The organism is Psychroserpens sp. AS72, from assembly GCF_038900375.1.
Lineage (GTDB): Bacteria > Bacteroidota > Bacteroidia > Flavobacteriales > Flavobacteriaceae > Psychroserpens.
Window position 1 is genome coordinate 57672 of sequence record NZ_JBBMRC010000007.1, and the last position, 57671, is coordinate 115342.

Annotated in this window: 61 protein-coding genes, 2 tRNA genes and 1 pseudogene (2 of these 64 cut by a window edge); 15 read left to right on the forward strand and 49 right to left on the reverse strand. The window is 31.7% G+C overall.

Features of this window, described 5'->3' with window-relative positions; all coding sequences use genetic code 11:
• Positions 1-1342 carry the 3' portion of an aminoacyl-histidine dipeptidase gene (locus WNY78_RS13235; protein ID WP_342873685.1) on the forward strand. Its footprint begins 122 nt before the window's first position, so the window shows 1342 of its 1464 coding nt (coding positions 123-1464); the start codon falls outside the window, past its left edge; the stop codon is at positions 1340-1342.
• Positions 1343-1411: 69 nt separating this feature from the next.
• On the opposite strand, the gene WNY78_RS13240 is transcribed toward WNY78_RS13235, so the two are convergent.
• From WNY78_RS13240 to WNY78_RS13250, 3 genes are read right to left on the reverse strand one after another with little or no spacing between them, the layout of a single operon-like run.
• The gene (locus WNY78_RS13240) at positions 1412-2644 is read right to left on the reverse strand and encodes a peptidylprolyl isomerase (RefSeq protein ID WP_342873686.1); all 1233 of its coding nucleotides are present in this window, start codon (positions 2642-2644) and stop codon (positions 1412-1414) included.
• Position 2645: 1 nt separating this feature from the next.
• A complete protein-coding gene (gene gldI, locus WNY78_RS13245; protein ID WP_342873687.1) occupies positions 2646-3188 on the reverse strand; it encodes a gliding motility-associated peptidyl-prolyl isomerase GldI in 543 nt (180 codons plus the stop codon).
• Positions 3188-4204: a bifunctional oligoribonuclease/PAP phosphatase NrnA gene (locus tag WNY78_RS13250; protein WP_342873688.1), complete on the reverse strand. Its 1017-nt coding sequence runs from the start codon at positions 4202-4204 to the stop codon at positions 3188-3190. The genes gldI and WNY78_RS13250 overlap by 1 nt, the downstream gene beginning before the upstream one ends.
• Before the next feature lie 338 nt (positions 4205-4542).
• Here WNY78_RS13250 and WNY78_RS13255 point away from each other — a divergent pair, with 338 nt between their 5' ends.
• Positions 4543-4962 (forward strand): nucleoside-diphosphate kinase, encoded by a 420-nt coding sequence (locus tag WNY78_RS13255; protein WP_342873689.1) that lies wholly within the window; start codon positions 4543-4545, stop codon positions 4960-4962.
• Positions 4963-5019: 57 nt separating this feature from the next.
• Here WNY78_RS13255 and WNY78_RS13260 read toward each other — a convergent pair whose 3' ends face one another.
• The 10 genes and pseudogenes from WNY78_RS13260 to WNY78_RS13305 form a co-directional block, all read right to left on the reverse strand.
• The gene (locus WNY78_RS13260) at positions 5020-5388 is read right to left on the reverse strand and encodes a DUF2200 domain-containing protein (RefSeq protein ID WP_342873690.1); all 369 of its coding nucleotides are present in this window, start codon (positions 5386-5388) and stop codon (positions 5020-5022) included.
• Positions 5389-5484: 96 nt separating this feature from the next.
• Complete coding sequence (locus WNY78_RS13265; RefSeq protein ID WP_342873691.1) at positions 5485-7737, reverse strand: FUSC family membrane protein; 2253 nt, start codon at positions 7735-7737, stop codon at positions 5485-5487.
• Between the two features lie 343 nt (positions 7738-8080).
• Entirely contained in the window at positions 8081-8374 is a 294-nt protein-coding gene (locus tag WNY78_RS13270; protein WP_342873692.1) for a hypothetical protein, read from the reverse strand.
• Positions 8375-8687: 313 nt separating this feature from the next.
• Positions 8688-8825, reverse strand: a pseudogene (locus WNY78_RS13275) (DUF6090 family protein); the annotation flags it as partial.
• 202 nt (positions 8826-9027) lie between these two features.
• Entirely contained in the window at positions 9028-10371 is a 1344-nt protein-coding gene (locus WNY78_RS13280; RefSeq protein WP_342873693.1) for a DUF4932 domain-containing protein, read from the reverse strand.
• A 156-nt stretch (positions 10372-10527) separates the two neighbouring features.
• Positions 10528-11292: a DUF6090 family protein gene (locus WNY78_RS13285; RefSeq protein WP_342873694.1), complete on the reverse strand. Its 765-nt coding sequence runs from the start codon at positions 11290-11292 to the stop codon at positions 10528-10530.
• Positions 11293-11457: 165 nt separating this feature from the next.
• Positions 11458-11841 carry a hypothetical protein gene (locus WNY78_RS13290; protein WP_342873695.1) on the reverse strand — a complete coding sequence of 128 codons (384 nt, stop codon included), beginning with the start codon at positions 11839-11841 and terminating at the stop codon, positions 11458-11460.
• A 170-nt stretch (positions 11842-12011) separates the two neighbouring features.
• Positions 12012-12227, reverse strand: coding sequence for a hypothetical protein (locus WNY78_RS13295; RefSeq protein ID WP_342873696.1), 216 nt, complete (start codon positions 12225-12227; stop codon positions 12012-12014).
• A gap of 195 nt (positions 12228-12422) precedes the next feature.
• A complete protein-coding gene (locus tag WNY78_RS13300; RefSeq protein WP_342873697.1) occupies positions 12423-13175 on the reverse strand; it encodes a DUF6090 family protein in 753 nt (250 codons plus the stop codon).
• Between the two features lie 161 nt (positions 13176-13336).
• The gene (locus WNY78_RS13305; RefSeq protein ID WP_342873698.1) at positions 13337-14068 is read right to left on the reverse strand and encodes a DUF6090 family protein; all 732 of its coding nucleotides are present in this window, start codon (positions 14066-14068) and stop codon (positions 13337-13339) included.
• A gap of 350 nt (positions 14069-14418) precedes the next feature.
• Between WNY78_RS13305 and WNY78_RS13310 the strand changes: the two genes are divergently transcribed.
• Complete coding sequence (locus WNY78_RS13310; RefSeq protein ID WP_342873699.1) at positions 14419-15939, forward strand: choice-of-anchor I family protein; 1521 nt, start codon at positions 14419-14421, stop codon at positions 15937-15939.
• 314 nt (positions 15940-16253) lie between these two features.
• Here the strand turns inward: WNY78_RS13310 and WNY78_RS13315 are convergent, their stop codons facing one another.
• The 8 genes from WNY78_RS13315 to recF all read right to left on the reverse strand — a co-directional run bounded on the left by WNY78_RS13315 (position 16254) and on the right by recF (position 23835).
• A complete protein-coding gene (locus WNY78_RS13315) occupies positions 16254-17318 on the reverse strand; it encodes a hypothetical protein (protein WP_342873700.1) in 1065 nt (354 codons plus the stop codon).
• A 98-nt stretch (positions 17319-17416) separates the two neighbouring features.
• Positions 17417-18526, reverse strand: a complete 1110-nt coding sequence (locus tag WNY78_RS13320) for an alpha/beta hydrolase (RefSeq protein ID WP_342873701.1) — start codon at positions 18524-18526, stop codon at positions 17417-17419.
• 142 nt (positions 18527-18668) lie between these two features.
• Complete coding sequence (locus WNY78_RS13325) at positions 18669-19025, reverse strand: hypothetical protein (protein ID WP_342873702.1); 357 nt, start codon at positions 19023-19025, stop codon at positions 18669-18671.
• A 2-nt stretch (positions 19026-19027) separates the two neighbouring features.
• A complete protein-coding gene (locus WNY78_RS13330) occupies positions 19028-21442 on the reverse strand; it encodes a penicillin acylase family protein (protein ID WP_342873703.1) in 2415 nt (804 codons plus the stop codon).
• Between the two features lie 136 nt (positions 21443-21578).
• Positions 21579-21935 (reverse strand): phosphotyrosine protein phosphatase, encoded by a 357-nt coding sequence (locus WNY78_RS13335; RefSeq protein ID WP_342873704.1) that lies wholly within the window; start codon positions 21933-21935, stop codon positions 21579-21581.
• A gap of 36 nt (positions 21936-21971) precedes the next feature.
• Entirely contained in the window at positions 21972-22268 is a 297-nt protein-coding gene (locus WNY78_RS13340) for a DUF721 domain-containing protein (protein ID WP_342873705.1), read from the reverse strand.
• Positions 22269-22327: 59 nt separating this feature from the next.
• Positions 22328-22759, reverse strand: coding sequence for a hypothetical protein (locus WNY78_RS13345; protein WP_342873706.1), 432 nt, complete (start codon positions 22757-22759; stop codon positions 22328-22330).
• On the reverse strand, positions 22756-23835 hold the full coding sequence (gene recF / locus WNY78_RS13350; protein WP_342873707.1) for a DNA replication and repair protein RecF: 1080 nt from the start codon (positions 23833-23835) through the stop codon (positions 22756-22758). Before recF ends, WNY78_RS13345 begins: the two co-directional genes overlap by 4 nt.
• A 120-nt stretch (positions 23836-23955) precedes the next feature.
• On the opposite strand from recF, the gene WNY78_RS13355 reads away from it, so the two are divergent.
• The 8 genes from WNY78_RS13355 (at position 23956) to WNY78_RS13390 (ending at position 30744) form a co-directional block, all read left to right on the forward strand.
• Positions 23956-24729: a tetratricopeptide repeat protein gene (locus WNY78_RS13355; RefSeq protein ID WP_342873708.1), complete on the forward strand. Its 774-nt coding sequence runs from the start codon at positions 23956-23958 to the stop codon at positions 24727-24729.
• 1 nt (position 24730) lies between these two features.
• A complete protein-coding gene (ribH, locus tag WNY78_RS13360; protein ID WP_342873709.1) occupies positions 24731-25213 on the forward strand; it encodes a 6,7-dimethyl-8-ribityllumazine synthase in 483 nt (160 codons plus the stop codon).
• 488 nt (positions 25214-25701) lie between these two features.
• On the forward strand, positions 25702-25923 hold the full coding sequence (locus WNY78_RS13365) for a hypothetical protein (protein WP_342873710.1): 222 nt from the start codon (positions 25702-25704) through the stop codon (positions 25921-25923).
• 3 nt (positions 25924-25926) lie between these two features.
• Positions 25927-26214 carry a riboflavin synthase subunit beta gene (locus WNY78_RS13370; RefSeq protein ID WP_342873711.1) on the forward strand — a complete coding sequence of 96 codons (288 nt, stop codon included), beginning with the start codon at positions 25927-25929 and terminating at the stop codon, positions 26212-26214.
• The gene (gene mutL / locus WNY78_RS13375; protein WP_342873712.1) at positions 26214-28085 is read left to right on the forward strand and encodes a DNA mismatch repair endonuclease MutL; all 1872 of its coding nucleotides are present in this window, start codon (positions 26214-26216) and stop codon (positions 28083-28085) included. Before WNY78_RS13370 ends, mutL begins: the two co-directional genes overlap by 1 nt.
• A 3-nt stretch (positions 28086-28088) precedes the next feature.
• Positions 28089-28844: a rhomboid family intramembrane serine protease gene (locus WNY78_RS13380; RefSeq protein WP_342873713.1), complete on the forward strand. Its 756-nt coding sequence runs from the start codon at positions 28089-28091 to the stop codon at positions 28842-28844.
• On the forward strand, positions 28841-29716 hold the full coding sequence (locus tag WNY78_RS13385; protein ID WP_342873714.1) for a rhomboid family intramembrane serine protease: 876 nt from the start codon (positions 28841-28843) through the stop codon (positions 29714-29716). The genes WNY78_RS13380 and WNY78_RS13385 overlap by 4 nt, the downstream gene beginning before the upstream one ends.
• A gap of 5 nt (positions 29717-29721) precedes the next feature.
• Entirely contained in the window at positions 29722-30744 is a 1023-nt protein-coding gene (locus WNY78_RS13390) for an endonuclease/exonuclease/phosphatase family protein (protein WP_342873715.1), read from the forward strand.
• A 333-nt stretch (positions 30745-31077) separates the two neighbouring features.
• Here the strand turns inward: WNY78_RS13390 and WNY78_RS13395 are convergent, their stop codons facing one another.
• The 20 genes from WNY78_RS13395 to WNY78_RS13490 all read right to left on the reverse strand — a co-directional run bounded on the left by WNY78_RS13395 (position 31078) and on the right by WNY78_RS13490 (position 48908).
• Complete coding sequence (locus WNY78_RS13395) at positions 31078-31386, reverse strand: DUF6122 family protein (protein ID WP_342873716.1); 309 nt, start codon at positions 31384-31386, stop codon at positions 31078-31080.
• A complete protein-coding gene (locus tag WNY78_RS13400) occupies positions 31386-32006 on the reverse strand; it encodes a WbqC family protein (RefSeq protein WP_342873717.1) in 621 nt (206 codons plus the stop codon). Before WNY78_RS13400 ends, WNY78_RS13395 begins: the two co-directional genes overlap by 1 nt.
• 24 nt (positions 32007-32030) lie before the next feature.
• Positions 32031-32309, reverse strand: a complete 279-nt coding sequence (locus WNY78_RS13405) for a hypothetical protein (protein ID WP_342873718.1) — start codon at positions 32307-32309, stop codon at positions 32031-32033.
• Positions 32310-32416: 107 nt separating this feature from the next.
• Entirely contained in the window at positions 32417-33991 is a 1575-nt protein-coding gene (gene lepB, locus WNY78_RS13410; RefSeq protein ID WP_342873719.1) for a signal peptidase I, read from the reverse strand.
• A gap of 33 nt (positions 33992-34024) precedes the next feature.
• Positions 34025-34381 (reverse strand): four helix bundle protein, encoded by a 357-nt coding sequence (locus WNY78_RS13415; protein ID WP_342873720.1) that lies wholly within the window; start codon positions 34379-34381, stop codon positions 34025-34027.
• Positions 34382-34394: 13 nt separating this feature from the next.
• The gene (dapB, locus tag WNY78_RS13420; RefSeq protein ID WP_342873721.1) at positions 34395-35099 is read right to left on the reverse strand and encodes a 4-hydroxy-tetrahydrodipicolinate reductase; all 705 of its coding nucleotides are present in this window, start codon (positions 35097-35099) and stop codon (positions 34395-34397) included.
• Positions 35100-35102: 3 nt separating this feature from the next.
• A complete protein-coding gene (locus WNY78_RS13425; RefSeq protein ID WP_342873722.1) occupies positions 35103-35690 on the reverse strand; it encodes a DUF5683 domain-containing protein in 588 nt (195 codons plus the stop codon).
• Complete coding sequence (locus WNY78_RS13430) at positions 35680-36579, reverse strand: ParB/RepB/Spo0J family partition protein (RefSeq protein WP_342873723.1); 900 nt, start codon at positions 36577-36579, stop codon at positions 35680-35682. The genes WNY78_RS13425 and WNY78_RS13430 overlap by 11 nt, the downstream gene beginning before the upstream one ends.
• Positions 36579-37343: an AAA family ATPase gene (locus tag WNY78_RS13435; RefSeq protein WP_342873724.1), complete on the reverse strand. Its 765-nt coding sequence runs from the start codon at positions 37341-37343 to the stop codon at positions 36579-36581. The genes WNY78_RS13430 and WNY78_RS13435 overlap by 1 nt, the downstream gene beginning before the upstream one ends.
• A gap of 324 nt (positions 37344-37667) precedes the next feature.
• Positions 37668-40514, reverse strand: coding sequence for an insulinase family protein (locus WNY78_RS13440; RefSeq protein ID WP_342873725.1), 2847 nt, complete (start codon positions 40512-40514; stop codon positions 37668-37670).
• A 154-nt stretch (positions 40515-40668) separates the two neighbouring features.
• On the reverse strand, positions 40669-41067 hold the full coding sequence (locus WNY78_RS13445) for a hypothetical protein (protein ID WP_342873726.1): 399 nt from the start codon (positions 41065-41067) through the stop codon (positions 40669-40671).
• 155 nt (positions 41068-41222) lie between these two features.
• Positions 41223-41612 (reverse strand): hypothetical protein, encoded by a 390-nt coding sequence (locus WNY78_RS13450; RefSeq protein ID WP_342873727.1) that lies wholly within the window; start codon positions 41610-41612, stop codon positions 41223-41225.
• Positions 41605-43731 (reverse strand): methylmalonyl-CoA mutase, encoded by a 2127-nt coding sequence (gene scpA, locus WNY78_RS13455; RefSeq protein WP_342873786.1) that lies wholly within the window; start codon positions 43729-43731, stop codon positions 41605-41607. Before scpA ends, WNY78_RS13450 begins: the two co-directional genes overlap by 8 nt.
• Positions 43728-44336, reverse strand: coding sequence for a hypothetical protein (locus tag WNY78_RS13460; RefSeq protein ID WP_342873728.1), 609 nt, complete (start codon positions 44334-44336; stop codon positions 43728-43730). Before WNY78_RS13460 ends, scpA begins: the two co-directional genes overlap by 4 nt.
• 4 nt (positions 44337-44340) lie before the next feature.
• Positions 44341-45009 carry a hypothetical protein gene (locus WNY78_RS13465; RefSeq protein ID WP_342873729.1) on the reverse strand — a complete coding sequence of 223 codons (669 nt, stop codon included), beginning with the start codon at positions 45007-45009 and terminating at the stop codon, positions 44341-44343.
• 7 nt (positions 45010-45016) lie between these two features.
• Positions 45017-46393 (reverse strand): methylmalonyl-CoA mutase subunit beta, encoded by a 1377-nt coding sequence (locus tag WNY78_RS13470; protein ID WP_342873730.1) that lies wholly within the window; start codon positions 46391-46393, stop codon positions 45017-45019.
• Positions 46386-46655 carry a septum formation initiator family protein gene (locus WNY78_RS13475; RefSeq protein ID WP_342873731.1) on the reverse strand — a complete coding sequence of 90 codons (270 nt, stop codon included), beginning with the start codon at positions 46653-46655 and terminating at the stop codon, positions 46386-46388. Before WNY78_RS13475 ends, WNY78_RS13470 begins: the two co-directional genes overlap by 8 nt.
• A gap of 35 nt (positions 46656-46690) precedes the next feature.
• On the reverse strand, positions 46691-47299 hold the full coding sequence (gene udk, locus WNY78_RS13480) for a uridine kinase (RefSeq protein WP_342873732.1): 609 nt from the start codon (positions 47297-47299) through the stop codon (positions 46691-46693).
• A 50-nt stretch (positions 47300-47349) separates the two neighbouring features.
• Complete coding sequence (locus WNY78_RS13485; protein ID WP_342873733.1) at positions 47350-47802, reverse strand: cytochrome c; 453 nt, start codon at positions 47800-47802, stop codon at positions 47350-47352.
• Entirely contained in the window at positions 47802-48908 is a 1107-nt protein-coding gene (locus WNY78_RS13490) for a PQQ-dependent sugar dehydrogenase (protein WP_342873734.1), read from the reverse strand. Before WNY78_RS13490 ends, WNY78_RS13485 begins: the two co-directional genes overlap by 1 nt.
• Before the next feature lie 123 nt (positions 48909-49031).
• On the opposite strand from WNY78_RS13490, the gene WNY78_RS13495 reads away from it, so the two are divergent.
• From WNY78_RS13495 to WNY78_RS13510, 4 genes are all read left to right on the forward strand, one after another.
• Positions 49032-49106, forward strand: a tRNA-Pro gene (locus tag WNY78_RS13495).
• Between the two features lie 10 nt (positions 49107-49116).
• Positions 49117-49190, forward strand: a tRNA-Arg gene (locus WNY78_RS13500).
• Between the two features lie 204 nt (positions 49191-49394).
• On the forward strand, positions 49395-50177 hold the full coding sequence (locus WNY78_RS13505; RefSeq protein ID WP_342873735.1) for a hypothetical protein: 783 nt from the start codon (positions 49395-49397) through the stop codon (positions 50175-50177).
• Between the two features lie 313 nt (positions 50178-50490).
• Positions 50491-50913: a hypothetical protein gene (locus tag WNY78_RS13510; RefSeq protein ID WP_342873736.1), complete on the forward strand. Its 423-nt coding sequence runs from the start codon at positions 50491-50493 to the stop codon at positions 50911-50913.
• Here the strand turns inward: WNY78_RS13510 and WNY78_RS13515 are convergent.
• The 8 genes from WNY78_RS13515 to WNY78_RS13550 form a co-directional block, all read right to left on the reverse strand.
• Positions 50908-52092: a class I SAM-dependent methyltransferase gene (locus WNY78_RS13515; protein WP_342873737.1), complete on the reverse strand. Its 1185-nt coding sequence runs from the start codon at positions 52090-52092 to the stop codon at positions 50908-50910. The two genes, WNY78_RS13510 and WNY78_RS13515, sit on opposite strands and share 6 nt — an antisense overlap.
• Positions 52093-52096: 4 nt before the next feature.
• Positions 52097-53185: an AI-2E family transporter gene (locus WNY78_RS13520; RefSeq protein WP_342873738.1), complete on the reverse strand. Its 1089-nt coding sequence runs from the start codon at positions 53183-53185 to the stop codon at positions 52097-52099.
• A gap of 24 nt (positions 53186-53209) precedes the next feature.
• Positions 53210-53716 (reverse strand): TrmH family RNA methyltransferase, encoded by a 507-nt coding sequence (locus tag WNY78_RS13525; RefSeq protein WP_342873739.1) that lies wholly within the window; start codon positions 53714-53716, stop codon positions 53210-53212.
• A gap of 258 nt (positions 53717-53974) precedes the next feature.
• The gene (locus tag WNY78_RS13530; protein ID WP_342873740.1) at positions 53975-54619 is read right to left on the reverse strand and encodes a DUF4159 domain-containing protein; all 645 of its coding nucleotides are present in this window, start codon (positions 54617-54619) and stop codon (positions 53975-53977) included.
• A gap of 126 nt (positions 54620-54745) precedes the next feature.
• Positions 54746-55453, reverse strand: a complete 708-nt coding sequence (locus tag WNY78_RS13535) for a 16S rRNA (uracil(1498)-N(3))-methyltransferase (RefSeq protein WP_342873741.1) — start codon at positions 55451-55453, stop codon at positions 54746-54748.
• Positions 55453-56091 carry a peptidylprolyl isomerase gene (locus tag WNY78_RS13540; protein ID WP_342873742.1) on the reverse strand — a complete coding sequence of 213 codons (639 nt, stop codon included), beginning with the start codon at positions 56089-56091 and terminating at the stop codon, positions 55453-55455. The genes WNY78_RS13535 and WNY78_RS13540 overlap by 1 nt, the downstream gene beginning before the upstream one ends.
• A 108-nt stretch (positions 56092-56199) precedes the next feature.
• Positions 56200-56580 carry a Rid family detoxifying hydrolase gene (locus tag WNY78_RS13545; protein WP_342873743.1) on the reverse strand — a complete coding sequence of 127 codons (381 nt, stop codon included), beginning with the start codon at positions 56578-56580 and terminating at the stop codon, positions 56200-56202.
• An 11-nt stretch (positions 56581-56591) separates the two neighbouring features.
• Positions 56592-57671, reverse strand: the 3' end of a protein-coding gene (locus tag WNY78_RS13550; RefSeq protein ID WP_342873744.1) for a putative LPS assembly protein LptD. Its footprint extends 1698 nt past the window's final position; the window shows 1080 of its 2778 coding nt (coding positions 1699-2778); its start codon lies off the right edge, out of view — the gene reads right to left on this strand; it ends in the stop codon at positions 56592-56594.

A 57671-nucleotide genomic window follows, 5' to 3' on the forward strand; every position in this document is an offset into this window, starting at 1 on the left:
AGCAAGCTTAGGTTTAGAAACTATAGAAGATGAAGTTGGTAATGTGATTATCAAAAAACCTGCGACTTCAGGTATGGAAGACCGTAAAGCTATCGTCATGCAATCGCATTTGGATATGGTGCATCAAAAAAATAATGATACTGTTTTTGATTTTGATACTCAAGGTATTGATATGCATGTTGATGGTGATTGGGTTCGTGCAAAAGGAACTACACTTGGAGCAGACAACGGATTAGGCGTTGCAACTATTATGGCAATTTTAGAAAGTAAAGATATTGCTCATCCAGCTCTTGAAGCTTTGTTTACAATTGATGAAGAAACAGGAATGACAGGAGCAATGGGATTAAAAGGAGGTTTGCTTAATGGTGAAATTCTTTTAAATCTAGATACAGAAGAAGATGATGAAATTGGAGTAGGATGTGCAGGAGGCGTAGATGTTACTGCAACAAGAACCTATGAGCAGGAGGAAACACCTGAGTTTAAAATTGGATTTAAAATTACAGTAAAAGGATTGCAAGGAGGACATAGCGGAATGCAAATTCACGAAGGATTAGCTAATGCCAATAAAATCATGAATAGAGTGTTGTTTGATGGTTTTGAGAATTATGGTTTGCGTATTTCGGAAATTGATGGTGGAAGTCTTCGTAATGCAATTCCTAGAGAAAGCAATGCTATTGTTGCTGTAGATGCTATTCATGAAGAAGCTTTCGTTTCTGATATGGAAGCTATTTCCGAAGAAATTAGAACAGAATATAAAACCATGGAACCAGATATGGTGATTGAAGTGTCAAGAACTGAGACGCCTACACATATCATGGATTTAGGAGTTCAAGAAGGTTTGACTAGAGCATTATATGCGGCTTTAAATGGTGTGCATCGTATGAGTGCAGACATTAAAGATTTGGTTGAGACGTCTAATAATGTTGCTCGTGTAATTGTAAAAGATGGTGCAATTAAGGTTGGATGTTTAACGAGAAGTTCGGTTGAGAGTTCTAAATGGGATTTGGCAAATATGTTACGCGCAACTTTTGAATTAACAGGATGCGAGGTTGAGTTTGCAGGCGATTATCCAGGATGGAAACCAAATATGGATAGCGATATTCTAAAAGTGATGGTACCACTTTATAAAAAATTAAATAATGGAGAAGAACCACATGTTGCTGCTTGTCACGCAGGATTAGAATGTGGGATTCTAGGAACTAATTATCCAGATATGGATATGATTAGTTTTGGACCAAATATAAAAGGAGCACATTCTCCAGATGAGCGAGCACAGATCTCTTCGGCTCAAAAATATTGGGAGTTTGTTCTTGAAATATTAAAGAACATTCCGAAGAAATAACAATCAGATAGTTTATATAAAAAAAGGCGATTTCTATTAGAAATCGCCTTTTTTTAGTATTGTAATAATTTATTTTTTCTCTACAATATCAATCATCTCAACAATAAATGTTAAGTCGGTATTTGGAGGTATTCCTCTATTACCTCTTTCTCCATATGCTAAATGTGATGGCATATAAAAGAATGCCTTCTCACCAGTTTTTAAACCAGCTAAAGCTTCCTTAAATCCAGCAATCATTTGAGCATTTGGGCTTACTAACATTTTTGTAGGACCATAAGCATTAGCGTCTGCACGTCTTTGGTTAAACATGCCATAATTTTTAGCGATTTCAACACGATCACTATCAAATAAACGACCATCTGTATAGTAACCTTCGTAGAAAACTCTTATAGAATCTCCAGCTTTTGCCTTTGGACCAGTTCCTTCTTTCAATACTAATTTTTTAAGTCCAGAAGCTAAAGCCGTTGTTTTTGTTGCATAGTCATCTAACATAGGTTTTGTTGCAGCTGCTGCTGTTGCACTTTTCTCTTCACGTTCTATTCTTTCTTGCTCAATTTTTGCTTTTTGATCTTCTTGAATTTGTTTAATTCCAGCTTCTACATTTGGTAATTCAGTTTCAAAAACTTTTGCAGCATTAAATGATTTAGCAGCAGATCCTTTTCTAATTATATTTACTTTATAAATATATACAGGTTCAAGTGGCTTATTTGATCTTGGTTCTACAGCTACATTAGAAATTGCATCTTGTACTTCAATACCTTTTACTAACTCACCAAATACAGAGTGACAGCTAACACCACGTTGCTCACAAGGTTTTAAATTACCATCATCATCATAAGCGTTTAAACTAGGGTAAGGAACTTCTGTTATAAAAAACTGACTTCCGTTTGTGTTAAATCCACCACCATTTGCCATAGATAACATTCCTGGTTTATCATGATTTAATGTTGGGTCAAAATCTGCTGTAAACTTATATCCTGGATTTCCACCACCTGTAGCAGTATGATCACCACCTTGAATCATAAATTTATCCATCACACGATGAAATGTCAAACTGTCATAATAAGGTTTTCCTTTAAATTCATCTGCCATCATTGGATGGTTTCCTTCAGCTAATGCAACAAAATTTGCCACAGTTACAGGCACTTTGTCGTAAAATAATTTAGCGATCATTGTGTCTTTACTTGTTACTATTTCTGCGTAGAGTCCGTCTTCTAAATCAGGATATTCTTCTTTACAAGAGACTAGAGTTACTATTAGACATAGCATTAAAATTTGAAGTGTTTTACTAATCAATTTCATTCTAATTATTGGTTTTTTGTGTTATTTTATTTAAAGTTACTTTTACTATTAATGGAATATTTGTTCCAATTCTATTTTTATCACCATAATACCCATATGCTTTTTGCGACGGAAAAAGAAAGGTTACAGTTTCTGTAGGCTTCATCAATTTTAAACCTTCACGTAAACCTGTGAAAATCTCTTGTTGATCCATGATATAAGTTTGATCACCTAGTTCCTTTTCAGAATATATGGTGTTACCATCAAGGTCTTTGACATCGTAATTAAAGTCCATGACATCACCAAAACCTGCAGTCAGAGTATCTATTTCAACTTTTGTATGGTATCTATACCAAAATCCGCTATTGGAAGCAACATAATCATATTCGGGATTTTGAGCCATTATAGCTTCAATTTTTGTGCGTTCTCGTGCGTTTAGTTTTTTATTACGCTCTGCAGATTCTTTATAGAAAGAACCAGACTGAACAGACTCTGGTTGACGCGCTTCAGGCGTTTTACAACTAAAAAATAGCACAGCTATTATGAGAAGAGTTATATATTTCATTAGGCTTTGAGGTCTTTTTTATATTGAGGCAAGATACTAATAAATTTATCAATGGTATCGCTCATATTTAAATCACTTTTTCCTCCAGCAGCATTGGTATGTCCACCACCTTCAAAGTGAGTGCGAGACAATTCATTAACAGAAAAATCACCTTTACTACGCAACGAGATTTTGATGATATTATCTTGCTGACTTTCTATAAAAATAGCAGCAAAAATAATCCCTTTTAGAGATAAACCATAATTTACAAATCCTTCTGTATCACCTTTTTTAAAGTTGAAACTGTTGAGTTCTTCTTGCGTTAGCGTAATATATGCAGTTCTATATTCAGGAATAACTTTTAAATTACTCAACGCTCTACCTAACAATTGCGTACGCTCATAACTGTTGGTATCCATAATATTGTTATGAATTTGGGAGTTATTAGCACCTTTTTCAATAAGGTTTCCTATGATTTTGTGTGTTGCGCTTGTCGTTGATGGAAAACGAAATGATCCAGTATCTGTCATGATTCCTGTGTATAAACATGTTGCAATATCAGCATCAATTTTATCAGCATCACCTAACATATCTATGAAATTATAAACCATTTCACAAGTAGAAGACATGGCCACATCAGAGTACATGAATTTAGCATAATCATCAGGTTGTTGGTGATGATCAATCATGATTTTTATGCCTTTAGTGTTTGCCACAGCATCTTGCATTTGTCCAATTCTTCCTAGAGAATTAAAATCTAAAGTAAAGATAAGTTCTGCGGAAATGAGTAATGCATCACACTCGTCTTTTTGATGATCATATTTTAAAATAGAATCTTCTCCAGGCATCCATTTTAAAAAATCTGGATAATCATTTGGAGCAATTATGACAGCATCATGATTGTATGTGTTTAAATAATGTAGCAATCCAAGTGTTGAGCCAATAGCGTCACCATCTGGATTTTTATGTGGAATTATTACAATTTTTTTTGGAGAACTTAAGAGTTCTTTTATGTTTTTAATGTCTTCTTTATTCATAGGCTACGAAGATACATTTTTTTGTTTTTTAACTTCTTTTGAATGTTTATTTTTTATAATTATGTTAACTGTTTTTGCTTCATCTTCATAATTATCCTACAAGGTTTTAAAAACCTTCTAAATATTTATAAAGAATTTACTTGTTGTTATTCTGCATATTTTTTGAATATAAAGTATACTTACAAGGTTTTAAAATCCTTGTAAGCTGAAATTAAACAGGCTTAGATTATCTCATTACCTGAATCATGACGATTTTAAAATCCATAAATACCTATTAAGATAAACTTGCATTTCTTTATAAATACATTACTTTTGCACAAAATTTAACAAAGAATAAAATGGCTACAAATAGAACATTTACAATGCTTAAACCAGATTCTGTTGAAAAAGGGAATATTGGTGCAATTTTAGAAAAAATCACTGCTTCAGGATTTAGAATCGTTGCAATGAAATTAACACACTTAACAACTCGTGATGCTCAAGCATTTTACGAAGTACACAGTGAAAGACCTTTTTACGGTGAATTAGTTGAGTACATGACAAGAGGACCAGTTGTTGCTGCTATCTTAGAAAAAGATAATGCAGTTGAAGATTTTAGAACTTTAATTGGTGCTACAAATCCTGATGATGCAGCAGAAGGTACAATTAGAAAATTATACGCAGCTTCTATGGGAGAAAATGCAGTTCACGGAAGTGATAGCGATGAAAACGCAGCTATTGAAGGTGCTTTTCATTTCTCAGGAAGAGAGATGTTTTAATTAAAACTTCTATAATATATTAAAAGCGCAACCATTGGTTGCGCTTTTTTTATGTGTCTATTTCTCAACTCTCAAAATCTTTTCCATCTTACGACCTCTCGCTAACTCTTCAATTAGTTTATCTAAAAATCGTACTTGTTTTGTTAATGTGTTTGTGATATCTTCAATACGATACCCACAAATAACACCTTTTATGAGATGCGCATTTGGGTGAATTGTTGCATTTTTAAAAAAGGTCTCAAACGTAATTTCATCTTCAATGTGTTGTTTTAAGTCTCCTTCGTTGTAACCAGTTAACCACTCTATGACTTGGTGTAATTCTTCAACGGTTCTGCCTTTCTTTTCAACTTTTGTGACGTAATGTGGATACACTGAGAAGAATTTCATATTTGCTATACGCTCGTCATGGTGGCTTGTGGTACTCATACTAAAAGTTATGTGTTATTAATTTACGGTTTTCATTTGCTGAAATGTAACACAAACTAAGTTAATCATTTATTATTAAATATGATAAAGCTGTCATTAATTGTCCACTAAAGCAGAATGATATTGCTCAGTTGCATGTTTCAGACTTTCCGAAAGTGTTTTTAACCAATCCATATGATTGGCAATCAAATAGGCTTCTTGTAGGTTATGAAGTGTTTCAGTGTCTAAATCTGTATGACCTTGTTTAATGTTTTCATCGCGTAAATTTGATAATTGCTGGTATTTGCCAAATAACTTCTCTTGAGCATCTTCAACAGGTTCTACTTCAATTGTATTTTTATTTTCAGTATCTTCTAAGCAACCATATGTCATTTGTAATGTACTAGACACTTTATTAATAAGCACATTAAACTCTTGTGATGCAGGAGTTGTTTTATGATTAATAATAAAACTACCTATAGATGCAATTGCAGAAATCATGGTCTGATTGAGTGTTACAATTTTATAAATAAGTTGAAATTCTTTCTGCTTAGATTTAGGATCTTGTGTTAATCTTTGAAAAGCGGCATTCAAATTACTAATAGCTAAAAACGCTTCTTTCCTTGCTAAATTATAAGCGTGTTTGTGTGCTTTACTATCTTGATAAAGCATTTGTGTTGCTAAAAGATAATTATTATTCATTTTTATAGCTTTACAAATAACCAGCTTTAGATTATTAGCTTCCCAACTTGGTAGAATTAGATAATTGGCAACAACTGCAATTGTAGCTCCAATTATGGTATCGATAACACGATATTGAATAACCTCAAAAGCATTAGGATTAAGTAAAGAATATACAAAGACAACACTTATGGTCACTAATGCAGCTCCAGATTTATAATTTTGCTGAATTAATGAAAAAGCTAATATCAATGAGACTATTGCCAATACAGCATAGACGACTACATTTTGAGTAATCAATACAATTCCAACAGAAATTACAGCACCAATGAGTGTACCGATGATTCTATCTTTAGAACGTTCTTTGGTAAGACCATAACTTGGTCGCATGATAACGATAATGGTTAATAGAATCCAATAAGTGTTTTGAATGTCTAAAAAGTAACCTAACAGATATGCAAATACAATAGAAATTGTAAGTCGTAATGAATGTCTAAATATGGTAGAATCTAAACTTAAATTTTGAATTAGAACATTAAGTCTATATTCCTGTAGCGTTAAAAACTGACTCGAATCTTGCCTTTTAACCGAAACTCTAGAAGCATCTTTAACATTAGCCATCACACGTCTTATAGCTCTTATTTCTTGCAACAGATGTTCTTGGTAATCGTATAAGTTTTTCAATATTAAAGCGCCTTCGCGTGCTTTAGGTAATTTGACCGTTTCAATGTAATTATTTATAGAGTTATTAGCATTTGATAAGGCAGTTAAAAGTTCATCTTTAGACGGTATTTTATCATTCTGAATTAATAATTCCGATAAACGTATGAGATGATTTCCCATAGTTTTATTCAATTTTTTTGATGCTTTTAAAAATTCTTTTCGCTCACCAAAAATTCGATCTATCATTTTATAATCCAAATGCGTAGCTTCTATTAATTCGAATATATTAATTGAAGAAATAAAAATTAGTAATTGTTTTTCTTCATAGCGAGAACGTCCTGAACGCTTACGTTCAGTAAATAAGGTTTCTCGAAGTGTTTCATGCTTTTCGTTGATTTGATTCTGAAGCACAAAAGTTTGCTTAATAATCTCGTCTCGCTTAGTAGTTTTAGTTAATAATTTGGCACGTAATTTTAGATATTCACCAATTAAAAGCAGTGTGTCAGACAATAACTGGTCTTGATCCTTTCTTGGTGCTAATTTTTGAAATACATATGATACGACCAAATACCAAAGTCCGCCAAGTCCCATTAAACCAACCTGAATGAAGATATCTTGCGCAGTTTCTTTTTGAATTGCAAACGCTAATACCATAGCTAATAAACCAGAAAATGATACCATAGACGCTCTAAATCCATATACTGAAATGAGCGAAACCACAAATGAAATCACAGCAATGGCAATTAATAATAATGGAAGAAATGGTTTTGAGAGTAAAATGATGGCTGTAATTACCATCGTTAATCCAATGCTGATTAATATAGCATTGACTTTACGTTTTACACTTCCAGGAATATCACCAGGTGCATTTAAAAAAACACCTACTACTATTGCAGACGCATATTCAAAATAACCAAAAAAGTAGAATACAATAAAAGGAACCACAATACCTACACCTAAACGAATGCCTTTGTAAAAGTTAGAGCTTTTAAAAAATAATTCTAGTTGTTTGAGTAGTTCTTTCAAATGGTTTTGCAATTTGATTGCAAAGTTATGGGAAATCACGATAAGAACAATTTTTAAAGAATAGTCAATTTATTGTTTTTTGTCATTCCGAAGAACGAATGTATTCTATTCATTAATACTATTTTAGTTTTTATATAGATTCTCGTGCATATGGTCGTACATGCATTTACTTTTTAGTAGATGCCAATTTAGATGATCATTGATTTATCTCATCAATTAGTAATGCTTTAGGAAATGGTAGTATTATATATTTCCAATCTGATTTTGAAGTGTATTACGCTGTAGCGTGAGGTGTTAATTTTGGCGAAAATTACAAATGTTGTTGAGTTTTAGTTAATTTTTATCAATTAAATGGTTCTGTTCTCAATACGTTTGTTAAATCCAATTGAAGGTTTTTATTTGTTTTTAATAGATCTTCTAGTGCTGTTTTAGCCCAAGATGTTCTTATGCCTAAATCGAACAGCATTTGATCTAATTCCACTGTACCATATTGTTCTTTAAATTTTGAATAGGAAAACACACTTTCTTCTCTAAGCTCATAATAGCTTAATTGGTGATTGTTGAATAATTCTTTAGTATCATTGATTCCATGTTTTGCTAGATATGGTTTTAAATGTTCTTCTTTAAATTCCGACATCATTTTAAATGCGTCCTTTACATGTTGCTCTAGTAAAAAATAATGGTCAATATTATCTAAAATTTGGCGTCTTTTGATTTCTTTGGTTAAGTTTGAATAATTTACAGTTAGGATCAGATCAAATATTCTTGCAGCTCTAATGGTACTGAATTCAGTTATAGAATCATTGATTAAAAGACTCTGGGTTTCTTGGTAAATATTATTAAGAATTTCTTGATCTTCATTATAATATACAATGTGTTCTTTTTATTCGATTTTCATCGATTTGCAAATCCACTAAAATACGACCATATAATTCTTTTTCATCAATTTTAGTTTTTCTTTGCTCGTTCCAATTATTTATTTGAAGCGCAATTAAAATTCCAATTACTACAAGTACAATTTCACCAATGGCATACTTTAAATACCTGCCTGCCGGCAAGGCAGGTTTACTAGTTTTGTTTTTCTCCATAGGATCGTATCGTATTTTTCTAAAGAATTTTATCATTGGTTAATGACTGGTTTTAATGTAGCATAATGTGTTTGTGTATGAATTCTTTGCCTGTTTGTGCAATAAAGTTAGCAAATACAAACCTAATAGAAAGTCTGCGAGCTCTTTTGCAAGTAGGCAAGAAGCCAGCAATAAATTATTTATTGTGTTAGCAAACGTTATTCTACTGGTCATGGCACCAAGAAAGAATTTTTGGATATAAATCTTTAATACTTTCATCATGTGATTTCTCTTTGTATAATTCAAACATTTTCTTATTAAATTCTTCAAATTTTATAAAACCTCTACGTTCTGTCATTTGTAACTGAACTTGATTGTTGATAAATTCAAAATTTTCAGTTTTATAATTATCAAAAGCATACAATGTAAATATTGACCAAGTCATATACTCATTAAACACCAAATATGAATTTCCATAATTGCTTAAAGCATCTTTTGTAGTCCATTTTGAAAGGTCATTCATGCTATTATTAATTTCATTCTGATATTTATCGGATATTGGATTTACATAATTGTGGTCTATTTCGGTAAATACAACCCGAGTCATTAATCCCTCAATAATTTCTTCGTTATATTTTGTGCTTTCTGTTGGTCCGCAAACGAACATAACGGTTTGTTTAAAATTATTTTGTATAAAATTGTTAGTTGAATGACCTCCTTCTACTAAAGGTGAAAATGTAATTCTATAATTATCATACTTCAAATCAAATTGTCGTTCCAGCCAATTCCATTGTTTTTTAATTGGCATTTGTTTTTCAATTTTTGAAGTAAGATTAGAGTAGTATTCTTTATGTTCAGCGTAGAATTTTCTAAATTTTATTTTTTTTCCAAAACTTTCTATTTCAGATATATAAGGTTCAATTTGATTTACACCATTCCAACTAAGTCTTTTATAAACTGAATCTTTTTTTATCTGATTTTCTTCAAAATAAAATCCACAAGCGTCCATTTTTAACCTTGAATAATAACCTTGTTTTAATAAAGTATCTAATTTAAGTATTATAGGTTCGTTTTTATAAGCTGAAAATTTTTCTAAAATTTCTTCATAGTATGCTGTACGATGATTTACCATATTTTTATCATCCATTCCAGTAGGTGTTAAAGCAAAAATAAGATGAACTAATTCTTGAACTTCTGGAATTTCAAAGCTGTAATTTCCGCTATTTTTCTGAATATATTTATTATTAAAATCAAAATGAGGTATTGTATTTATTTGAGTCCAACACGTATCTTTTTTATTTAATAAAATAATAAAATCATATTCTTTTTTAGGCTCCACAGTAAACGATATAGAATCTAAATCTGTATAAAATGTTACTTTCTTTGAAGTTATGACATCAGTTTTATAAATATCTGGTTTAACTTCTGGTGCTAATGACCAACCACCTTTTTTCCAAATTTCACCATCTCTAATATCAACTAAACTTGAATTAGCTTCAATAATTGGCGTTTGGGAAGAACAAGCACTATTAATTATTAATAATATTATAATTATGTATCTCTTCATAGTTGTTGATCTTTAATGTTTGCTAACGTGTTATTTATGGTTAGTTGTGTTGTCGAGAACTAAGTTAATAAAAGAAAACGAACCTTAGGAAAGTCTGTAGGGTTTTACAAGTATAGATAGACTGATCTTTTAATTAAACATATTGTTGTGCTTTCGTTATTTTTTTAATTCAGCATCAATTTCAACTAAAATTTGTTCTATATGCTCTTTTATTCCACCAAAAAACCTTGGACCGTTTGTTGCTTTGGTAGTCAAATAGTAATTTAAGAGTTCATTTTCAAATTCAATCAAACTGAATAAATTTTTATTGTTAGCCGTATCGGAAATTGATGGATGTTCAAAATTAATACCTCTATGTATTAGCACTTTTCTGACACTACCATTTTTATTCAATAAGTTTTGCATTTTCTCTTTAGAAGATCTTATATTATTTTCTTGCAATTTCAAAAAGACCAATGTGCTTTCAAATGAAGCTAGACTTTGTCTTAAATGTTCATTTTGAATTAAATTAAGGTTTCCAGAACTGATAATATCAGTTAATACACCTTTTGAAGGTTGATAGGTTGCTTCGCCACCAAAAATAGAAAACATAATATCTGATATTGTTTTATCACTTGTAGTGTCACTAACATCAACATCAAATAAAGTCAGCATTTTTTCTACGGAATTTATTCGTGCTTCATTTTCTATTATACAGTCATTTATCTTTTTAAGATTTGTTTTAAATTCAGTTTGTAGTGATAACAAATACACATGTTCTGTACTACGTAATTGCTTATTATTATTCCAATTGTTTATACTTAATGCAATCAAAATTCCAATGACTACAAGTATTATTTCTCCAATTGCATAAGTCAGATATTTTCCGAACTTATTTTCATTCAGAGTTTTTTGTCTAATGTTTCTAAAGAATTTTATCATTGGTTAGCGGTTTGTGGTAATGAAGCACAACGTGTTGAGTATGGCTAGTTGCGATTTTGAATGAGAGGAATTTCCGAAGGAAATTCAGACGTAACAAAAATGCAACTACCTTTGTTTAAGCACTAATTTAGCAATTTTTTATACAGGTTGTTGGCAAATCGTTTTTTATTTCCATCCTAAATACATTAAGCTAGGTAGTATGAAAAATGTGAAAACAGGAATTATAAAAATCAGAATTAAAAGTAGATATAATTTCAAATTCCATTGATAAAAATTATTTTTTCTAATTAAATCAATGATGCCATTTATAAAAATAAGTACTAAGCTTGTCAATGCTATCGAACCTCCATAAAACAGCATAGGCATTAAGAAAAATTCAGATTGAGCTCTTCCTGAACCTGTCAATTCCATTCCTTTTACAGCCTCATTAATGCTCCAAATTAATATATATAATTCGTATAATAAACCAGAAACTCCTAAAATCAAGGTTAAGTGCTTGAATGATTTATAAATATCTATTTCTTCTTTATTAGATTTACTTTCATCCATTGTTGAAAATAGTTTTTTTTATTCAGTTGCATTATGAACAGTAACTACCAAATCATTCTTGAATTGAACAAGAAGTTACGAATTCAGATATAGATTGTTACTTTTAGTTTAATTCTGTCTGACTGATAATTCCAGAATTAACTAAACTCAGTTATTTTCAATTTACTTTTTTATTGCTTTTCCAGTTTTGACTTATATACTATTAATAATAAGCCAATTGTAAATAATATAGCTCCTAAAACCAAAAGTCCAATTCCCAATACTTCAATTTGACGATTAAAATGAATGCTTGCTTTTTTTAAATCATTAGCAGTTATAAAAAGAATGCTATAGCAACTCATTAAATAACCAATAATTATTGTTATTATTCCAATAGTTTTTTTCATATTAAACACTATTTTTATTTAAGTGAGTTGTGTAATGTTTGCCAACGTGTTCGTATGTTTTGTTGCGTGGTTAAGCAACTAAATTAGCAAATAAAACACAGATAGAATATTCCGCAGGAATGTTCGTAAGTCGGCAGTGACCAAGCAATTAATTATACACGGTGTTGTGCTTTCGTTATTTTTTATAACTTAAGATTATTTTTTTTCTTCTTCAAGTAATCCAATAACTTCTGTCATTCCATTGCTTATTCTATTCATATAATTAATCCTTACAACTTTCATCTGTAAAGAATTATTTAACGTGGCAAACGTAGAAGGACGTGCAAGGATTTCCAAAAATTCTTTTTCAGTTAATCTAAATCTTTCAGGTATCATTTCATTAGGCGTAGATAAAATTTCGCTTAATCCTATTTCTTTTCTTAGTTCCCAGTCAGAACCATTATAATACATATCATTACTAATTTTACGGTGAATGGATCCACCAATGTCGGCAGACATTATCTCAGCGTAAAGTATGAGTACTTTCTTATTATTAATCATACTAAGCCTGCCTGACGATTTTGAATCTTCATAAATTGGTAAATTGAGATCATAAGGAATACCATATGTTATAAAATTTCCAAGTTTTTTCAGTGAATCTATTTGAATTGTCAATTCTTTAGATCCAATATGTTTTAAATACAATTGACCGTCTGCAATTAGAGAATCACCAAGGGCAATAGCATCATTTATTATAACCCTCGATGATTGTAATTCTACAATTAAGTCTTCAATTAACTGCTGTTTAATTATCTCATTTTTCCTTGATTCATTCCAATTATTTAAACTCAACGCAATTAAAATTCCAATAACGACCAATACAATTTCTCCAATAGCATACTTTATATACTTTCCAGCGTTATTTTTTCCCATAAGGTCGTAGCGTATTTTTCTAAAGAATTTTATCATTGGTTAGCGGTTTCTGGTAATGAAGTACAAAGTGTTTGTATATGGTATATTGCGTGTTTCAGCAACTAAATTAGTAAACTAAAACGAACTAGAGGAAATTCCGAAGGAATTTCCAAGTAGGCGAGTACTAGCAATGAATTATACACGTTGTTGTGCTTTTGTTATTTTTCTAACTCTTCGCCGATTAATTCAGATAATTCTTTTGTGGATTCTAATAAATTTTGCATATCCTTTAATAAGTTCTTTTCTGTAAAATTTTTTAGTATAAAAGTTCCATTTGTGATATTAATAGCTGAAATAATATCTTGCTCTCTAATTAATTGATTTAATAATTTAGGATTAACATTTAAAGTAAAATTTGCAGGTCCAAGACCAATCGCTTTTTGGCTATCCTCTAAATAAACATCATTATTCCCAGATGTAATTTTAATAATTTCGTTTTGAATAGTTCTCAAATCTAGTAGGGCATTCCTAATTTCATCTGGCATTAACTTAATGTCTCCTGTAGATATTAAAGATTCTATGGTGTTTGTATTAAAATTGGTATATCCAAATGTCCAATCTAGCGCACCCATAAGAGGTATAACATCATTAGTACTTTCTGCTTTAGGTAACTTTTCTAAATAATTTTGATACTTTGAAATACGCGAGTCGAGATTTATAATGTTTCTGTTAATATAAATAGTGTCCTTTGCTAAATCTTGTAACACCTGTTCATAGTAATTATTCCGAATTTTTGAACTTTTTCTGTTCTCATTCCAATTATTAATCTGAAGTGCTATCAAAATTCCAATAACAACTAGAATTATTTCTCCGATTGCATAAATCAAATACTTACTGAATTTATTTTCAGAAAGTAGTTTTTGTCTAATTTTTCTAAAGAATTTTATCATTGGTTAGCGGTTTCTGATAATGAATTACAACGTGTTGTGTATGGTTAGTTGCGTGATTTAGCAACTAAATTAGTAAACAAATACGTACCAGAGAAAATTCCGAAGGAATTTTCCAAATAAGCACTTGCCAAAGCAATTAATTATACACGGTGTTGTAACACGTTTAATTCAGACTTCACTTTTATTGTTAATCGAAAATTTAAGTAACTAAAAGATTTACTAGGTAATTATTGGATAACGAAATGTTTAGTTTACAATCAAAAGCAAATCCTAATAGAAACATCATATTTCATTAACACTAACATCATACTTAAAAACCATATTTGTAACTAAATAAAATCGAACCAAAAATGAAGAATTTCAGTAAATTAATTATGGCATTTTGCCTTATTTTAGTAATGAGTTGTAATAATGATGATGACAATACAACCCAAAACCCAATTGTAGATACTACAGTTAATTTTCAGTTTAAAACATCCATAAATGTTGGAGGAGAAGGTGCTTCTGAGATTTCAGCTTATGATCCAATATCAAAAAAACTATTTACCGTTAATGTTGAGTCCAACCAAATATCTATCACAAATATTTCAGATTTAAATGCACCTGTTCAAGAGCAACCAATTGATTTAAATTCTTTTGGAGCGCCAAATAGTGTTGCGATTAATAACGGAAGATTAGCAGTTGCAGTAGAGGCTGACCCAAAACAAAATCCTGGAAAAATTTTAGTGTTTAATACAGTAGACAATACAATACTTAATCAATTTACTGTTGGTGCTTTGCCAGATATGGTTACGTTTACAAACGATGGTAATTTAATTATTTCAGCAAATGAAGGTGAACCCAACGACGATTATACAAACGATCCAGAAGGAACAATAAGTATTATTGACCTTACAGATACTTCTGTGATTACATTAGATTTTTCATCTTTTAATAGTCAAGAGAGCACGCTTGAAAATCAGGGGTTTAGAGTTTTTGGGCCAAATGCAAATTTAGCACAGGATGTTGAACCAGAATATGTTGCTATTTCTAGTGATTCAAATACAGCTTGGGTATCATTGCAAGAAAATAATGGTATAGCCGAAATAAATTTAGTGACTAAAACAATAACAAATATTTATCCTTTAGGGTATAAAGATTATAGTATAGCAGGAAATGCAATTGATGCAAGTGATAGAGATGGTATAAAAGAACTTAAAAATTGGCCTGTTTATGGAATGTTTCAACCTGATGCTATTGTAAGCGTAAGTATAAACGGAATTAATTATATAATATCGGCAAATGAAGGTGATGCTAGAGATTATGATGGATTTAGTGAGGAGGAGCGTGTTGATGATTTAGTTTTAGATGAAACTGCTTTTCCTGTATCTGAAGATTATCAAAATGAAATAAACATTGGAAGATTAAAAACAACAACAACTTTAGGTGATACAGACAATGATGGTGATTATGATGTTGTTTATAGCTATGGCGCTCGTTCTTTTAGTATTTGGTCAACTAGTGGAAGTTTGGTTTATGATAGTGGTAATAGTATTGCTATTGAAACTTTAAATGCAACGCCAGATCGATTTAATGACGATGACGATAGAAGTGATGATAAAGGAGCTGAGCCAGAAAGTGTAGAGGTTTTGAATATTGGCAATGAACGCTATGTATTATTTGTAGGATTAGAACGTAACGATCAAGTTTTGGTATATGATATTACTAATCCAATGGCACCTCAATTTTTAAATCTTTTATCTCATACAGGCGATGAAGGTCCAGAAGGATTATTAGCTATAAATGCTGAAGATAGTCCAAGTGGAAAGGCCTTATTGGTAGTTTCTAATGAAGATAGTGGTACTGTTACTATCTACGAAAACGCACATTAATTTTATTTGAATAGTTAGTTTTATTTAAAAGCCTTAGTAATTTTATTACTAAGGTTTTTATTTTATAACATTAGAGTTTATGTTTTAAATCAGTTATTAAAAACTTACTTTTTGGAATTGCAAAAATGTAACCAATATTCTTGTAAAATAGAATTATGTCGCCTTTATTCAGGACGGGTCAATATTGTGGGTAACGGAATTGTATAAGATTAGTGGCGTGTTCAAGTACCTAATTTAGCAAATAATCACTAGATAGAAAATCCGCGAGGACTTTCGTAAGTAGGCGAGAAGCCAGCAATAAATTATATACGGTGTTAGCCTTTGTTATTTTCCATCATTGTCGTAATTATAATTTTTCTAATATTTTCCATACTATCTTTTTTTCCTATTGGTTCAGTACTTGAAGCTATGTTATTTAATATTTTTTGTTTTAATTTTTCATCCATTTTACCTTTTCCACCTAGTTTTCGATGTAATTCGTCAAGGATTTCAACATATTCATTCATTCTAATACTTGCTCCGTGATTTACAAAATTTTGAATTATTTTTTTTAAGTCAATATCGCTGATTGATAATATTGTTTCTGACGTAAAAGGTGTATTATATTCTGCATCTTTTATTAAAATTTCTGAACCATAAAATGTTGATGGCATTGCATTTAAATATGTGCTTTTAAAATAGAAAAATAAAATATACTCGTCAATTATAAATGAATACGGTCTAACGTTAAAAGGTGAACAATGAAGAAATGTAGCTAAACCTTCGGGATAATTAGGTGACCTTAATAACTTATATCCTATGTTTTTTAAATCTTGGTCGTTATTATCTAGTATTGAATTAGCTAAATATTTTTTTAAAATTCTCCTTAATTTATTTTCTTCTTTCGTTTTAAGTTTAAATCCACTGTTTTCCAGTATTGATATTCTCCAAATAATTGATATCCAGAATATAAATCCTATTGCTTTGTTTTTAACACTAGTATAATTTGTGTTCCTTTTTGCAGTTTTCTTTAAACTTAAGGCATATTCACTTTCTAACTTTCCCAATTCTGTTTCGCAAGTAGAACAAAAGAAGTTGTCTACAATAAAAGAAATGTCATTATTTTCAATTAATTCGTCATTAACTTCTCCGTAAACTTTCTCTAATTCTTCGGGAAGTACGTTTCTTCCAAAATAGCTTTTTGTTTCAAGTTTACCAATAACAAATCCTAACTCCTTATCTCTCCCTTTTGCTCCAATTTGGTTGTCAATTCGTTTTAATAAAAAGTGAGGTACTATGTGAGAACCTGTTTTATCAGCTTCTCTTTCTTGGCATAAAAGGCACTTCTTCATAATAAAGGCTAACGTTGTTGTATATGGTTTGTTGCGTGTTTTAAGCAACTAATTTAGTAAATAATTACCAACCAAGAAAATCCGCAAGGATTTTCGTAAGTAGGCTAGAACTAGCAATAAACTATATACGGTGTTGGCGGTAGTAATTATTTTCCAAGTATTTCATTGATATAAATTGAACGATATTTTTCAGGATATTCAACTTGTACTCCGTGTGTTCCATTTTCAAATAAAAACCATTTTTTAGATGGCGCAATAAGTGAATCAAAATATGCTTTTGCTACGGACGTTTCGGTAAAATGGTCGTTGTCTCCTTGTAATATATAAACTGGTACTTTCAATTCAGGAATATCACGCATTAAATTCATATCGATTGCAGTAGGTTGTAAAATCTTAGCTGCAGGATAGTAGGATTCTGGACTATTTATCATATCTGTAAATTTTTCGCTAAACGTTAATCCATTATCTAAAAACATACTTTTAATAAAATTAAAATCGGTTTCTAATTTTATCGGAGCATACTTCATTACAATCTTTCGTTCTATTTCAAAGGCTTCAGCTACGGAATTTTTTGAGTTTTTCACATAAGGTGGTCTTCCAATTTGTTTTAATTGATTGACTGAAATGGTGTCATTGTGTTTTTGTGATTCCGACATTGCAAATTCATAAGATAATTCTTCTGAAAGTGATAGATTCGCCATAAGACCACTACCAATATAGGCGTGATATAATTCAGGCTGTTTTTGAACCATGTAAGCTGCTACCGCTGTTCCCCACGATAAACCTTCAATGTAAATTTTGTCTTTTTTGAAAGTCTTTTTTAAGTGTTCTGATAGTTGCAAACCATCATCTACTATATGGTTTAAAGTAATGGACGAATCAGGTATACTATCATTATAGGCTAGACCAGAGCCTCTTTGTTCCCAATAGCAAACTGTAAATATATCTTCCAAATCAACACCTGTGAGTTTGTAAATTACAGGTAAAATTGGCGCTCCTGGTCCTCCGTGAACTATAAGTAATACGGGATTATTCTTGTCTTTTCCTCTAATGGTAATCCTTTGAGGTACTCCATTTATTGTCATATCCTCGTGCAGAGCGATACTATTCGGAAGAACATTACCGTTTTGGTCTAAAAAAGGTTCTTCGTTTCCAGAACTATTGATTCGAATTATTAGTAATACAACTAAAGTAAACGCAACAATTGCTCCCAGTAAAATCAAAAACCACTTTCCTATTTGCTTTAATATTTTCATATGTTCTTTATTTGTTCTATGGTTTTTTCTTATTACCGCCAACAATTGGATATAGGTATTAACTATATCCACATTATGTGCTAAGATAGCAAATCTTTAATTTTAATAAATGATATATTGACAACAAATCTTTGTATTTCAACTACTTCCTAACTAAACTGCCAAGCATATTTCCAAAAATAGCAGCAACACCTGCTGCAAATCCTCCAACTAAACCTGTGACTAAAATCAACGCATAGGGATTTCCGCCAAGAGGTAGGAGTATAGCAATCTTTTTAGCTAAAGTAAAATCATTAGCACTACTTATGATAAACGCATAGATGGCCCAAAAGCAAAATATAGCAAGAAAAGGCACAACAAATGTAGCAGCACGTTTCAGATTAAAAAATAATGCAGATACAAATCCTGCAACCATCACAGACCACCAAGGTAACGTCAACGATAAAATTACAGCTATGATCATGGTAACAACGAAGTTTAAAATAATTTGCTTGTTCATAATTAGTTGCTAGGTGTTAAGGTTTGTGTTGCTATAATTTGATCTGTTGCAGTTGCATTTTGCATGAAATTTAATTCATGATATTTGCCAATTGCCCAATCATCAACAAAATTATCGTAATAGGTGCTTCCTGGATTACCAGATTGTCCGCCTGGATAAATCCCTAAAGCTTTGGGAGGCGAACTCATTTCTACAATCATTCGCCAAGATGGACCATGTGTTTCTGAAGTTGCATTAACAATACTTGCATCTCCACCAATGGGTAAATCAAATCTAGAAAAGGCAGGTAAACCTTGCAAAAGGTGACCAACACGAGTCGCTTTGTAAGCTTGCCAATTATAATCACCATTTAAAGATTTCCAGTCTATAAGTTCTTTTGCAGCTTCTTTAAATGCTAGTAAAAACAAGTCGTGAGCAGTTTCCTTCTCTGGTGTTTCTATAATATCCATAAAGGGATCGTTTGGCTGATTGGTCATTAAATAAATAGATTGATAGGTGTAAGGAGACATCATCGCTTCTGCTTCGCTATCAAATTCATCCCAAATCATTGGGTACAATTTATACCACCAAGCTCTCCAAATACTAGGTCCTAGCTTTTCAATATCGTTATTAAAATCCCAAGATTTCACTTGATTGTAAATCTCTTTCTCTTCGGAAGTCAAGCTACTCACATCCATAGTCTTAAACATATAAGGTAATAACTCAGCAGCTTTTAAATTGTAGTTATTATTGTGAAGGTTTTTAAAGTCTTCTACCGAAAATTTATTCTTTGATCTAAAGAAATCATTTATCACACGATTTCTATACGTTTCATATCCATCATTAAATATATAAAACGGATATTTCTCATCAACAGGATGCTGATTTGCAGAACTCACAAAACCACGTTCAGGGTTTTTAGAATGTGCATTAAACGCTTGCGGAATGTAACTTTGCCAATCATGATCCGGATTAGAGCCATCCAATAAAAATTTCCCTTGTCCTTTCCATTTATTAGGAAAAAGGCCTTGTATCCAAATAGCGATATCACCTTCTGTAGATGCAAATACAAAGTTTTGAGCTGGAGCAGTGTAGTTTTTTATAGCGTTGACATAATCATCATAGTTTTTTGCTTTGTTTAATGCTAAAAATGGTCGCTGATTATTACCACCTGTATGACCTATCCATCTCATAGCGTAGCCAGATTTCTCATTATCACTCATAAAATTATGATCATAAGTTACTGGACCATGATGTGTGTAAATCACAGAATCTAAAACGGTTGCAGCACCTTTAATTTTAATTTCTTCAACACGAACTGTTGTGTTTTTCCAACCTCCATCATATTTATATTGTGTTCTAGTGTCGTCTTTAAATTCAATTTTATACCAATCTAAAACATCACGAGTTGCGTTAGTTTCTCCCCAAGAAATATGTGTGTTAAATCCTGAAATCACTCCTAAAGCTCCAGGTAGTGTTGCTCCCATAGTATTGTGCTCTGGTGTGCTCAATTGCATGACAAACCAAATAGAAGGGAGTTTCAAACCTAAATGAGGATCGTTAGCAAGAATTGGGTTTCCGGTTGTAGATTTAGCTCCAGACACAGCCCAATTATTACTACCATTATCTGGATGTGGTTTTACAATGGTTTGTGCAATCGTGTCTTGTGGTAATTCACCTTGAGGCGTTTTGGTCATTTTAACGTCAATAAAACTCCAATCTGTTTCCTTCGGGATTATTGGATCATTAATATCAAAAAAGTCAGGGAATAGGAGGTCAAATCGCTCTTTGCCAAATTTGCGTAACATATTGGTATATTCTAAATCATCGTCTCCTCCAGCCAGCATTTTTGTCATATACATGAGTAAAAGTGCTGTTTTTTTTGTGGTCCAAGGTTCTGGTTTATAGTCTAATAATTTATATTCTACGGGTAAGTTTTTAGTATCTAATGATTCTATATAGTTATTAACACCATCACGATAGGCTTCCAAAAAAGCAACAGTTTCTGGATCTTCTTGCATTTTTTCTAATGATCGGTCTGCACCAAATCCCATACCTCGTCTGCGAGCAGTTTGATCATAAGTTAGTCCGTCACTTCCAATAATTTCAGAAATACGTCCTGCAGCAGCATGCGTTTGAAATTCCATTTGCCACAAGCGATGTTTTGCTGTTATGTAACCTTGTGCTTTGTATAAATCAATGTCGTTTTGAGCAAAAATATGCGGAATTAATTGTGCATCATAATGAATGGTTACTGGAGCAGACAAGCCTTTAATATTCACATTTCCGTCAATAACCTCATTAGTTTCATTTTGCCACACACCACCTGCAGGATCTAAAAATTTACCAATTGGAGGCACAGCACCTAGTTTTGTGTTGAGTGCGTAAAACACAACAATTGTGAGTACAAAAGTTATGAGGAGTTTGATGTATTTCATGTGGTTATATTTATTGTTTTTCAATGGTCACATGTTGTTCGCTATTAATCATTTTCTTAGGTGGTAAGATTTTTGAACATGCTCGTTTCATGTGGTTGGAATTAGTTTTTGAAATTACTGAAATTAATTTAACTATTTAAAAGCTGTCTTCAATTAATGGTTCAGCTTTTTCCTCTAATAATGTAATTAATTCCTTTTGGTAATATGAATAATGATCTGGAATGTGTAACACTTTTATTTTTCTTCGGAAATGAGAACCTCCATTTTTTGTGATAATTTGTCTGTGCTTTTCTTCCATAACGATAACCAAATCTGCCCATTCCATTAAGTTTTCGGTTAATGGTTGTGTGCCTTCTTTATTGCAAATTTTATGATTTGTTCCTGCGGAATCAAATTCAAAAGATGATAGTTTTTCAGAAAAATAATCGGAAGCAGTTTTTGAACGTTGTTTATTTGCTGAGCAAACGAAAAGGATTTTTGATGTATTTGACATAAAAATTATGATGTTAAAATATTTCCGAAGAAAAAATCATCGCAACACCAATTTACTAACCACTTTTTTACCAATAGATTCATTAAGCATGTCAACAATTTTCTGTTTTCCATAGCTTAATTCTTCTCGTAGCACACTAGAACTTAATGCCACATAGAGCACATCTTTATCCAATGTGACATCTGTAGTGTAATTGTTTACACCATTTCCCATCATTTTTACCCATGCATCTTTAACATCTACTTTGTCTAAACCAGATTGTAATCTATTAGCCTCAACAAACTCTTTGAGAATATCGCTAATTGGTAAATTATCGTTGTGTCGCTTTGCCATGTTTACGTTCCGAGTAATCGGAGATCTATTTGTTTGTACTATATCTACTGAAATTGGAATTATTTGGTTTCTGATTCTAAATTTAAAGATTCATAACGTTTATAAATATACACATCTTTATTGGTATTATTAAGAATTACCAATTGTGTTTCATTGGCATTTAAAACAGTTTCCTTCCAATTTGCATAAGGTGTCTTATAATAAATATTGAGACTGTCGTTTTCAATTTTTATACTAAAAGTTTCTTCACTCTTAGACGTTTCAAAGGATCCAAATAAGTTTGGTTTTAGTTTTCTTCGGAAACCTGACAAACTATCAGAGACTTCAATATAATCTATCATATCATTAAAATTATAGTCTCTTTTTGTGCCATCACTTAAAGTCACTTCATCTATTTCCCAATAACCTGAAATATGAGGAATAAATTCATTAGGATTTGTGGAACAGCTAAAAACCGAAAACAATAAAATAGCTAAAACTAGTTTTTTCATAATTTAAAAATTTTATACGACTGATGAATTTGCTTCACCACATTTTCTGTACGCTCTGCATGTGTATCACTTATAAATAATTGACCAAAATCATCATTGTCTACCAAACTGATAATTTGAGCAACCCGATTCTCATCCAACTTATCAAAAATATCATCTAATAATAGGAGAGGAGTCACACCATTTTGTTGTTTTATAAAATCAAATTGTGCTAACTTCAATGCAATTAAAAATGATTTTTGCTGACCTTGGCTTCCAAATTTTTTGATAGGATAAGTTTCAATTTCAAAATTTAGATCATCCTTATGAATCCCAACACTCGTGTATTGAATAACTTTATCTTTATTAATATTTTTTGCAAGTAGGGTTTTTAAATCAGCTTCAAATAAATCACTCTTATAATTTAAATTGACGTCTTCATTATCATTACTAATCGCTTTATAACGTGCTTTAAAAATAGGAATAAAAGTTTTTAGAAAAGCATCTCGTGTTTTAAAAATGGCGCTTCCGTAGGTATCTAATTGTTCATTATAGACTTCAAGTGTTTGCGCATTAAATGTATTGTTTAATGCAAAGTATTTTAATAAGGCATTACGTTGCGTTAAAATTTTATTGTAATTAATTAAATTATTGAGATAGAGTTTGTCACTTTGTGAAATCACACTGTCAATAAATTTTCGACGTGTGTCACTACCTTCAATAATTAAATCTCGATCTGCAGGAGAAATAATCACTAATGGAATTAATCCAATATGATCACTAAACTTATCATAAGCTTTTCCGTTACGCTTTATGACTTTCTTTTGTCCGCGTTTTAAAGACACAACTACTTTTTCGGTTTTATCGTTTTTATTGAAAATTCCGTCCACAACAAAAAAGGCTTCGTTATGCTTAATATTTTGAGATGCAATAGGGTTGAAGTAGCTTTTTCCGAAGGATAAATGATAGATTGCATCCAATGCATTTGTTTTTCCAACACCATTAGAACCAACAAAACAGTTAATTTTAGTATCAAATTCGAAATCTTGTTGCTCGAAATTTTTATAATTAACTAAGCTTAACGTGTTTAAAATCATAAATTTAAAAGGGAATATGAGTATTTGGTCGCTATTATTATACGTGGAAGTAAAAATAACAAATAATTTACCTTTTAAATCCCAATAAAAATTTTATTTTTGCGCCACAAATAATGAACTATGGCAACATATAAGAAAAGAGGATATAAACCAAAAGCTGTCAAGGAGAAAGCTGAAACAATTGAAGGTTTAGAACAAGATTCTACAACTGCAGAAGTATTTAATACACTTGATGAAAGTGCTAACAAAGCTGAAGATTTTGTTGCAAAGAACCAAAAAGGTATTTTTATTATCATTGGTTTAGCTGCATTAATTATGCTTGGTTACTTAGGTTACAAGAAATTTATTGCTGAGCCAAAAGCTGAAGAAGCAATGAATGAAATGTACTCTGCTCAAAAATCTTTTGATGAAGCTATAGCTGGTACAAATAAAGATTCTTTATTCACTTTAGCACTTAATGGTGTTGGTGGAAAACTTGGTTTAACAGATATCGTTGATCAATATGGTTCTACACCTGCTGGAAATTTAGCAAACTATTATGCTGGTATGGCTTACTTAAATCTTAAGGATTATACGAATGCTGTAAAGTATTTAGGTGATTTTAGTACAGATGATGCTGTTCTTGGACCAATTGCTAAAGGAGGAATGGGTGATGCGTTTGTTCAATTAAACCAATTACCAGAAGCGTTAGAATATTATGAAAAAGCAATTACTGCTTCAACTAATGATTATACAACACCAATGTATCTTTTAAAAGCTGCAAACGTTGCACAATCTATAGGAAATAGTGCAAAAGCTTTAGAATATTACAAACGTATTAAATCTGAGTTTGAGACTTCAGATCAGGCAAAAAATATTGATATCTTTATAGGTAGAGCAGAAGCTAGCAACTAATATGGCAACCGCAAATCATAATTTATCACATTACGATAAAAACACAATCCCAAACGCGAAGAACTTTCGGTTTGGGATTGTTGTTTCTGAGTGGAATGATACCATCACTAACGGACTCCTAAAAGGCGCAGTAGATGCTTTAGAAGATTGTGGTGCATTACCAGAAAACATCATCACTTGGTATGTTCCTGGAAGTTTTGAGTTGATCTACGGAAGTAAAAAAATGATCGAACAAAATGTCGATGCTGTTATTGCTATTGGATGTGTGATTCAAGGCGAAACAAAGCATTTTGATTTTGTTTGCGAAGGTGTAACACAAGGCATTAAAGATTTAAATGTCACTACAGATACTCCAGTGATTTTTTGTGTGCTTACAGATAATACGATGCAACAATCTATTGATCGTTCTGGAGGAAAGCATGGTAATAAAGGTACCGAAGCTGGTATTGCTGCTATTAAGATGGCAGACTTGCGTAGAAAGTAGTATTCAGTCTCAGTTTTCAGTTTTTAGTTTCTTTCTCTTGCGCTTTACAAAGTTTTCAGTGCTTACTCTTATCTGTTTACTCGTATCTTTTTTTTCTCGCAAAGTCGCCTAGACGCAAAGCCACCCTTATGGTAATGCACTATTTTTGTATTCTTCGGAAATTTTAAAAACCACATTTATGATAAGAAAAAATAACATATCACTATTTTTTCATTAAATCGTTTAGCAACTTTTGGATTATTAATATTTCCGAAGGAAAAATTAATAATATCTGAGTAAGCTTTGCGTCTTTGCGACTTTGCGAGAGCATTTTTATTCCGAATATGTACAACACAACAATTGCCATGCGAGTGAGATACTGAAAACTGCGACTGCGACTGTAAACTCCAAAGAGTAAGAGTCAGCAAAATGTTAACAATTTTTAGCATTCAAAGCACCTGTTTTCCTAGTAAATTCTGTACTTTTGATATACTAAGACGTGTAAAACAGTGAGTTTATTTAAGCAACGAAAAAGTAGAGGTTTTAATTACATTCCAAGAAATGAAAAATCATCTCTTAATGAAGATGAAGAGCTTAAAACACAATGGCAATCTGTTAAACGCCAAGGGAAACTTAAAAATAGACGTATTATTTCACTACCTTTATTGATAGTTTTTTTAGGAATGATAATTGCATTATGGTATCTTTTAACGCATTATCAAACAACGTAGATTATGGGAATTTTAGGCAAAAGAAAAAACAAGAAATTTGATTATCAACCACGTTATTACAAAGGTGAAGGCAGTCCTTTTGAATTAAAACACAAGTTTGATGAGTATCGAGTAACCGTTGGAAATAACAACGGATTAAAAAATAAATTCGGTAATGCTATTGATGATTATAAATACAATGGTGACAAAACTGGCGCAAATCGTCGTATTTTATACATCATAGCTGCTTTAATTCTAGTTTTTTTATTTATCATAGATTTCGATTTATCAATATTCTCCCTTAAACGCTAATGGCAGACATTATTCAATTGTTACCAGATCATGTTGCAAACCAAATTGCAGCAGGTGAAGTTGTACAACGACCAGCATCAGTTGTAAAAGAATTACTAGAAAATTCTATTGATGCAGGCGCAAACTCTATTAAATTAATTATTAAAGATTCTGGTAAAACACTTATCCAAGTTATCGATAATGGTAAAGGTATGAGTGTTACAGATGCTCGATTGAGTTTTGAGCGTCATGCAACGTCTAAAATACGTTCTGCAGAAGATTTATTCAGTCTCAACACCAAAGGGTTTAGAGGTGAGGCTTTAGCAAGTATAGCAGCCATTGCTCACGTAGAATTAAAAACCAAACAAGATCAAGACGAGCTAGGTACAATCATAGAAATTGAAGGTAGCGAGATCAAAAATCAGGAAGTAACTGTTACACCAACAGGAACTTCGCTTTGCGTGAAACACTTATTTTTTAATATTCCTGCACGACGTAATTTTTTAAAATCTAATAACGTTGAGCTTAGACATATTGTCGATGAGTTTCATCGTGTCGCTCTTGCACATCCAGATATTGAATTCTTAATGTATCACAATGGCAGCGAGAGTTTTAATCTTCCAAAAAGTAATTACAGACAGCGCGTAGTTAATATCTTCGGAAATAAAACCAACGAGAAACTGGTTCCTGTTGAAGAAGAAACTGAAGTCTTAAAAATCTCCGGATTTGTGGGCAAACCAGAGTTCGCCAAACGCACTAGAACCGAACAATTTTTCTTTGTCAATAATCGGTTTATAAAAAGTCCGTATCTCAATCATGCTATAAACTCAGCTTTTGAAGGTTTAATGAAAGATGGTAGTCATCCTAGTTATTTTTTAAATCTCACGGTTGATCCAAAAAGCATTGATATCAATATTCATCCTACTAAAACCGAAATTAAGTTTGATGATGAGCATACATTATATGCTATTTTGCGTTCTGCTGTAAAACATAGTTTAGGTCAATTTAATATTGCACCAGTTTTAGACTTTGATCGCGATAGAAACTTAGATACGCCTTATAATTATGAAAATAAACGAGCGTCAACACCAACTGTAGAGGTTGATCGTACATTTAATCCTTTTCAAGAAGATAGAACAGTAACTCAGAGCAAGTCTAGTGGATCAGGTTCATCTTCAAATTACAGAAAAGAACCAGCGAAACAATGGGAAAGTTTGTATGTAGGATTAGAATCTAAAGGTACAAAAACTGATAACGATTTTAGTGAAGTTCAGTTTGAAAGTCAGCCCGAAAACGCTTCTTTGTTTAATGGTGATAAGCACGTAGAAAACAAACAAACCACGTATCAATTACACAACAAATACATTATTAGTACTATAAAATCTGGTATGATGATACTAGATCAACATCGTTCGCATCAACGAGTTCTATATGAAGGGTTACTTAAACATTTAACGGTTAAAGAGTCTGTAAGTCAGCAGCTTTTGTTTCCATTGCGTTTGGAGTTTACAGCTTCTGAAATGGATATACTTCAAAATTTAAAGGAAGATTTAGAACATACAGGTTTTGTGTTTTTATCATTTTCCGAAGGCAACATTGAAATCACAGGAGTCCCAATTAATGTGCCTGAAAGTGAAGTCTCAATTATTTTAGAACAACTCATAAGCGATGTAGAACAAGAAGTGCCAGATAGTCATTTTAGTGCTACAGATTTGTTAGCAAAATCAATGGCTAAGAGTTTGGCTATAAAAACAGGTCAAAGCTTATCGCGATTAGAACAAGAACATTTGGTAAATAGTTTGTTTGCTTGTAAAGAACCAACAGTTTCTCCTACTAATAAAGTCACGTTTATAACAATGAGTGTTGATGACTTTGATAAAAAATTTATATAAATTATGATTAGAGGTATAACAGATACAGTAAAACATTTGATTATTATAAATGTTGTAATGTTTATTGGTACACTTACCGTTGGAGGAGGGCAATTGTTTTATGAATGGTTTGCCTTATACTTTCCAGAGAATGTTTTATTTAAGCCTTGGCAGATTATAACTCATATGTTTATGCATGGAGGTCCAACTCATATTTTGTTTAATATGTTTGCGTTATGGATGTTTGGTACAGCAGTTGAAACCCAATTGGGCTCAAAGAAATTTTTATTTTTGTACATCTCTGCTGGATTAGGAGCAATGTTATTTCAGTTAGGCTATTATTATTTCAATTATTTCCCTTCATACTCAGAGTTAATAGCTTCTGGACTTACTGATGGTCAAGTGATGGAAATGTTGAAAACCAATAAAGTAGTAGGTGAGTTGACTAGTTCACAAATGAGTGCAGCACAACATGCTTATACAGCCTATAATGCAAGTATGGTTGGCGCTTCCGGTTGTATCATGGGAATTTTAGCTGCTTTTGGGATGATGAACCCTGAAGCTAAGTTGATGTTGATATTTTTACCTATACCAATAAAAGCAAAGTACTTTATTCCTGGTATTATAATACTTGATATTATTTCTGCGTTAACAGGACAATCATTCTTTAGTCCTAGTAATACAGCTTATATGGCTCACGTTGGTGGAGCAATTACAGGTTTCCTTATCATGTGGTATTGGAAAAAAACACAGTTTAATAAAAATCGTTGGGATAGATGACCTCATTAAATAACGACGTAAAAGACAAACTCAAAAATCTAAATGTTTTTGAAAAAATCATGGCTGTTAATGTCTTGATTTTTATTATTGGATGGTTGATACAAGTAATTCGCAAAATTCCGAGATCATACACCTTATCTTGGTTGGAGTTGCCAAAAGAACTTTCTGATTTTATAGTCAAACCTTGGACTTTATTTACCTACGGATTTACACATTACGATTTTTTCCATCTGTTATTTAATATGGTGGTCTTGTATTTTGTATCACGAAGTATGGTTAATTTGTTTCCGTCAAAACAGTCCTTGTCTATCTATTTCTTAGGGATTTTAGCTGGAGGGTTATCTTTTTTATTAGTCTATAATGTATTGCCTAATTCAATGTCATTAACTGTTGGTTCTTTGGTTGGAGCATCTGCAGGTGTCAATGCCTTATTAATTTTTTTATGTGCTTATATGCCAAATCGAGAAACGAGGTTCTTTTTGATCTCTATAAAACTCTGGCACATTGGAGTAGCCATAGTTATTTTTGATGTGATTGGTTTATTTGGAGCTAATCAAGGAGGTAAAGTTGCTCATTTAGGTGGAAGTTTAATAGGTTATCTCTACGCAACACAATTACTAAAAGGTAATGATATAGGTACTGGTTTTGGTAAGTTTATGGATAGTATTACGAATCTATTTAGTAAGAAATCACCACTAAAAACAGTACATAGAAGTAAGAAAAATACAATTGCAGGTCACAATAAAGAAGAATTCAACGAGTTTAATAATCAAAAGAAAATAGATCTTATTCTAGATAAAATAAGTAAAAGTGGTTACGAAAGTTTAACAAAAGAGGAAAAAGCATTTTTATTTAAAGCTGGAAAGAATTAAAATATATGAGAAAGCTTAAGCTTTACGAGAAATTCATATTTGTTATCAATTCGTTGGTTGCCTTTGCATTGCTCTTGTCTTATATCTTACCATATGTTGAGCCTAAAAAATTCGCATTTTTATCTGTTCTTAGTCTTGCAGTTCCGTTTTTAATAATCGTTAATATTTTATTTGTAGTGTATTGGTTGCTTAAAGTGAAAAAGCAATTATTAGTTTCTCTTGTAGTTTTGGCTTTAGGCTATAGCTATGTGTTTTCGCTTTATAAGTTGTCTTCTTCAAAAAATGTGGATGATAATGAAAACATCTCTGTGATGAATTATAACGTACGCTTATTTAATGTGTTTGATTGGATTAAAGATCCAAATCTAAAAGAAAACATATCTAAATTTATTTCAGAGAAAAATCCAGATATTCTTTGCATGCAAGAATATAGAACTGATCATGATGTTAACCTTCGAATCTTCCCTTATAAGTATATCGAACTTTCAGGAAATAAAGTGAAAAATGGACAAGCGATATACACCAAGTTTCCGATTATAAACTCTGGATCCATAGAATTTCCGCATACGTCAAACAACGCCATTTTTGTAGATGTTGTTAAAGGTGTAGATACTTTACGTATATATAATGTGCATTTACAATCGTCTGGAATTGATCCAACGGTTGAGAAATTATCAAAAGAAAACTCTGAAAACTTATTCAAACGTGTGAGCTCAACTTTTAAAATGCAACAGTCGCAAACCGAACAGTTTTTAGCTCACAAAAATAAATCGCCTTATAAAACAATCATCTCTGGCGACTTCAATAATACAGCCTATTCTTATGTGTACAAAGAAATAAAAGGAGACATGAAAGATGCGTTTAAACAAGCAGGAAATGGTTTTGGAAGAACTTTTGACTTTAAGTTTTTTCCTGTGCGTATTGATTTTGTTTTAGTTGATGATGCTTTTGAGATTAATGCCTTTAAGACATTTGATGTCAAGTATAGTGATCATTATCCTGTGATGGCTAAGGTGAAGGTAAAGTAGTAAACAGTGTAAAGTTTTCAGTATTTACACTAGTTTTAATTTTCTCGCAAAGTCGCAAAGGCGCAGAGTCACAAAGCTCACTCTTACGGAAATGAACTATTTTGTTATTCTTCTGAAATTTTATAACTCAAAATCAATTTCAAGAAAAAGCGAACACGAAACACTTAATTTCAAATATTTAGTATCTATTTAAAAATTAATATTTCTGAAGGAAAAATTAATCACACTTGAGTAAACTTTGCGTCTTTGTGCCTTTGCGAGAAAAAAGTATTCCATAAACAACTAACACAAGAGTAAGAGCTGAAAACTGCGACTGCGACTGAATACTTATTTTTACATCAATAAACAATCTACCCAATCTGCCAACATATGGATCAATAATCCTAATCCAACAACCCTTGTTTTTTTTATAATTGTCAAAACAACATAAACACCAATGGCATAATAGGTGTGAAGTGGATGAAAATTTATACTGCAACGTGTTGGATCAAAAATTGGGTTGGCTAGCAAATGATCTAAGTCGATTATAATTGCCGATAACATAATTAATGCAGCAATTTTCCAGTTTTTTCTAAAGAAAAGATAAGCAACCAGAATTGGGACTAGAAAATGAATTCCGTAATGGAGGATTGGTTGCAACATTACAGGTTTAGGGGTTGAGATTTAAGATATAACTCTGTATTTGGACCTTCGTTAAATAAGAGGTCTAAAATACTTAGATTGGATAAAAACCCATGTTTGTCATCAAATACTTGAGCGTATGATTTGAAGTGCTGCGGAATTTCTTTTCTGCTATTTGACAATGGTCTAGCATCTAAACTATTTTTTGGTTCTAATTCAAAAGTTGTAGTTGTTGAATACTCAAACGGAAGTTGCATACATTCAAAAACTAGCTCAAGACATTTAAAGTTGAATGCCATGATGGTATCGAATTCCGAAGTAAATAAAGGCATCAAGTCGTCAATGTAAAACTCATAAAATGGTGACGTACGATAAGCAGACTCTAAAGATTTTAAGTGTTGGGTTTGCCAGTTTTCAGTATTAAAAATTTTTACGTCTTTGTAGAGTTGTCTGTTTTTTTGAGAGTAAATCACAGGAACATTTAAATCTAGTCTTCCATTAGCTCCATAAATGGATGCACGATTACGATAGGTTTGTTTTTGATAGTTATCACAAACTTCAAATACAATATGATTTGCGTTTAGCATAGCGACAAAGTGTGCTACATTTGGGAAATATGTTGGATGAAGTACGCTATTCACTTTTAGATTTGTTGCATTATAGCGTTAGCTGTCCTGGTCTACTTGTTTATTCTCTTTGTTATATTTTTTATGTGCTATGTTTTTACTTTCTAAAATAGCATAAAATTTACGATGAGAGATTTTTAAGTCTTTAGTAATGTCTCTAACTTTTTTCTTTCCTTTTTTATAGAGGTTCAAATTTTTAGTGACTTCCTTATTAAAATAATAGTTTTTAAGTTTATCAACGACTTCAGTTTCAGAAAGATTAGAATTACTTGCGTAGCTTTCTAAGATCGCTTTGACATCAGATAAATTAGTTTTCATAATTATAATTTTTAGAGAGAATTAGTGGCATAATTGACATTTAGAAACATTCGAAATTTTAAGTATCGATAGTCTTCTAGTTCAATATAAATTTAAGAAAAATCTAATTAAGCTTTCTTTTTCTTTCTCCATGCATTAAATCCAAACCAAGCAGCCAATAAGACTAAAAACGGAATTAAATAAGACACAGGATTTCCAGATCCACCAACTGTGGTGAACCAACGTTCCCAACGCGGATTTTTAAGACCATCCCAACTCATCCAAATAAATACAGGTTTACCTACAACATGATCAAACGGTACATAACCCCAAGCACGAGCATCAATAGAGTTGTTTCTATTGTCTCCCATCATCCAATAATAATCTTGTTTAAAGGTATATGATGTTGCTGGTTGATCGTTAATAATGATTTGATTACCTCTGGTAACGATATTATTTCTTTCGTATTCGCCAATAAGTCGTTTGTAGAGTGGAAGCACTTCCATAGTTAATTGTATGGTTTCTCCTTTCTTCGGAATATAAATAGGTCCAAAATTGTCATAACTCCAATCATATCCAGCAGCTCTAGGAAATAGTGCTTTGTGATCTATCCCTTTAGGTGTTTCACTTCTGGTTATACTAGCAACATTTGGATGATTTTTAGCTTGAGCTGCAGCTTCTACTGTAGCTTCAATGATAAGTGAGTTTTGTGACGTTGGATATACATCTGTAATATCGTAACGCTTAAAACCTCCATAAATTTGTTCACTACTATAGGTGCCTTTTAATTCTACTTGGTAAGCAAATTGAAGTTTAGCACGATCTGGTAATTCATTTAGTTTTCCGTTGATGTAAACATATCCATTTCTAACCTCTAATGAATCTCCAGGAACACCTACACAACGCTTAACTAGATTTGTTTTCTTATCAATTGGTTTGTAGTAATTTCGATCTGGAGAAAATTTATTCATATCCAGAAGTGTATCTGCTGGTTGATTAAAAACCACAATATCATTACGTTCAATATCTTCAAATCCAGGAATTCTCATGTATGGCAACTGTAATTTGTTTTTCCATGAGGTTTTACGTTCTTCAAAATTATCGTCAAATAAGTAAGATTTAACATTTAATCCAGGAATTGTATCATGAACCATAGGAGTTGCAACCGTTGTCATTGGGATTCTTGCTCCATAATGAAACTTACTTACAAATAAGAAATCACCAACTAGTAAAGATTTTTCTAAAGACGAACTTGGTATTGTAAACGGTTGAATAAAATATGTGTGAACAATAGTTGCTGCAACAATTGCAAACAAAATAGAACTCGTCCAGTCACCAGAACTCGATTTAGGGTTTATGTCTCTATCTTTGATATATTCAACATCTGTAGCATAATTGAGATAAAAATTATAGAAACCTAAAGTAATAACTGCTAAAAACGTATCTAAATATTGATTTTTGCCAAAACTTCTAGCGGTTTCAACCCAAACAACTGGTAACATAATTAAGTTCACAATTGGTACAAAGAGTAGGATAGTCCACCACCAAGGTCGACAAATGATTTTCATTAATATCACAGCGTTATATACAGGAATAAAAGCTTCCCAAGCTTGACGTCCAGCTTTAACGTATAGTTTCCAAGTCCCAAGTCCGTGAATGATTTGGATAACTAGAATAAAGATTAACCATTGTGTAATTGACATATTTGTGATTGATTAATGTTGAATGATTATTGATTAATTATTGGAGCCCAATTTAGCTGTTTTTCTTGAGGAAATGAAAATTCTTGTAAGTTCGTCTGCTTCTTTTAACATAGAATTACAATTGATTCCACTTATTAATTGTTCAGTAATTGCAAATTCTATCCAGAAATGACTTTCATCTACCTCTTCAACAACGATACTAATTTTTGCAATGAAGCTATTTTTTGATTGTGCTAAACAAGCAGCTCTGTAATTTGCAGCGACAGATGTTGAGCATCTAATTAATTGACCTTTTATATGATTACCTAAGTATGAATTCGGAAATTCTAATGACAATTTAATACAATTATGAGCAAATGTTTTTGTGCGCTCTTTTAAATTATTCATCATTAATCAATCTACATTAATCATTTATACTTAATACATCTTTCATGGTGTAAACACCTTTTTTATCATGTACATATTCTGCAGCAATTACAGCGCCTAAAGCAAAACCTTGTCTGCTATGTGCTGTATGTTTAATTTGAATGCTATCAACTTCAGAGTCATAATTTATCTCATGAGTTCCTGGAACATTTTCAATACGTTTTGCAAAAATACCAATCTCATTTTGGTTTGGCGTATCTAAAGTCCATTTTTCATAATTAGATGCGTCAATTATTCCATTTGCGAGTGTAATAGCTGTTCCGCTAGGTGCATCTAGTTTTTGCGTATGATGAATTTCTTCTACGGAAACTTTATAATCTGGCAGTTTAGCCATTAATTTTGCCAACGTCTTATTGAGTTCAAAAAAAATGTTGACACCTAAACTGAAATTTGAAGCATACAAAAATGTGCCTTTTTTAGATTCGCAAAGCGATACAATCTTTTCATAATCGTCCAACCAACCTGTCGTTCCAGAAATTACCGGAACATTTTGCTCTAAACATTTTGAAATATTAGCAACAGCCGATGTTGGCAGACTAAAATCTATAGCAACATCACAATTTTGGAGTTCGATACTTTCCGAAGCACTTGATACTTTTAGCATAATACTATGACCACGTTCTAACGCAATGGTTTCAATAGCTTTACCCATTTTTCCGTAGCCTAACAATGCAATTCTCATACTTTAGAATTTGAAATTAAGCGTTAAGCCTAAATTGGTGTTATTTTCCATTTGGTTGTACTTAAAATGTGGTCGAAAAGATAGGTCTTCATCAACATTAAATTGGAGTAAATGTGCATCTACATTAGCATCAATAATGTTTAACGCGTACATTCCTATGGCAACCAATAATGCTAGTTCTTTGTTACGACGTAATGTTTGCTGTGCTCTAATGAGTCCATCTTCAGATATGTTTTGAAATTGATCATCATCAAATCCAGCTAAACGTCTTTTATAAGCATCTCTATATAAATTGAGGTCTCTATCATTTTGGATATAGAGATAAACCGGAATACCAATGGCAGCATAAACCAATGGAATTTTCCAATATTTTTTATTGTAAGCTTGACCTAAACCAGGAAGCACAGCAGAGTAGAAGGCTGCTTTTGAAGGTGCTAGTACATCTAAAGGTGCTCTTTTCTTCATTGAAATAGAGTCTTGAACGACCATTAAACCTGTGTCTACTTCGTCAGCTTTTTTATCATCTTGTGCAAATGTTATAGTACTGAAAAGGAGAAAGAAAAGACTGGTATAGACTAATTTATTTAGCACTTTGAACTAGTTTTTTTATACGATTAAAATCTTCTTCAGAATGAAACGGAATCGTAATTTGTCCTTTGCCATTCTTTGACACTTTAACGTTAATTTTGTGGCCAAAGTATTCTGAAAATTCTTTTATGCCTTTTTTAACAAATTTAGGCAGTTGTTGGGATTCGGTAGTTTTTTTAGTTGAAGGATTGTTGTAATTCTTAACTAATGCTTCAGTTGCTCTAACCGATAATTTATCTGTAATAATTTTCTCGTAGATGTCTAATTGATCATTTTGATTTTCTATATTAATCATAGCACGACCATGACCCATAGAGATAAAACCATCACGCATTCCAGTTTGTATAATAGGATCTAACTTTAATAAACGTAAATAATTAGCAATTGTTGATCGTTTTTTACCAACGCGTTCACTCATTTGTTCTTGAGTAAGCGCTATTTCATCAATTAAACGTTGATATGACAAGGCTATTTCAATAGGATCTAAATCTTGACGTTGAATATTTTCTACCAATGCCATTTCTAACGACTCTTGGTCATTAGCAATTCTAATATATGCAGGAATTGTAGTTAAACCAATGAGTTTTGATGCTCTAAAACGTCGCTCACCAGAGACTAATTGAAATTTATTGAAATCTAATTTTCGTACAGTAATTGGTTGAATAACTCCAAGTTCTTTAATTGAAGAGGCTAATTCTCTTAGCGTTTCTTCATTAAAATTAGTTCTTGGTTGAAACGGATTTATTTCAATAGCATCCAAATCTAATTCAACGATGTTGCCAATAATAGTATCAGCGTTTTTATCTTGAGCAGATTGTATATCATTAGAAGGGTCTTTCAACAATGCTGATAAACCTCTACCAAGTGCTTGTTTTTTTGTTGCCTTCGCCATTATGCGTTTTTATTTATAATTTCTTTAGCTAAACTTAAATAATTGGTTGCACCTTTACTACTTACATCATATTTTATAATACTTTCTCCATAACTAGGCGCTTCACCCAATCTCACATTTCTTTGTATGATGGTTTCAAAAACCATATCGCTAAAATGCTTTTGTACTTCTTCTACCACTTGATTAGATAAACGTAAACGAGAATCAAACATTGTTAATAGCAAGCCTTCGATGTCTAGATCTTTATTATGTATTTTTTGAACGCTCTTTACTGTGTTTAATAATTTACCTAAACCTTCTAATGCAAAATATTCACATTGAATTGGAATAATAACAGCATCTGCTGCAGTTAAAGCATTTAATGTTAGTAATCCAAGAGAAGGAGCACAATCTATTAAAATGTAATCATAAGATGTTTTTAAGTGAGCTATTGCTTTTTTAAGCATATACTCACGATCTTCTTTATCTACAAGTTCTATTTCTATGGCAACGAGATCAATATGTGCAGGTATGATATCTACATTTGGAGAATCTGCTGCAATGATACATTGCTCTGCTGTTGCTGTATGTTCTAGTAATTGGTAGGTTCCAACTTCAACTTGTTCTACATCAATCCCTAGACCAGATGTAGCGTTGGCTTGAGGATCTGCGTCTATAAGTAAGACTTTCTTTTCTAATACACCTAAAGAAGCTGCTAAGTTGACAGAAGTTGTTGTTTTACCAACGCCTCCTTTTTGATTGGCAATTGCAATGATTTTACCCATTAAATGATTTGGTTTAATTATAGAACTTATTTAAACTTTTTCAATTTGCTTAAAAATTGTTGTTTTCAACCCTGTATTTGTCTTTTTTTCCTTCCGTAGACTAGCTATGCAACTCAAAAATGACTTCTACAAAAACTAAAAACTTCTAATTTTCGCTTAAATCTTAAAAGATTAAATAAGCTCATGTGAGATTTAAATTTTCTCCAGCGTAAAAATACGATTATTTGTGAGTTTTGGAAATTGAAGTTGTTAACAGTTTGTTACATTGTGTTGCATAAAAAAAGCAGCTCTTTCGAACTGCTTTTAATGTTTTCTTCGGAAATTTTATAATTTTTCCGGATTATGAATTCCTATAATATAATCTCCATCTAAATATTTTTTAGCGACTTGTTGAAGGTATTCAGTCGTTAATTTCTGAACATTTTCTTCAAAATCTAAAATTTTATTTGGATCGTTCTTTTGGTAATCTGCATTTTTAAGATGGCTTAACCATGTACGATTGGTTTTCATATCTTCTTTGTGATCTAAGATATAAGATTCTTTAACCTTATCTAAATCCTTTTGTGTTGGACCATCATTAACTAGTTTAGCAACTTCTGCCAATGCTGCTTTTTTAAGTTTGTCAACATTTTCTGGTCCACAAGGGAAACTAATATTAAAACGGTACCATCCATAAGGCATTTTACTGATATTTCCTCTAGCTCCAGCTCCATAAACACCACCTTCTTCTTCACGCAATTGCTCAATGAGTTTAATTGTTAAGATTTCACCCAATGTTTTCATAGCAAAATCTTCTTTTGCATCATAGTCTGTTGGTCCATGATATGTGATACGTACAGCACTTTTTGGATCTGTGCCTTTTTCTATAATTTTTTCGTGCTGTCCTGTAAGTGGTCTAAAATCTGACTCCACATACATTTCATTTGAATTTTTTCCTGGAAGACTAGCTAAATATGTACTTGCATATTCAACCAATTGTTTTTCATTAATATTTCCGACGAAATAAAAGTGAAAATCTCCAGCATCTTCAAAACGTTCTTGATATTTTTTATACGCTAAATCATAATCTGCCTCATCCATTTTTTCTGGTGTAGGGAATCCTGTATATCTAGGGTTTTCTCCATACATAAATTCTCCCATTTTTACAGAAAAGTACGTCTGCGGATTTGACATCATATTACCTAAAAAGGATTTTTGCTTTTCTAGATATGAGTTAAATGCCTTATCATCTTTGTTTAACGCTGTAAAATACAAATGCACCATTTGAAAAAGACTCTCTAAATCTTTTGGTGTCGCAGAACCAGACATATTTTCACTGTATGTACCAATACTAGGTCTCACATAGACTATTTTACCAGACATCATTTTGTCCATTTGTGTTTTGTCAAACCCGTTGATTCCAGCTTCGGTTAATCCTCCATTTGCATTAACAGTTGCTTTGTAATCGTCAATAGAATATAACGACGTACCACCATAACTAAAGGCGTCAAAGAGGATTTCATCGTTTTTAAAGTCGGTTACTTTATAGGTTAATTTCGCACCATTACTTAAAGTTAAGGTAGTTGTTCCTAATTTGTCATTAGTTTTATAATCTGTAATTGTACCAGCTTTAGGCATGGTTGTTATTAAAGACGCAGCAACTTCTTCATCTACGTAAGGTTCTAGTTTTTTGTTTCCAACGTCGTTAAGAACTTCTGTTATTTGAGCCTCAGTGACTTTAGTTAAACCCTCTTTTTCAGGACCAGTTAAGATGACCACACGATTTTCATCTCTAATATAATCGTCAACAAGTGCATTGACTTCGCTTAGAGAAATTGTTGGAAGTTGTTTTTGGTAAAAATCAAATTCCCAATCAATACCAGGCATTGGTTCTTCTGAAAGAAAGTTTCTAACATATTCTCCAATAATTCTATTAGATTCCATTTTGTCTTTATCCTTGAATGATTTTTCCATTCTAGCCAAAATATCTTTTTTAGCACGTTCAAATTCACCTTCAAAAAAACCATGTTGCTTTACGCGTTGGTTTTCTTCTAATAAGGTTTTGAAAGCGTTTAATTGTCCGTCCTCTTTAGTCATAGCAACACTTTGGTAAGCTTCTTTGCTTTTGACATATGTACCACCATGATAGCTATATCCAAATACAAAAGGAGGTTTTTCTCCATTTGTTAATTCTTGTAAACGATTATTAAGCATTTGAGAAAATAACCCTTCTACAATAGATTTTCTGTACTGAGCAAGTGTTTTATCTGGAGTAGCATTATCTTCATCTTTAAACATAACTTGTACTTGAGAGAAGGATGCTTCTTTATCAGATTCTATAGCAACAAAGGTTTCTTTGTGGTTTGGCAAGTCATATTCTGGTCGAGGTTTAGGGTTTTCTGGCATTTTAATATTTCCGAAGTGCTCTTTAATTTTTGCTTCTAAAGTTGCCACATCAACATCACCAACTGCCATTACAGACATTAAATCTGGTCTATACCAATCTTTATAAAAGCGTCTTAAGCTTTCGTATTTAAAGTTTTCAAGGTTTTCTTTTGTACCTATTGGAAGACGATCTGCATATCTAGACCCATAAAGCATTTTAGGTAAATATTCTTGCATCATACGCTCGTTTGCACCTTTGCCTAAACGATATTCTTCTAGTACAACACCACGTTCGTTATCAATTTCCTCATCTGTTAATAAGGCATTGTGAGCCCAATCTTCTAAGATTTGGAATCCTTTCTCTAATTTTTCTGGATCTTCACTTGGGATTGGGAGAATATAAACTGTTTCATCAAAACTTGTGTACGCATTAAGATGCGCTCCAAATTTGACTCCAATACTTTGAAGGTAATCTACAAGTTCATTCTTTTTAAAGTTTTTGGTTCCGTTAAAGTTCATATGTTCCATAAAGTGAGCAAGACCAAGTTGATCTTCATCTTCGAGAATAGAACCTGCTTTTATTACGAGTCGTAATTCTACTTTGTTTTCTGGTTTTCCGTTATTTTTGATGTAATAGGTAAGGCCATTACTCAATACACCTTTTTTTACTTCTGGATTAAAAGGAATGTTTTCTGTTGCCGATATGTCTTTTGTTTTCAATTTAACATCTTGAGCAAAGTTCCCAAGTGAGAAAAAGAAGATCAAAATAACACTCAGCATTTTAATAGTTGATGGTTTTTGATTCATGAGTTTGTTTTTTGTGATTAGTATTAAATGAATAAATATAAAAGTACAACTAAGTATTTAGTTTTAAATTGTATGTCGTACTAATTTTCTTATAATTTGTACTAATTTAAAAAAACATAGCGTTGGGACTTAGAGTTTTAACAGGTTTTAACTATTAATGATTTTGTAGTTGTTTCAATTCACGAATCAATTTTTCTAATTCCTTTTCTGGCATTTTTGTGACGCACACAATTTCATTATCTGCGTTAAAGTCTTCAATAACAAGTGTGTAATTGTTGTCTTCTAAATAACCTATTGGATTTTTAGCAAAGTTAATCGTGTTAAACGTTTCTGTTTTTACGCCATCTTTAAACCAGCTGTAATTAGCAAGGTAAGTGCATTGGTTTTTTGAGAATACGAGTTCTTCTTTTCCATAGGTATTCCAAAGCGAAACACGTAAAAGATAGAAACTTAAAAGACTAAAGATGAAAATTGTTACAAAAAATCCTGCATGAATTCCTTTTCCTTCGGAAATGTAACTTATCATACCTACAATTGGTAAAATAAATAACATGAAACTAAAAATAAACATCAGTACTCTAACGAAGATGGGAGAGGGTTTAACGTGTAATGTAAGTTTGTTGTTTTCTAATGTGTAGTGGTTATGTTTCAATGAAATTTTAAATAAAAAAGAAGGTTTTAAATAGAGTAGATGTAATGAAGCAAAGTCTATATTTTAGGTTTGAAAACTAATTTTTGCTTGGCTTGATTTCGTGAGAGTATGATACTGTTTTCTTCTAAGCTATGAATGATCCATTTATTTTCACCTCTACTGTCTTTTGTTTGAATCACATTATCTTTAAGTTGCCATGTACCTTCCAGATCCATAATAAAACTAAATGTATAGGTAAAGTCTTTGTTAAGTAAAAGATAGGTGCCTTCCAACATGGATAGTGTTTCTTCTAATTCTTCTGTACTTACATTTGGATTTATAATATTAATTACTTCCCATTTTTTTGAGAGGTTTTCGATATTAATTTCTAATTCTTTAGTGTTTTGTGCATACAGAGTATTTGCACTTATAAATAAAATTAGTACGAGTTTTATAGATTTATTCATCAATAAGTATTTCTAAAATTTTAATAGCTGCATCACTAATTTTAGTTCCAGGACCAAAAACAGCAACAGCTCCAGCATCAAATAAATATTGATAATCTTGCTTAGGAATCACACCTCCAACGATGACCATGATGTCATCACGACCATATTTTTTTAGCTCTTCAATAACTTGAGGTACAAGAGTCTTATGTCCTGCAGCTAAAGAAGATACACCTAGAATGTGAACATCATTTTCTACAGCTTGTTTAGCCGCTTCTTTTGGTGTTTGAAAGAGTGGACCAATGTCAACATCAAAGCCTACATCTGCATAACCAGTAGCCACAACTTTGGCTCCACGATCATGACCATCTTGTCCCATTTTAGCAATCATTATTCGCGGTCTACGACCTTCTTGCTCAGCAAATTTATCTGCGAGTTCTCTTGCTTTTTGGAAACTACTATCGTCTTTTATTTCTTTACTATACACGCCAGAAAATGTTTTTATTTGTGCTTTATAACGTCCAAACACGTCTTCAAGAGCATCACTAATTTCTCCTAAAGTTGCACGCTCTCTTGCTGCATTTACAGCTAAAGCTAATAAATTTCCTTGTTTTGAGCGAGCAGCTTCGGTTAATTTTGATAAAGCTTCAGTAACAGCCTTTGTATTTCTTGTAGATTTAATATGCTCTAAGCGCTTTATTTGCCCTAGTCTTACCGTTTGATTATCGACTTCTAATGTAGAAATAGGATCTTCTTCCTCTAAACGGTATTTGTTAACACCAACAATAACATCTTGATTAGAATCTATTCGTGCTTGCTTTCTAGCAGCAGCTTCTTCTATTCGTAATTTTGGAATACCAGCTTCTATGGCTTTAGTCATTCCGCCAAGCTCTTCAACTTCTTCAATTAGAGTCCACGCTTTTTGAGTAATATCATGTGTGAGTTTTTCTACGTAATAACTTCCTGCCCACGGATCAACTGTTTTGGTGATGCCTGTTTCGGCTTGTAAAAATATTTGTGTGTTTCTTGCGATACGTGCAGAAAAATCTGTTGGCAACGCAATTGCTTCATCTAGCGCATTGGTATGTAAACTTTGTGTACCTCCAAAAGCAGCTGCAGCAGCTTCAATTGTTGTCCTTGCTACATTGTTAAATGGATCTTGTTCTGTTAAACTCCATCCTGAGGTTTGGCAATGTGTACGTAGTGCTAATGATTTTTGATTTTTAGGATTAAATTGACTTACTAGTTTTGCCCATAACATTCTAGCAGCTCTCATTTTTGCTATTTCCATGAAATGATTCATTCCAATAGCCCAAAAGAAAGATAATCTAGGAGCGAAGGTGTCAATATCCATTCCTGCTTCTAATCCTTTTTTTATGTATTCTAGTCCGTCAGCCAAAGTATAAGCCAATTCAATATCACAAGTTGCACCAGCTTCTTGCATGTGATATCCTGAAATACTAATACTATTGAATTTTGGCATATTCTTGCTCGTGTATTCAAAAATATCAGATATGATTTTCATGGAAGGTGTAGGAGGATAGATGTATGTGTTTCTCACCATAAACTCCTTAAGAATATCGTTTTGAATAGTTCCTGCTAAATCTTTTGTGTCAACACCTTGCTCTTCCGCAGCAACAATATAAAATGCCATAATTGGTAATACTGCTCCATTCATGGTCATTGAAACCGACATTTTATCTAGTGGAATCTGATCAAAGAGAATTTTCATATCCTCAACCGAATCTATAGCAACACCAGCTTTACCAACATCACCAACAACGCGTTCGTGATCACTATCATAGCCACGATGTGTTGCTAAGTCAAATGCTACAGAGAGTCCTTTTTGTCCTGCTGCAAGATTTCTTCTGTAGAAAGCGTTACTGTCTTCTGCAGTAGAAAAACCTGCATATTGCCTAATCGTCCAAGGTCTACGAACATACATTGTAGAATAAGGTCCACGTAGGTTTGGTGCAATTCCTGCTACAAAATTTATATGCTCTACATTAGCAATGTCATCTTTAGAGTAGGAGGATTGGATATCAATATCTTCAGCAGTTTTAAAAGTCTTTTTTTGTTTTGACTTTTGATCTTCAGAATTTGATTTTATGGTTATATGTTGGATGTTTTTACGCATTATTTAACGACTATTTTTTCAATAAATGAATTGTAATTTTTATTACTATTAGAAAAAATGCTAATAGAAAATGTCTTATAATTTGATGAAATGATATACATTGTATTGTAACTATTATAAGCTTTTCCGTCTGTAACCTTATATGATGCCTTAAACACTTTTGTTTTGGTAAGTCCAGAATAACCAGCATTTAATTTTTCGCAATTCATATTTAGCATTTCAGCATAACTGCTACAATCATTGGACATCATTGCTAATAAATATGAAGATTCTTCCTTCGTAAAATTAACATACTCGCCCATTTTTACACTAATTAGAGTAGAAGAGGCTAGATCTTTAAAATAATAAATATTGCCTTTTGAAAACTTCAAATAGTCAAAACGTGTTTGTTCTATTCTCTTTTGTTCAGAATCTGGCATTTTATCAATTGCAGACTTATACTCATTTTCAGAAAATTCTCTAAAATAAGCTGGAAGAAAAACATCAATATTATCTTTATCTAAAGCAAAATATTCTCCTGGAACGTCAGTTCGTTCTTTGGGTTGTTTTGTTTCTTCACAGGTTAAAAGTAAAGAAGCTAAACATAAGAATATTAAGCTTAATTTCATTTATTTAATGGTTATGACCATCATGATTGTTGTGGTCTTCCTCTGAATTCATCTCGCCTGTACTTTCTGCATTGGCACTCAAATCTTTATCGTAAATTTTTCCGTAGAACAACTCTAAAGCGACATATGTTGCTAAATACTTGTCGTCTTTCATGCCAAAAGTTTTACGTTTTAGTTGATCACCAAACATTCTTAAACTCATACTATTGGTTTCAACCAAAGCACTAAATGTTTTTTGTAATTGCTCGTCTTTGATATTCTCACCAATACATTTAAATATAGGATGACTAAAATTTACTTTACTACCATCAGGATTTGTAGTCCATAACGTTTTGTCTTGTTTTAGAGCTTCTAATACTTTTTTAGAATGCGCTGAAACCATCTTTGAATAATCTGCTTTTCCAGCAATTGCTTGACTTACAAATAAACTATAGGCACGTGAGAGAATAGGTTTTCCTGGTGTGTAAAAGTTTGCTAAATCTTCTTCAAAAGATTGCATCGCTTCTTGATATAAACCATTATCTAAACCTTCGCAGTCCACAAGTTTTTGAACACTTGGAAATTTGTAGTCAAAATCTACAATTTGAGATTGGCTTTGTTTTTCTGTTTTAGCATCCTCTTTACAGTTAAAAAGGCATAAACAAAGGGCAACTAATGCTAATTTGAATTTCATGATTGTATTATTTTTCGGTTGATTTTTCTTTATGTAATCGTTGTTGTTCTATAGTTTCAGCTAATCGCTTTTCTATAATTGGCTCTATTAATGTTTTTACCGGATTCATTTTTACAAATGGATATAACTCCAAATTGTCTTTCATTTTATCATGCGGATTTGGGTGTTTGTTTGTACCCAATAACGTAATTTCTCCAGCGTCAAATTGAGCTTGTTCTTTTGTAGCGCTCTCTTTAATTTTTTTCTGAATAGTGCCAACTTTTAGCTGTGATAAAAATCCGCCATTGGCTTCAATATCCTTAAATAACTCCAAAGTTTTATCGCATAATTGAGTTGTTAAAGATTCTATGTAGTACGCTCCATCTGCAGGATTGTCAACTTTGTCAAAATAACTTTCTTCTTTTAAAACAAGTAATTGGTTTCTAGAAATACGCTCGCCAAACTCATTGTTTTTGTGGTAAATAGCATCGTAAGCTAAATTTGTAATGGTGTTTGCACCACCTAAAATGGCACTCATACATTCTGTTGTTGTGCGTAATAAATTGGTGTTATAATCGTAAATGGTTTTATTACGTTTTGTAGGTGTAACATTAATTTTACAATTAGTATTAAATCCATAGTCACTAGAGAGCGTTTGAAACAAAATTCGTAATGCTCTTAGTTTTGCAATTTCAAAAAAGTAGTTTGTACCTACGGAAATGTTAATGACAACCTCAAGTTTTTCTTTTGTAGAATCCTCTAAAAATGAATTAAAATGATTGAAGTATTCATTTATATGTGCTAAGCTATATGCAAGTTGTTGTACCATGTTTGCACCAGCATTTTGATATAAACTAGCATTAACAGTAATAGTATTGGTATGTTTTACTATAGTTTCAAACTGTTTGTGATCTTCTTTAAGGTTGTTGAACCAATTTCCGGTTTTAGCTAACTGACCAATAATATCGGTTTGGATTTCTACGGAAAGTTCTGTTGGAATAGCTTTAATATATTCCGAAGATAAGAAAAGCAATTTGAAAGTAATTGGAGTAGAAGACGTGTCTATGTTTTTTAAAAGGTCTTTTGTGGATATGTCTTCTGAAGGAATAATAAATTCTATAGTTTCTGCACCTCTAGAAATCGCGTCAATTGCTTTTGCATTAGACTTTTCGGTATGTGCAACATAAATAGATTGACAAATTTTAAATTCGGTAGCTTTTGATAAAGGCGAATTAGGTTTTGTGTCTGGTTCGTCTTCATGATAAAAGGGTTTGACGTCAATCCCTTCATTGGTGTGCCAAATTAAGGTGTTGTTGTAATCTGCACCTTTTAAATCAACTTGGATTTTTTGTTTCCATTGTTTAGAAGATACTTTGGTAAAATTATTAAATAGTATTTTACTCATCTTTCTTTTCTAATTTTAAGCTGTCTTCATATTCAATGATGTAAATATCTTCATTTTCTTTCTTCATGTAATATTTTTCTCGAGCTAGTTTTTCAATACCATCTTCTGTGCTTAGTTCTTTTATTGCTTTTTTATCTTTTTCTATTTCATTTTTATAATATGCTTTCTCGTCCTCTAAATCTGTTATATCTTGATTGAGTTCACGATGAATTAAAAGTGAATTAGAATCAATAAACAGCATCCAGATCGCAAAAACGAACAATACAATTATGAATATGTTTCTAAACTTTTTGATATCTAACTTAGTTTTTCATTAATGATAGTCTTAACGATATTTACTGCTACAGTATTATATTTATTGTTTGGTATGATAATATCTGCATATTCTTTCATGGGTTCAATAAATTGCTGATGCATTGGTTTTAACGTTGTTTGGTAGCGAGTTAAAACTTCATCTATATCACGTCCACGTTCTGTTATGTCACGTTTTAATCGTCTAATTAAACGCTCATCACTATCTGCGTGAACAAAAATTTTAATATCAAACATTTTACGTAATTCTGGATGTGTAAGTATTAAAATACCTTCAACTATCATAACTTTTCTAGGGTGAGTATGTATAGTATCTCCTGTACGATTATGTTTCACAAATGAATATACGGGTTGATCTATTGTATTACCAGCTTTTAGTTCTCTTAAGTGTTCTTCCAATAATTCAAAATCTATAGATCTTGGATGGTCAAAATTAATTTTAATACGTTGATCGTAACTTAAGTGTGATGTATCCATGTAATATGAATCTTGAGAGATAATCCCAACTTCACCCTCAGGTAATTCGTTAAGTATTTGATTTACAACGGTTGTTTTTCCACAACCAGTTCCACCAGCAATTCCTATAATAAGCATATGTTAAAGACTAATATTGAGTCAACAAATTTAATAATAATGATGTAAAATCAAGGTTCAATTTTCGAAACTTCATCTGCAGTTGTAAACATATCATTAGTATTGCCCCAACTGTTTGTTATAAAGTTCATTACATCTGCAATTTCTTGGTCTTCTAAACCTAGAGGAGACATGACACTATTGTATTTTTGACCATTTACAGTAATCTCACCAGATTGTCCATATTTGATAGCTTTTAAACTTTTTTCACGATTGTTCATTAGAAAATCTGAACTAGCCAAAGGCGGAAATGCCTTAGGCACACCTTTTCCATTTGGCATGTGGCATGACACACAAAAGTCATTATAGATAGCTTCTCCACGGACCATACTTTCTTTTAACTTTGGGTTTTGCTGATTTATTTTTTCTTCGGAACTATTAACTATTGAAAGTTCTTTCTTTTTTTCCGAAGAATTACAAGACACAAATAAGAGTGTCATTAATGCTACAAAAGTTATTCTCATTAGTCTGTTTTAATAAGTTTTACGATTCCTAAATTTTCTATACCAACATAAATATAGCCGTCAGGTCCTTGATTTATGGATCTCACACGACCTAAACCATCCAAAAGACGTTCTTCTTTTATGACTTTACCATCTTTGATATAACAATTATCTAAATACTGAAACTTTAAAGAGCCAACTAATAAATTGTTTTCCCATCCTTTATATTTATCGCTTGAAATGAACTCCATTCCACTAGGTGCGATTGAAGGAGTCCAATAATGTAAAGGTTGTTCCATTCCTGATTTTGCTGTTTCATCGGTAATTTTTGTCCCAATATAATTGATACCATAAGTTATTACAGGCCACCCATAATTTAATCCAGGCTTTATGATATTAATTTCATCTCCACCTTTTGGGCCATGCTCATGCGTCCAGATTTCTCTTGTTTCTGGATGTATGACCATGCCTTGAGGATTCCTATGACCATATGAGTAAATAGCTGTTTTGGCATTTTCTTTGTCTACAAATGGATTGTCTGTTGGTATAGTACCATCTTCATTTAACCGATATACTTTTCCACCATCACGAGTGATATCTTGTGGGTTTTCATCACGGTTTCCTCGTTCACCAATTGTAAAATACAAGTAACCGTTATCATCAAAAACAATTCTAGACCCAAAATGCTGACCTTTAGTTGTATTTGGAGTTGCTTTATAGAGTACTTTCTTTTCTATTAAAGAATCATTAACAAGTTTTGCTCTCATTAAAGCAGTGTGACCACCTTTGTCTTTACCTTCAGATGAAGAGTAAGTTAAATAAATCCATCCATTGTCCTCAAATTTAGGATGCAGTTTAATATCTAATAATCCACCTTGCCCACGATTGTAAACTTTTGGGACTCCTTTTAATTCTGTTTTAATTCCGTTTTCAAAACGAATAATTCTACCTTCTTTTTCATTAATAAGCATAGAACCATCTGGTAAAAAATCAAATCCCCAAGGGTTAATTAATTCTGAAACAACTAGTTCATAGGAGTGTTCCTTATTAATTGGATTTTTATCTTGTGCACAAGCAACAAAACTCAATAAGCCACTAATAATTAAAGTTTGCATTAGAAATTTCATGAAAATAAATTTTATGTATAAATTTAATAATAAAAGTTGTCAATTTTTAAAGAAAAGATATATATTTGCACCTCGAAATTTTGAGAGTTTTATATTATTCTTGAAATATTAGATAACCAAATTCGGGGTGTAGCGTAGCCCGGTTATCGCGCCACGTTTGGGACGTGGAGGCCGCAGGTTCGAATCCTGCCACCCCGACTTTTATTGAGGGCTCTTAGCTCAGCTGGATAGAGCACCTCCCTTCTAAGGAGGCGGTCGAAGGTTCGAATCCTTCAGGGCTCACAAAAAGTCTTACCTTAATTGGTAAGACTTTTTTGTTTTATAATGTGTTAGAACTTTCTTATTTAGTAATATATAAGTATTTAATATTATTTATTAGATAATCCATGTGATATTTGTTAAAATATTTAACAATAGGCATAATTATTGATGTATATTAATTAGATTTAAAGAATGGTTCTTTAAATAAACTAACACCAAATAATTATGAAAAAATCACTTTTATTAATTGCAATTGTAACAATTGTAACAGTTGGAACTGCTCAATCAGGAGTAGGAGTTATGCCTGTTGAACAGCCAATTTCTGCTTGTGCTGCAGCTGGTTGTTATGATCAAGTAGGAGTTGGTCAGAATTACGATTACAACAATGTATATTCTGCAAGTAGAGCAATTAGTTTCCCTGAGACCGAAGCTAATAAACAAATAATAAATGATTTTCAAACAGCTTCAATAGATGTTTTGGGACAATCAAAAGTATATCTAACAAGATATAATCCTATATCTAATCAGATTGAAATTAAAGGAGAAGATGATATTATTTACAATATTAATAGGATAAAAAATGTTAAAATTACATTTACTAATACAAATGAATCTTATAAAGCAGTTGTCTATAAAAACCAATTTGGACAACAAATGATTGATTATTTTAGTATTCCTAATGGTAATGATCTGCTTTTAAAAAGAATTTCCTATACTTATGTTAAGGCTAAGGTTGCTAAAACTAGTTATGATAAGTCGAAACCTTCATATTATAAGGAAAGAGTCAATTATTTTTATGTTGATAATAAAGATAATTTAATAGCACTATCTACAAAAAGAAAAGATATCAAAAATTTATATAAGAAAAATTCTGATGAAATACTTACTTATATCAAATCTCAAAAAATTGATGACTCTAAAGAATTAGATCTTTTAAAATTAGCAACTTACTTAAAAAACATTCAGTCTGTTAATAATCAAGAAACTAGAATAGTTAAGAGTAGATAATATAGTAGTGACAGACTATAATTAGTTAATTATAATCTATTATTTCACTAATGTTTAAAGTTATAATACCAATTAGCAGTGATGTTAATTGGTGTTTTTTTTTTGAGATTGTCTCAGCTTTCGGATAGTACATAGAGAAAGTATTATTAAAGATTAATATATTGGTTTACAGTAAAACACAGATGTAGTTCATCGGTTTAATTAATAAAAAAGTGTATTTCATCGAATAATTTGTATATTTAATCGATAAAGTAGCTTGTATTATTTAATATTAGCCATATCTTTGTCTTGAATTTCATTAAACCCCAAATCGATGAAAAACCTACTTAAAAATGCAATTGCATGCGCAATTGTTATGTCTACGCTTTTTAATTGTTCAAATGAATCAATTGAAAATGAGCAATTAGAAGAATCTCTTCTAGTTACTCCTAATGCACAAACAGATTGTCTTAATCAAGATCCTCAAGCTAGGATTACTAATAATGGAACTATTTCTATTACGTTACAAATTGTATCCACTGATGGTACAGTTTTACATACTGTAGAAAATATTGCTCCAGGTAATGCTTCTGGGTTTTTAACTTTTGCTCCTGATGACATTATTTTTAATATTTCTAAAAATACAACAGGAATCCAAGATGATAAAGTTGTGTATACAATGGATCAATGCATGAGTTATGATATGTCAATTGGAGCTGATAACTATTTAGTTTCTGGTTCTCCAGATAACTTATAAGTCAGTTTTAGTACAAACAATCATTATTTTATTGTTAAGATAGTTGGTCGTAAAAAAGATATAGGTGCTTCCTCCATCTTTTATATGATGTTTCTTTCGGATTTGTTGAACAGTCTCAGGAAAATTTCTAATTGTAATATTCGCTTTTGAAATATTAAGCGCTTTTATATTTTTTTTATTATAATCAATTATTGATTCAATTTTAAAAGATCTTCCAGGGAAAACTAATAACTCATTGCTTGTATATAAATGTGAGTGTTGATGTAATTTTGTAACGTTTAATTGCTCTGAAACACTATTGAAAGCACCAGATTTTAGAATAGCAACATTAGGCTCGTATAAATAGTTTAAAGGATTACCATAGGTAACATTACTTAGCGGTTCATCCTTTAATTTAAATATGAAATTTTCTAAATTGTTGTCTAATATATTTACGGTTTTGATGGTGATATCACCATCAAAACCATTTTCTAATATCCAAATAAGTTCCTTTACTTCATTTTTAAGAGCAATAACATGAATGTCTTTGACATGTTTCAATTCATTTATACCAATAGTTAAGTCTAATAAAGGAGAGGTTTTAATTGCAATGTTATTCGTGTATTTAAATAATGAATCTATGTGAAGAGGAACATTAGGTAAACAATCTTTTAGGAAAAAGACTTTTCCTTTACTGTCATGTCTTCTAGAAGGGTCTATGTAAATCCAATCATAGGTATCTTCTTTTGAGAGCAAATAATGAATTCCATCTAGACTAATTGTTTTTACATTGTCAACATGGAGTTGGGAATAATTATAATTTACTATTGCAGATAAGTTTTCATCAATCTCGCAATGGGTTACATTTTCAAATTTCTTAGAAAAATAGAAACAATCCACACCAAAACCGCCAGTAATATCAATAATTGATCTCCCTTTAAATAATTGGGATTTGTACTTGGCTGTAATTTCAGATGATGTTTGTTCTATATTTAACTTGTTTGGGTAGTATATCTTTTCCGAAGAAAACCAAGTAGGAAGCTTCTTTTTACATTTGACTTTAGCTTCAATTTGTTCAATAATTTCTTTTGTTGATACCGTTTTGAAATTGGTGCCTTTTAATAAAATCTTTGACACTTCTTCTGTAAGATTATTAGAAATAAACTCTTGGATGTCGTTATTTAAAATTTCAGTATTCAAAAAATTATAATCCTTGGGTTAGCTTCTTGACCATTTTATTATCTGATAAAAACTCTTTTAAAATCACTTTAATAACAGTATAAAATGGTACAGCGACTATCATTCCAACAACTCCAAAGAGAAGTCCAGCAATAATAATAATTAAGAAAATTTCTAAAGGATGAGATTTCACACTCTTAGAAAATATATAAGGCTGACTAAAGAAATTATCAACCAATTGCGCAATTGCAATAACAATAAATGTATATAAAAGTTTAGGTAAAACAACGTCACTAAAGCTCTCGCCTAGATTATTAGTCATGACTAAAAGCATCATTAGAACGCCTCCAATCAATGGTCCTAAATAAGGGATTAGATTTATTAGCGCACACAAAAAGGCTATAACTACTGCATTTTCAACGCCAATAATTAACAATCCTATGGTGTAAATAACGAATAGAATAAATATTTGAAAGAATAACCCAACAAAATAACGAGATAATAAATCTGAAATTTTAGAAATCGAACGTTTTGTTTTTGACTCTTTTGTATTTGGCACAAAAGTCATTATACCTTGCTGAAATAAGTTGCTATCTTTCAAAAAGAAAAAAGCTATAAACAACACAGACATCAAACCAATACTAAAAGATCCCAGTCCAGATACAAGGCTGTTGAGAAAATTTGGTATGATGCTGTAATCCATATTTGACAAAATTTTAGATTCTTTAATCGCTTGTTCTGCGTCAATATGGTTGAGTTCTAAATAACTTATCGTTTCAGCATATAAAGACTCAATATTGGTTTTAAGTTGATCTATATCTAATAATGATAAATTTTGACCTTGCTCTACTAAAAGAGGAATTAATAAACTTACAATACCTGCAAAAATGCCTATTATAAACAGCATTGTTGCAACAACAGCTATAGTGTTATTGAATTTTAATCGTCGTCTTAAAAACAAAACTATTGGTCTTCCAATAAGAGAAATTACACCTGCAATAAGGATGTAAACAATAACAGATTGTATTTCGTATAAAAAATATAAAACTAGCGCAATGGCAACTATTACGCCAACTGCTCTTAATATTCCATGTGCTATAATTTTAGAATTCATGTAGTAAATATATAAAGACTTTCGTTAAGACTGTTTTAATTGTTTTGTTAATTCATATAAAGTCACACTTGTGGCTTGTACAACATTCATGCTGCTATTTTGACCAAACATATTAATATGAATTACGGTATCGCATAATTTTAAAACACCTTCTGAAACTCCAAAGTTTTCATCTCCAATTAGTAATGCGATGGGTTTTTGCTTCGGAAATTTAAAATCTACCAATGCTTCACTTTTTGATGTAATTTCAAGAGCTATTACAAAATAGTTGTTCTTTTTTAATTCTGAAACGACTTCTATAGCATCATTTTCTTGTCTGAAATTTACAATCTTTTCAGTAGCTCTAGATGTTTTTGTCATCTTTCTACCTAAAGGTATATGTTCTCCACAAAATATCAATTCTTCAATTCCAAAGGCATCAGCAGTTCTAAATAAACTACCAATATTTGGTGCATTGGTAACATTCTCACAAATTACTGTGACTGGGAATGTTTGTTTGTTAAAGATAGTAGAATAGTGGTCTAGTTGCATTTATGTTTCTCGCAAAAGCGCAAAATTATTTAATTTAAAAAGTTTAGTTAATATGGAATGTATGTCCACAATTGAATAAAGAATTAACATTATATATACCAAAACAATCTGTAATGCCTTTAGGTTTATAAGAATTAAAATTACAAATTCCAGTTGTATATGTATGACTATTAATCTCTGTTAATAGTGTAATTAAGAAAACGGTAACCATTAAAATAGTTAAAGCTTTGAAAAGTATGTTTTTTCTATTCATCTTATTTAATTCTCAAAAGCATATTTAACAATATTTGCTCCCATTTTAAGAGCTTTCTCTCTTACGTCTGCTGGATCGTTATGAACTTCTGGGTCTTCCCATCCATCACCAAGATCACTTTCAAAAGTAAAGAGTAATACGAGTCTGTTTTTATAAAAAATCCCTAAAGCTTGTGGTCGTTTACCATCATGCTCATGAATTTTTGGTAAGCCTTCTGGGAATTTATATGCTGTATTAAAAATTTCGTGGTTTTTGGGTAATTCTAATAATTCTAAATTAGGAAATACTTTTTTGAGCTCCTTTTTGATGTATGGCTCCATTCCGTAGTTATCGTCAATGTGTAAAAAACCTCCAGATGTTAAATAGTTTCTAAGATTATCAGCATCTTCATCAGAAAAAAACACATTACCATGACCTGTCATATGCAACATTGGGAATTGAAATATATCAATACTGCCAACTTCTACAACTTGAGGTTTGCTTTCCATTTTCGTTTTAATATTAGCATTGCAATAGCTAATCAAATTTGGAAGCGCAGTAGGATTACTATACCAATCACCACCACCTTTATATTTTACAATTGCTAAATCTTGAGCATTAATTGTGATAGGTGATAAACCGATCACAAGCGTTAATGCAACTGTAAGCATTTTAAAATATTTAGAATTAAACCTCATACTTCAAAAATAGAAATTAAAATAAATGAAAAGCGTTTAAATAAAGTTAATTTCTTCCCTTTATTCTGAAATGTGACTTATATAAATAAGAAAACCTATTTATGATTCATTAGTAAAGACGACAGAGTGACAAGCAACAATTGCTGCTGTTTCTGTGCGTAATCGAGTGTCTCCAAGCGTTACAGGACTAAAATTATGTTGTTTTGCTAACTCAATTTCTTTAGTGCTAAAATCACCTTCTGGACCAATTAATATGGTAACATTTTGATTTCGTTCTAGACTTTGCTTTAGTGACTTTCTATCGGTTTCCTCACAATGCGCAATGAATGTTTGTCCAACAAACTCTTGTTTCATTAATTCCTTAAATGAAATAGCGTTATTAAGTTTTGGTAAATAACAATGCAAAGATTGCTTCATTGCAGACTGTAAGATTTTTTCATAACGGTCTGCTTTTATGACTTTACGTTCACTATTATCGCAAAAAATAGGAGTAATGCAATCAATACCAATTTCAGTAGCTTTTTCCAAAAACCACTCATAACGATCATTCATTTTTGTTGGTGCTACAGCTAAATGAAGTTTATACTCTTTTTTTTGCTGTAATTCACTAGATGTTATTTTAGCTATACAATTTTTTATTTCAGCCAAAGTGATTTCTGCAGTAAACAACCAACCTTCACCATTTGTAATATGCAAAATATCATCAATAGACTTACGAAGCACTTTTACAATATGTTTGCTTTCCTCTTTAGAAAAGCGAATTTCTGTATCGTTTTGCGTTAAGTCTTTATTGTAGAAGAGTTGCATTATTTTCTTGGCTCAGTGACTTTTAGAACTTTAGATTCTTTGATTAAACGTTTGTTTTGTGTTATTAAAACCACATAATACGCATTAATCTCTGGTATGTCTATTGTGAAAATATCATCTTTAGAATGGTTTCCTTCAATAACTTGTCTTTCAAATTCTGGATGTAAATCACCATTTGTAAACCAACCTAAATCACCACCTTGTTTGGCTGTATTATCCATGGAATATTGTTTTGCTAAATCAGTAAAACGATAACCATCTTGGTATTTAGCAATAACTTGATTTCTAACGATATTAATGTCTTTAACTGAACTTTTGCTACCATCTAAATACACACAGCTCACTCTATAGTAAGGAATCTCGTTTTTTTCAATCACCTTATAGTAGGTTTTTTGAGGTGCATCTTTAAAATATTTTTTAGAACCTAAACTCATATTTAGGATGTCTTCAGCCATACGAGTTTTGTGTTTTTCTTCATTAAAAACAATGACTTTGCCCTTGATTGTTTTGTTCTTTTTAAAGAAAATAGTCACATCATCTAAAGTTTGAATAGAATCTAATGATTTTTCAAAATCTTTTTGAGCAATAGCTATAGTAGTTGTGAAAAGTAGGGCAGTAATAAGTAGATTTTTAAGCATAATTAGGTGTATTATTAGTTTGTCTCAAAAGTAATGGCTTGAAACACTTATAAAACAGTTGTGCAATGAAGTTTTTAAGAAATGATTGTTTATAACTTTTGAAATTGATTATTTCACAGCAATCATACTTATTTCAACGTTGACAAATTTTGGCAAATTAGCAACCTCAACAGTTTCACGAGCAGGTGCTGTATCTGCATCAAAATACTTTCCATAAACCTCATTAATTTGAGCAAAGGTGTTCATATCACTAATAAAGATTGAAGACTTAATGACGTTTTCAAAAGTCATATCTGCAGCTTTTAATACCGCTTTCAAATTTTGCATGACCTGTTCCGTTTCCGAAGAAATAGAATCTAAAACCAATTCACCAGATTGCACATTAATTGCAATTTGTCCTGATGTATATAGCGTATTACCTGTTAAAACAGCTTGATTGTAAGGTCCAATTGGAGCAGGAGCATTTGGTGTATTGATGATCGTTTTCATGGTTTAATAAATTATAATTGTTGATCTCTTTGTTTACGTTTATCGTATTTAAGATCTTTAAGTAAGCTCGATTTGATACCTATGAAAAAGTTCCATGAGTTGTATGGTCCAAAAGGAACCCAAGTAAAATTCATTCGCCAACTTAATAAATCACGTTCAAAACGTAGTTGTGTTTGTGTAAAACCTTTACCCACAAAATCATAACCAGAAGATGCGCCTACAGACCACATTGGTGATATTTCTATATCTCCAGAGAACATAAGTGAATTACTAGTAATTGCATTTTGTCTTGCAGAATTCCCATAATTAACAGCATAAGCTAATCGTAAACTCCAAGGTATTTTATAATTATATAGATCAGATTCTACCTCCTTTTTATCCTTTTCGTCTTCGTCATCAGATAATCGTTGGTCTGCAAAATCTTGTGGTTTACCAAATAAGTCATCTGCTCGTCCACCACTTCTTAAATTATTTAACATGGCAGGATCATCTTCTTGACCTTTACCGTCAAATTCACTACTAGAAATTGAATAACTCAAATTTAAATTGGCAGATGTTAACCTAAACAAACTTCCTCCATTATCAATGTTGAAAGCGTCAATTTTATTATTGTTGTTATCTAATGCATAAGGATCTAAAACCATCCCAAAATTGATATTCATTTTATCCTTTAAAATGGTTGTACCACCAGAAACACGCAAAGGACTCCATTGTAAAGAATCACCAGCAAAATTATAAGAGGTAGAAAAATTTAAATTATTTAGTAGTTTAATTTTCTTAGGTTCTGTAGCTGTACTGTCTTTGTCTCTTACTTTTGCTTCAAAATTATTCCCTAAAGAAATTCCCATTGAGCTAGAAAATGTTTTATTTGGTGTTCCAAATAAAGAACCTTGAAATCTCGTGTATTCTTGTCGCTCTACTTCATCTGCAGTATCTCCATCTGCATTAATAATTTCAAATGTATCGTAGTATTGATCAAAAGCAGGATTGATATTGTAGCTTATAGATGGACGTAAAACATGTCGTATTTGTTGAATGGTAGGATCTTTTCCTTCTTTTCTGAAATCGAACATACCATAAACAGTCGTTCC

Coding starts and splice junctions, on each gene's coding strand:
- WNY78_RS13240 (WP_342873686.1), bottom strand. CDS start 2,644: ATGAAATTGATTAGTAAAACACTTCAAATTTTAATGCTATGTCTAATA.
- gldI (WP_342873687.1), bottom strand. CDS start 3,188: ATGAAATATATAACTCTTCTCATAATAGCTGTGCTATTTTTTAGTTGT.
- WNY78_RS13250 (WP_342873688.1), bottom strand. CDS start 4,204: ATGAATAAAGAAGACATTAAAAACATAAAAGAACTCTTAAGTTCTCCA.
- WNY78_RS13255 (WP_342873689.1), top strand. CDS start 4,543: ATGGCTACAAATAGAACATTTACAATGCTTAAACCAGATTCTGTTGAA.
- WNY78_RS13260 (WP_342873690.1), bottom strand. CDS start 5,388: ATGAGTACCACAAGCCACCATGACGAGCGTATAGCAAATATGAAATTC.
- WNY78_RS13270 (WP_342873692.1), bottom strand. CDS start 8,374: ATGTCGGAATTTAAAGAAGAACATTTAAAACCATATCTAGCAAAACAT.
- WNY78_RS13280 (WP_342873693.1), bottom strand. CDS start 10,371: ATGAAGAGATACATAATTATAATATTATTAATAATTAATAGTGCTTGT.
- WNY78_RS13285 (WP_342873694.1), bottom strand. CDS start 11,292: ATGATAAAATTCTTTAGAAACATTAGACAAAAAACTCTGAATGAAAAT.
- WNY78_RS13290 (WP_342873695.1), bottom strand. CDS start 11,841: ATGGATGAAAGTAAATCTAATAAAGAAGAAATAGATATTTATAAATCA.
- WNY78_RS13295 (WP_342873696.1), bottom strand. CDS start 12,227: ATGAAAAAAACTATTGGAATAATAACAATAATTATTGGTTATTTAATG.
- WNY78_RS13300 (WP_342873697.1), bottom strand. CDS start 13,175: ATGATAAAATTCTTTAGAAAAATACGCTACGACCTTATGGGAAAAAAT.
- WNY78_RS13305 (WP_342873698.1), bottom strand. CDS start 14,068: ATGATAAAATTCTTTAGAAAAATTAGACAAAAACTACTTTCTGAAAAT.
- WNY78_RS13310 (WP_342873699.1), top strand. CDS start 14,419: ATGAAGAATTTCAGTAAATTAATTATGGCATTTTGCCTTATTTTAGTA.
- WNY78_RS13320 (WP_342873701.1), bottom strand. CDS start 18,526: ATGAAAATATTAAAGCAAATAGGAAAGTGGTTTTTGATTTTACTGGGA.
- WNY78_RS13325 (WP_342873702.1), bottom strand. CDS start 19,025: ATGAACAAGCAAATTATTTTAAACTTCGTTGTTACCATGATCATAGCT.
- WNY78_RS13330 (WP_342873703.1), bottom strand. CDS start 21,442: ATGAAATACATCAAACTCCTCATAACTTTTGTACTCACAATTGTTGTG.
- WNY78_RS13335 (WP_342873704.1), bottom strand. CDS start 21,935: ATGTCAAATACATCAAAAATCCTTTTCGTTTGCTCAGCAAATAAACAA.
- WNY78_RS13340 (WP_342873705.1), bottom strand. CDS start 22,268: ATGGCAAAGCGACACAACGATAATTTACCAATTAGCGATATTCTCAAA.
- WNY78_RS13345 (WP_342873706.1), bottom strand. CDS start 22,759: ATGAAAAAACTAGTTTTAGCTATTTTATTGTTTTCGGTTTTTAGCTGT.
- recF (WP_342873707.1), bottom strand. CDS start 23,835: ATGATTTTAAACACGTTAAGCTTAGTTAATTATAAAAATTTCGAGCAA.
- WNY78_RS13355 (WP_342873708.1), top strand. CDS start 23,956: ATGGCAACATATAAGAAAAGAGGATATAAACCAAAAGCTGTCAAGGAG.
- ribH (WP_342873709.1), top strand. CDS start 24,731: ATGGCAACCGCAAATCATAATTTATCACATTACGATAAAAACACAATC.
- WNY78_RS13370 (WP_342873711.1), top strand. CDS start 25,927: ATGGGAATTTTAGGCAAAAGAAAAAACAAGAAATTTGATTATCAACCA.
- mutL (WP_342873712.1), top strand. CDS start 26,214: ATGGCAGACATTATTCAATTGTTACCAGATCATGTTGCAAACCAAATT.
- WNY78_RS13380 (WP_342873713.1), top strand. CDS start 28,089: ATGATTAGAGGTATAACAGATACAGTAAAACATTTGATTATTATAAAT.
- WNY78_RS13385 (WP_342873714.1), top strand. CDS start 28,841: ATGACCTCATTAAATAACGACGTAAAAGACAAACTCAAAAATCTAAAT.
- WNY78_RS13390 (WP_342873715.1), top strand. CDS start 29,722: ATGAGAAAGCTTAAGCTTTACGAGAAATTCATATTTGTTATCAATTCG.
- WNY78_RS13395 (WP_342873716.1), bottom strand. CDS start 31,386: ATGTTGCAACCAATCCTCCATTACGGAATTCATTTTCTAGTCCCAATT.
- WNY78_RS13405 (WP_342873718.1), bottom strand. CDS start 32,309: ATGAAAACTAATTTATCTGATGTCAAAGCGATCTTAGAAAGCTACGCA.
- lepB (WP_342873719.1), bottom strand. CDS start 33,991: ATGTCAATTACACAATGGTTAATCTTTATTCTAGTTATCCAAATCATT.
- WNY78_RS13415 (WP_342873720.1), bottom strand. CDS start 34,381: ATGATGAATAATTTAAAAGAGCGCACAAAAACATTTGCTCATAATTGT.
- dapB (WP_342873721.1), bottom strand. CDS start 35,099: ATGAGAATTGCATTGTTAGGCTACGGAAAAATGGGTAAAGCTATTGAA.
- WNY78_RS13430 (WP_342873723.1), bottom strand. CDS start 36,579: ATGGCGAAGGCAACAAAAAAACAAGCACTTGGTAGAGGTTTATCAGCA.
- WNY78_RS13435 (WP_342873724.1), bottom strand. CDS start 37,343: ATGGGTAAAATCATTGCAATTGCCAATCAAAAAGGAGGCGTTGGTAAA.
- WNY78_RS13440 (WP_342873725.1), bottom strand. CDS start 40,514: ATGAATCAAAAACCATCAACTATTAAAATGCTGAGTGTTATTTTGATC.
- WNY78_RS13445 (WP_342873726.1), bottom strand. CDS start 41,067: ATGTTATTTATTTTACCAATTGTAGGTATGATAAGTTACATTTCCGAA.
- WNY78_RS13450 (WP_342873727.1), bottom strand. CDS start 41,612: ATGAATAAATCTATAAAACTCGTACTAATTTTATTTATAAGTGCAAAT.
- WNY78_RS13460 (WP_342873728.1), bottom strand. CDS start 44,336: ATGAAATTAAGCTTAATATTCTTATGTTTAGCTTCTTTACTTTTAACC.
- WNY78_RS13465 (WP_342873729.1), bottom strand. CDS start 45,009: ATGAAATTCAAATTAGCATTAGTTGCCCTTTGTTTATGCCTTTTTAAC.
- WNY78_RS13470 (WP_342873730.1), bottom strand. CDS start 46,393: ATGAGTAAAATACTATTTAATAATTTTACCAAAGTATCTTCTAAACAA.
- udk (WP_342873732.1), bottom strand. CDS start 47,299: ATGCTTATTATAGGAATTGCTGGTGGAACTGGTTGTGGAAAAACAACC.
- WNY78_RS13485 (WP_342873733.1), bottom strand. CDS start 47,802: ATGAGAATAACTTTTGTAGCATTAATGACACTCTTATTTGTGTCTTGT.
- WNY78_RS13490 (WP_342873734.1), bottom strand. CDS start 48,908: ATGAAATTTCTAATGCAAACTTTAATTATTAGTGGCTTATTGAGTTTT.
- WNY78_RS13505 (WP_342873735.1), top strand. CDS start 49,395: ATGAAAAAATCACTTTTATTAATTGCAATTGTAACAATTGTAACAGTT.
- WNY78_RS13510 (WP_342873736.1), top strand. CDS start 50,491: ATGAAAAACCTACTTAAAAATGCAATTGCATGCGCAATTGTTATGTCT.
- WNY78_RS13520 (WP_342873738.1), bottom strand. CDS start 53,185: ATGAATTCTAAAATTATAGCACATGGAATATTAAGAGCAGTTGGCGTA.
- WNY78_RS13525 (WP_342873739.1), bottom strand. CDS start 53,716: ATGCAACTAGACCACTATTCTACTATCTTTAACAAACAAACATTCCCA.
- WNY78_RS13530 (WP_342873740.1), bottom strand. CDS start 54,619: ATGCTTACAGTTGCATTAACGCTTGTGATCGGTTTATCACCTATCACA.
- WNY78_RS13535 (WP_342873741.1), bottom strand. CDS start 55,453: ATGCAACTCTTCTACAATAAAGACTTAACGCAAAACGATACAGAAATT.
- WNY78_RS13540 (WP_342873742.1), bottom strand. CDS start 56,091: ATGCTTAAAAATCTACTTATTACTGCCCTACTTTTCACAACTACTATA.
- WNY78_RS13545 (WP_342873743.1), bottom strand. CDS start 56,580: ATGAAAACGATCATCAATACACCAAATGCTCCTGCTCCAATTGGACCT.